This window comes from Gilliamella sp. B3482 (assembly GCF_026536805.1).
Classification (GTDB): domain Bacteria; phylum Pseudomonadota; class Gammaproteobacteria; order Enterobacterales; family Orbaceae; genus Gilliamella; species Gilliamella apicola_E.
On the sequence record NZ_JAFNNL010000003.1, the window covers coordinates 115,344 to 173,014 of the forward strand.

At 33.5% G+C, this 57,671-nt stretch carries 49 protein-coding genes, 2 tRNA genes and 1 other RNA gene (2 of these 52 cut by a window edge); 30 read left to right on the forward strand and 22 right to left on the reverse strand.

The genetic code is table 11. From position 1 onward, the window contains the following. From J3U18_RS05960 to J3U18_RS05985, 6 genes are all read left to right on the forward strand, one after another. On the forward strand, positions 1-3,912 hold the 3' portion of the coding sequence (locus J3U18_RS05960) for a protein kinase domain-containing protein (RefSeq protein ID WP_267353231.1). The gene continues 2,346 nt to the left of window position 1, outside the view; only the last 3,912 of its 6,258 coding nucleotides appear in the window; the start codon falls outside the window, past its left edge; its stop codon occupies positions 3,910-3,912. Next, positions 3,909-5,258 (forward strand): hypothetical protein, encoded by a 1,350-nt coding sequence (locus J3U18_RS05965; protein WP_267353232.1) that lies wholly within the window; start codon positions 3,909-3,911, stop codon positions 5,256-5,258. Before J3U18_RS05960 ends, J3U18_RS05965 begins: the two co-directional genes overlap by 4 nt. A gap of 117 nt (positions 5,259-5,375) precedes the next feature. After that, complete coding sequence (locus J3U18_RS05970) at positions 5,376-6,035, forward strand: hypothetical protein (RefSeq protein ID WP_267353233.1); 660 nt, start codon at positions 5,376-5,378, stop codon at positions 6,033-6,035. 156 nt (positions 6,036-6,191) lie between these two features. Then, entirely contained in the window at positions 6,192-6,707 is a 516-nt protein-coding gene (locus tag J3U18_RS05975) for a DKNYY domain-containing protein (RefSeq protein WP_267353234.1), read from the forward strand. Positions 6,708-7,082: 375 nt separating this feature from the next. Further along, positions 7,083-7,373: a hypothetical protein gene (locus J3U18_RS05980; protein WP_267353235.1), complete on the forward strand. Its 291-nt coding sequence runs from the start codon at positions 7,083-7,085 to the stop codon at positions 7,371-7,373. A gap of 241 nt (positions 7,374-7,614) precedes the next feature. Beyond that, positions 7,615-8,076: a hypothetical protein gene (locus J3U18_RS05985; RefSeq protein ID WP_267331067.1), complete on the forward strand. Its 462-nt coding sequence runs from the start codon at positions 7,615-7,617 to the stop codon at positions 8,074-8,076. Between the two features lie 215 nt (positions 8,077-8,291). On the opposite strand, the gene J3U18_RS05990 is transcribed toward J3U18_RS05985, so the two are convergent. The 15 genes from J3U18_RS05990 to J3U18_RS06060 all read right to left on the reverse strand — a co-directional run bounded on the left by J3U18_RS05990 (position 8,292) and on the right by J3U18_RS06060 (position 21,518). Further along, positions 8,292-8,367 (reverse strand) — tRNA-Gly (locus J3U18_RS05990). A gap of 19 nt (positions 8,368-8,386) precedes the next feature. Further along, positions 8,387-8,474 (reverse strand) — tRNA-Leu (locus J3U18_RS05995). A 221-nt stretch (positions 8,475-8,695) separates the two neighbouring features. Beyond that, positions 8,696-9,250, reverse strand: coding sequence for a CDP-diacylglycerol--glycerol-3-phosphate 3-phosphatidyltransferase (gene pgsA, locus J3U18_RS06000; protein ID WP_065562116.1), 555 nt, complete (start codon positions 9,248-9,250; stop codon positions 8,696-8,698). 107 nt (positions 9,251-9,357) lie between these two features. Next, positions 9,358-11,193 (reverse strand): excinuclease ABC subunit UvrC, encoded by a 1,836-nt coding sequence (gene uvrC, locus J3U18_RS06005; RefSeq protein WP_267353236.1) that lies wholly within the window; start codon positions 11,191-11,193, stop codon positions 9,358-9,360. Between the two features lies 1 nt (position 11,194). Further along, positions 11,195-11,872 (reverse strand): arginine ABC transporter permease ArtM, encoded by a 678-nt coding sequence (artM, locus tag J3U18_RS06010; RefSeq protein ID WP_065562114.1) that lies wholly within the window; start codon positions 11,870-11,872, stop codon positions 11,195-11,197. A gap of 9 nt (positions 11,873-11,881) precedes the next feature. Further along, on the reverse strand, positions 11,882-12,652 hold the full coding sequence (artQ, locus tag J3U18_RS06015) for an arginine ABC transporter permease ArtQ (RefSeq protein ID WP_218059990.1): 771 nt from the start codon (positions 12,650-12,652) through the stop codon (positions 11,882-11,884). A gap of 84 nt (positions 12,653-12,736) precedes the next feature. After that, on the reverse strand, positions 12,737-13,471 hold the full coding sequence (locus tag J3U18_RS06020; protein ID WP_267353237.1) for a transporter substrate-binding domain-containing protein: 735 nt from the start codon (positions 13,469-13,471) through the stop codon (positions 12,737-12,739). A 29-nt stretch (positions 13,472-13,500) separates the two neighbouring features. Beyond that, entirely contained in the window at positions 13,501-14,229 is a 729-nt protein-coding gene (gene artP, locus J3U18_RS06025; RefSeq protein ID WP_220226030.1) for an arginine ABC transporter ATP-binding protein ArtP, read from the reverse strand. Between the two features lie 276 nt (positions 14,230-14,505). Next, on the reverse strand, positions 14,506-15,153 hold the full coding sequence (locus J3U18_RS06030; protein WP_065562111.1) for an ElyC/SanA/YdcF family protein: 648 nt from the start codon (positions 15,151-15,153) through the stop codon (positions 14,506-14,508). A gap of 1 nt (position 15,154) precedes the next feature. Further along, complete coding sequence (locus J3U18_RS06035) at positions 15,155-15,844, reverse strand: CidB/LrgB family autolysis modulator (RefSeq protein WP_065562110.1); 690 nt, start codon at positions 15,842-15,844, stop codon at positions 15,155-15,157. Then, complete coding sequence (locus tag J3U18_RS06040; protein WP_267353238.1) at positions 15,841-16,284, reverse strand: CidA/LrgA family protein; 444 nt, start codon at positions 16,282-16,284, stop codon at positions 15,841-15,843. The genes J3U18_RS06035 and J3U18_RS06040 overlap by 4 nt, the downstream gene beginning before the upstream one ends. A gap of 106 nt (positions 16,285-16,390) precedes the next feature. Further along, positions 16,391-17,827: an exodeoxyribonuclease I gene (gene sbcB / locus J3U18_RS06045; protein WP_267353239.1), complete on the reverse strand. Its 1,437-nt coding sequence runs from the start codon at positions 17,825-17,827 to the stop codon at positions 16,391-16,393. A gap of 233 nt (positions 17,828-18,060) precedes the next feature. After that, a complete protein-coding gene (locus J3U18_RS06050) occupies positions 18,061-19,122 on the reverse strand; it encodes an alpha/beta fold hydrolase (RefSeq protein WP_267353240.1) in 1,062 nt (353 codons plus the stop codon). Between the two features lie 260 nt (positions 19,123-19,382). Further along, the gene (gene ubiT / locus J3U18_RS06055) at positions 19,383-19,889 is read right to left on the reverse strand and encodes a ubiquinone anaerobic biosynthesis accessory factor UbiT (RefSeq protein WP_267353241.1); all 507 of its coding nucleotides are present in this window, start codon (positions 19,887-19,889) and stop codon (positions 19,383-19,385) included. Beyond that, the gene (locus J3U18_RS06060) at positions 19,890-21,518 is read right to left on the reverse strand and encodes a Na+/H+ antiporter (protein WP_065562106.1); all 1,629 of its coding nucleotides are present in this window, start codon (positions 21,516-21,518) and stop codon (positions 19,890-19,892) included. Between the two features lie 150 nt (positions 21,519-21,668). On the opposite strand from J3U18_RS06060, the gene recO reads away from it, so the two are divergent. Next, a complete protein-coding gene (recO, locus tag J3U18_RS06065; RefSeq protein ID WP_267331924.1) occupies positions 21,669-22,361 on the forward strand; it encodes a DNA repair protein RecO in 693 nt (230 codons plus the stop codon). Positions 22,362-22,454: 93 nt separating this feature from the next. Here the strand turns inward: recO and J3U18_RS06070 are convergent, their stop codons facing one another. Beyond that, complete coding sequence (locus J3U18_RS06070) at positions 22,455-23,186, reverse strand: hypothetical protein (protein WP_267353242.1); 732 nt, start codon at positions 23,184-23,186, stop codon at positions 22,455-22,457. Positions 23,187-23,460: 274 nt separating this feature from the next. On the opposite strand from J3U18_RS06070, the gene thrS reads away from it, so the two are divergent. From thrS to J3U18_RS06120, 10 genes are all read left to right on the forward strand, one after another. Next, the gene (gene thrS, locus J3U18_RS06075; RefSeq protein ID WP_065562103.1) at positions 23,461-25,386 is read left to right on the forward strand and encodes a threonine--tRNA ligase; all 1,926 of its coding nucleotides are present in this window, start codon (positions 23,461-23,463) and stop codon (positions 25,384-25,386) included. 27 nt (positions 25,387-25,413) lie between these two features. Further along, positions 25,414-25,953, forward strand: a complete 540-nt coding sequence (gene infC, locus J3U18_RS06080; RefSeq protein WP_065562102.1) for a translation initiation factor IF-3 — start codon at positions 25,414-25,416, stop codon at positions 25,951-25,953. Between the two features lie 83 nt (positions 25,954-26,036). Next, entirely contained in the window at positions 26,037-26,234 is a 198-nt protein-coding gene (gene rpmI, locus J3U18_RS06085) for a 50S ribosomal protein L35 (protein WP_034882133.1), read from the forward strand. A gap of 31 nt (positions 26,235-26,265) precedes the next feature. After that, on the forward strand, positions 26,266-26,619 hold the full coding sequence (rplT, locus tag J3U18_RS06090) for a 50S ribosomal protein L20 (RefSeq protein WP_024496189.1): 354 nt from the start codon (positions 26,266-26,268) through the stop codon (positions 26,617-26,619). A 204-nt stretch (positions 26,620-26,823) separates the two neighbouring features. Continuing rightward, entirely contained in the window at positions 26,824-27,807 is a 984-nt protein-coding gene (pheS, locus tag J3U18_RS06095; protein ID WP_267353243.1) for a phenylalanine--tRNA ligase subunit alpha, read from the forward strand. 16 nt (positions 27,808-27,823) lie between these two features. Then, positions 27,824-30,211 carry a phenylalanine--tRNA ligase subunit beta gene (gene pheT / locus J3U18_RS06100; RefSeq protein WP_267353244.1) on the forward strand — a complete coding sequence of 796 codons (2,388 nt, stop codon included), beginning with the start codon at positions 27,824-27,826 and terminating at the stop codon, positions 30,209-30,211. A gap of 5 nt (positions 30,212-30,216) precedes the next feature. Further along, positions 30,217-30,510: an integration host factor subunit alpha gene (locus J3U18_RS06105; protein WP_034882129.1), complete on the forward strand. Its 294-nt coding sequence runs from the start codon at positions 30,217-30,219 to the stop codon at positions 30,508-30,510. 140 nt (positions 30,511-30,650) lie between these two features. After that, an RNA gene (gene ffs, locus J3U18_RS06110) (signal recognition particle sRNA small type) lies at positions 30,651-30,746 on the forward strand. A gap of 205 nt (positions 30,747-30,951) precedes the next feature. Next, positions 30,952-31,821, forward strand: a complete 870-nt coding sequence (gene htpX, locus J3U18_RS06115; protein WP_267353245.1) for a protease HtpX — start codon at positions 30,952-30,954, stop codon at positions 31,819-31,821. Between the two features lie 101 nt (positions 31,822-31,922). After that, on the forward strand, positions 31,923-33,863 hold the full coding sequence (locus J3U18_RS06120; protein WP_267353246.1) for a peptidase U32 family protein: 1,941 nt from the start codon (positions 31,923-31,925) through the stop codon (positions 33,861-33,863). Between the two features lie 326 nt (positions 33,864-34,189). Here the strand turns inward: J3U18_RS06120 and J3U18_RS06125 are convergent, their stop codons facing one another. Both J3U18_RS06125 and J3U18_RS06130 read right to left on the reverse strand, forming a co-directional pair. After that, a complete protein-coding gene (locus J3U18_RS06125; RefSeq protein ID WP_267353247.1) occupies positions 34,190-35,011 on the reverse strand; it encodes a zeta toxin family protein in 822 nt (273 codons plus the stop codon). A gap of 5 nt (positions 35,012-35,016) precedes the next feature. Next, complete coding sequence (locus J3U18_RS06130; protein ID WP_267353248.1) at positions 35,017-35,244, reverse strand: hypothetical protein; 228 nt, start codon at positions 35,242-35,244, stop codon at positions 35,017-35,019. A 170-nt stretch (positions 35,245-35,414) separates the two neighbouring features. On the opposite strand from J3U18_RS06130, the gene J3U18_RS06135 reads away from it, so the two are divergent. The 8 genes from J3U18_RS06135 (at position 35,415) to J3U18_RS06170 (ending at position 41,754) form a co-directional block, all read left to right on the forward strand. Continuing rightward, a complete protein-coding gene (locus J3U18_RS06135) occupies positions 35,415-35,699 on the forward strand; it encodes a hypothetical protein (RefSeq protein WP_267353249.1) in 285 nt (94 codons plus the stop codon). Between the two features lie 3 nt (positions 35,700-35,702). Continuing rightward, positions 35,703-36,641: a zincin-like metallopeptidase domain-containing protein gene (locus J3U18_RS06140; protein ID WP_267353250.1), complete on the forward strand. Its 939-nt coding sequence runs from the start codon at positions 35,703-35,705 to the stop codon at positions 36,639-36,641. A gap of 263 nt (positions 36,642-36,904) precedes the next feature. Beyond that, complete coding sequence (locus J3U18_RS06145) at positions 36,905-37,189, forward strand: hypothetical protein (protein ID WP_267353251.1); 285 nt, start codon at positions 36,905-36,907, stop codon at positions 37,187-37,189. A 3-nt stretch (positions 37,190-37,192) separates the two neighbouring features. Next, positions 37,193-38,131, forward strand: coding sequence for a zincin-like metallopeptidase domain-containing protein (locus J3U18_RS06150; protein WP_267353252.1), 939 nt, complete (start codon positions 37,193-37,195; stop codon positions 38,129-38,131). Positions 38,132-38,351: 220 nt separating this feature from the next. Beyond that, the gene (locus tag J3U18_RS06155; RefSeq protein WP_267353253.1) at positions 38,352-38,636 is read left to right on the forward strand and encodes a hypothetical protein; all 285 of its coding nucleotides are present in this window, start codon (positions 38,352-38,354) and stop codon (positions 38,634-38,636) included. A gap of 3 nt (positions 38,637-38,639) precedes the next feature. Then, positions 38,640-39,578 carry a zincin-like metallopeptidase domain-containing protein gene (locus J3U18_RS06160; RefSeq protein ID WP_267353254.1) on the forward strand — a complete coding sequence of 313 codons (939 nt, stop codon included), beginning with the start codon at positions 38,640-38,642 and terminating at the stop codon, positions 39,576-39,578. Between the two features lie 371 nt (positions 39,579-39,949). Then, the gene (locus J3U18_RS06165; RefSeq protein WP_065562825.1) at positions 39,950-40,663 is read left to right on the forward strand and encodes a helix-turn-helix domain-containing protein; all 714 of its coding nucleotides are present in this window, start codon (positions 39,950-39,952) and stop codon (positions 40,661-40,663) included. 47 nt (positions 40,664-40,710) lie between these two features. Then, positions 40,711-41,754: a YdgH/BhsA/McbA-like domain containing protein gene (locus J3U18_RS06170; protein ID WP_267330365.1), complete on the forward strand. Its 1,044-nt coding sequence runs from the start codon at positions 40,711-40,713 to the stop codon at positions 41,752-41,754. A 49-nt stretch (positions 41,755-41,803) separates the two neighbouring features. On the opposite strand, the gene hrpA is transcribed toward J3U18_RS06170, so the two are convergent. Then, positions 41,804-45,673 (reverse strand): ATP-dependent RNA helicase HrpA, encoded by a 3,870-nt coding sequence (gene hrpA, locus J3U18_RS06175; RefSeq protein WP_267353255.1) that lies wholly within the window; start codon positions 45,671-45,673, stop codon positions 41,804-41,806. 73 nt (positions 45,674-45,746) lie between these two features. Here hrpA and J3U18_RS06180 point away from each other — a divergent pair, with 73 nt between their 5' ends. From J3U18_RS06180 to J3U18_RS06195, 4 genes are all read left to right on the forward strand, one after another. Further along, a complete protein-coding gene (locus J3U18_RS06180) occupies positions 45,747-46,166 on the forward strand; it encodes an META domain-containing protein (protein ID WP_065562827.1) in 420 nt (139 codons plus the stop codon). Positions 46,167-46,497: 331 nt separating this feature from the next. Next, the gene (gene pykF, locus J3U18_RS06185; protein ID WP_267353257.1) at positions 46,498-47,910 is read left to right on the forward strand and encodes a pyruvate kinase PykF; all 1,413 of its coding nucleotides are present in this window, start codon (positions 46,498-46,500) and stop codon (positions 47,908-47,910) included. A gap of 112 nt (positions 47,911-48,022) precedes the next feature. Further along, a complete protein-coding gene (gene ppk1, locus J3U18_RS06190; protein WP_267353258.1) occupies positions 48,023-50,080 on the forward strand; it encodes a polyphosphate kinase 1 in 2,058 nt (685 codons plus the stop codon). A gap of 10 nt (positions 50,081-50,090) precedes the next feature. Continuing rightward, a complete protein-coding gene (locus J3U18_RS06195) occupies positions 50,091-51,614 on the forward strand; it encodes an exopolyphosphatase (RefSeq protein WP_267353259.1) in 1,524 nt (507 codons plus the stop codon). A 48-nt stretch (positions 51,615-51,662) separates the two neighbouring features. Here the strand turns inward: J3U18_RS06195 and J3U18_RS06200 are convergent, their stop codons facing one another. From J3U18_RS06200 to J3U18_RS06210, 3 genes are all read right to left on the reverse strand, one after another. Then, complete coding sequence (locus J3U18_RS06200) at positions 51,663-53,129, reverse strand: DASS family sodium-coupled anion symporter (RefSeq protein WP_267331940.1); 1,467 nt, start codon at positions 53,127-53,129, stop codon at positions 51,663-51,665. Between the two features lie 90 nt (positions 53,130-53,219). Beyond that, complete coding sequence (locus J3U18_RS06205) at positions 53,220-54,179, reverse strand: FAD:protein FMN transferase (protein ID WP_267353260.1); 960 nt, start codon at positions 54,177-54,179, stop codon at positions 53,220-53,222. A gap of 29 nt (positions 54,180-54,208) precedes the next feature. Continuing rightward, positions 54,209-56,980 carry a flavocytochrome c gene (locus J3U18_RS06210; RefSeq protein ID WP_267353261.1) on the reverse strand — a complete coding sequence of 924 codons (2,772 nt, stop codon included), beginning with the start codon at positions 56,978-56,980 and terminating at the stop codon, positions 54,209-54,211. Positions 56,981-57,494: 514 nt separating this feature from the next. On the opposite strand from J3U18_RS06210, the gene J3U18_RS06215 reads away from it, so the two are divergent. Then, positions 57,495-57,671, forward strand: partial view of a hypothetical protein gene (locus tag J3U18_RS06215; RefSeq protein WP_267353262.1) — the start only. The gene runs 876 nt beyond the window's last position; only the first 177 of its 1,053 coding nucleotides appear in the window; its start codon is at positions 57,495-57,497; its stop codon lies off the right edge, out of view.

Genomic DNA, 57,671 nt, shown 5'->3' on the forward strand with positions numbered 1-57,671 from the left:
CCTAATAGCAATCGATTACCTCGTATTGCTCCGCTATTACTTTGGCCCATTACACTTAATTATGATATGGGCGTTCCCAATCGTATTACTTTAGCATTTGATAATGAACGTGAAGAAATCAGGGTTAATCCTGCATTAGAAGGTATATTGGGAAAGGCGTTGTATGAAGATTGGAAAAGCGTTATAGATGAGTTATTAGCGAGATCTGCGCTGACGACACTCGAAGTTATGGATACATTAACTAATTTGGGGAGTGTATCGTCTCGGCAAGTGCAAAATCTACCTATTAATTTTGACACTGAACTTAGTGAAGTCTGCATTGCATGTTCGGCTGTGTTATTTGATGTAAACTTTTTAGGTCAATCCATCGGTGAAGAACTTAACCGTTTAAAGAAATTATCACCTGTTAATACTGCGTTAGAAACAGCACTACGTTTAAAGCCTTATCAAGCAGTTGCTGAAATTCCTGAAAAGCCGGCAGAGTTAGATCGCTATTTTTCAGTGTCCAGTGACCCTTCGCAAGAAAATGCCGTTTTGCAAGCACGACAAGACTCAGGACTCTTAATTGAGGGGCCTCCAGGGACAGGGAAAAGCCAAACCATTGTAAATATGGTGGGCGATGCGATTGGTCGAAATAAAACTGTGTTGATTGTTTGCCAAAAAAAAGCTGCCTTAGAGGTGGTATATAAACGCTTAGCTGCTGAGGGGCTAGATTCTCGAAGTATTATGGTCAATGATGTTAATGCAAATAGAAATTCGGTGATTAGTAGTATACGAGAACAACTGGGATTATTATTTAAATTTCCTGAAAGAACGGATTGGATCGAAAAGCGTAAGCGAGTTGCAGCCAAAATTACAGATTTAGAAAATCGTTTAGATAGTCATCACGAGGCACTACATCAACAAGATCCTCAAACGGGGTTAAGCTATAGAGAATTGATTGCTGATTTAATTGGTGTTAATAAAAACTATCAGTTATTTGCAGCACCTCAAATAAGATCAGTGATAAGTGATTGCGATCCACAACAGTTAATAGCATTAGAAAATGAGTGTGCACCACTAGTGCGTTTTTGGTTGCCAGCCTGTTATGAAAATAGTCCTCTAATTCATTTAAAAGCATTTTCCCATGATTTAGCGACACTAGAAGATTTTAAAAAATTCTTTACCCATTTTTTAAGTGTTGAACAGCTAAGAATGAGTAAGTTGACTAATTGTACGCGCTTTGAAGTAGACAACCCAAAACCCTACCAGCAATGGATTGAAGCAGAGGGGGATCATTTTCTGACGATCTCAGAAAGTATTCGTGCACGTTTAGTAAAATGGTTGACTTTTTTTAAGTTGGGTGCTGATTCTTCCTCTGTATTAGAAGGCGATTTACTGATTAACCAACTGACTCTATTGAAAGAGCGCTTAGCACTGTTAAATGAAAGCTATTGGTGTGATTTATCCCTTAAACTTTGTTTGTTAGAGTTAGATGTATTAAATGATTTATCAAATAAAGCTCGACTGATGTTAATGCCTAGACCATGGTATAGTTTCTTAAGTATTAAACGTTATAGATCAAAACAGGCATTATTAGCATTTTTAGCATCACAAGGCGAACTGCCGAATTTGGAGGGCATTCCTAAGCTTTATAATGCATTGGTGCTTGAGCAAGAATATCGCCCCATTCGTCAAGAAATACAGACTATATGCGCTAGACTACAATTGCCTGTGCCTGATAACCGTACAAACCTTAATATAAAAAATGTCGTCAATGAAACATTAACAAGTTTGCAAGAGGTAAAAGAATGGGCTAAAAGAATTATGTCAGCACCTCACTGTGAAGAAGTTGAAAAGTCAGTCCTACAAGGTAAAGTGGCATTCGAACACTTATTAAATGATTATCATACCGCTTTTGAAAGATATGCTTCACGTAAAGCTTCTTTAGAGGCATTATTGCCGTTAGTGAGTTATTTTGAAGATACTCTCTATGGAAACTGCAAAACGTCCATCGAAAAAAATGAAATTTCTCCGCTGTTGCTGATAGAAATTAACCGTGTACTCGATACCATTGAAGCTTACCAATATTTTAGAAAACGTGTTCCACAATTATCAACCAAGGCTATTAAGTTGTTTGAACGTTTAAGGCTCTATCAGGAAGAATTAACTCATTTACCCACTACAGCGCTTGATAAAAGTTTTAGACAATTATTAAATTATGAGGCTAAACAGACATGGAAAGCGCGTATTGAGCAAGATAACCCTGTATTGCTAACCAATGAGGATGAAATTCAACAACAAATTCAGGCTTTAGCCAAAGCTGACGAAGAGATCCGTGAATTAAATAAAACCTTATTTACGCACAATATTCCTATCGGTAAGTTAGCGAGTGCTAGAGAATGGGAAGATATTACACGATTAACTGGGCAGCGTGCAAGAAGATTGCGTGAGTTTGTAGAACAAGGTGTGCAGTTAGGGCTTATGAGTTTAAGACCCATTTGGTTAATGAATCCTGATATTGTGAGTCGGCTATTGCCTTTAAAAGCAGGCTTGTTCGATGTGGTCATTTTTGATGAGGCTTCACAAATGCCTGTCGAATATGCAATACCATCACTTTATCGCGCTAAAGTGGCTGTCGTGAGTGGGGATGAAAAGCAAATGCCACCTAGCTCTTTCTTTAGTGCTCAAGCAGAGCTTGAGGAAGATTTAGATCTTAATTTAAGCGCTGAATTAACCGATGAAGAACAACAAGAGGTATTACAAGGCAAATGGGACTCAAAAGAAATTACGGATTGTCCTGATTTATTACAACTTGCTCGTTCAGTATTACCAACTACAGGCTTGCAAATTCACTATCGTTCGGAATATCGAGAGTTAATTGATTATTCGAATGCTGCTTTCTATATGAATCAACTAAATATACCCGTTCGGCATCCGTTAGAAACGATTAAACAAGCACAGCCTTTAGAGTATATATGGGCTAATGGAGTATATGAACAACAAACAAATTTAAAAGAGGCCAAAAAAGTTGTTCAAGTGGTGGACAATATTTGGCAGCAGTCATCGGGCAAACGTCCTTCTATAGGCGTCGTTACATTTAATAAAAAGCAAGCAGACTTAATTGAAAAGTTCTTTTATGAAAAAGCAGCTGAAGATGAAACGTTTGCCACCATCTTCAAAGAAGAAAATCAACGTATGGACAACGGCGAAGATATGTCCATTTTTATTAAAAATGTTGAAAATGTACAAGGCGATGAACGTGACATTATTGTGTTCTCGACAACTTTTGGATGCAATGAGAAAGGAATCTTTAGACGTAATTTCGGCGTATTAGGACAACAGGGGGGAGAAAGGCGGCTTAATGTGGCCATTACACGAGCTCGTAAGAAAATAATTTTAGTCTCCTCAATGCCGATAGACGATATTTCTGATATGTTATCTGGCAAACAGAGCCCAACTACACCTAGGGATTATTTACAATGCTATTTAGCTTATGCTAAAGCATTGTCAGAAGGTAAATTTGACTACAGTAAAGATCTACTTAATCGAGTTACGGGTTATAGCCAGTTTGTTATTGATAGAACAGAGACTATGCAACAAGATGCTTTTCTTGATGATGTAGAAGCCTATATCCAGTCTTTGGGGGTAGGATATATGCGTCAATCAGGTAATGGGGTATTCGCGTTAGATTTTGCGATTGAAGACCCAGCAACGAAGCTATATAGTATTGGGGTTGAATGTGATGCACCTATTAACGTATTGTTAAATCATGCTAGATCACGTGAAATTTGGCGACAATCGGTTTTAAAACGTGCAATTCCTAATATCATACGTATTTCATCACATAATTGGTATGAAAATAAAGAACAAGAAAAGAAACGTTTAAAAACGTTGGTTGAAACTGTATTAACACCCGAGGTAAGTCAATGAGTGGCCCAAAAGTTGTCAGAATTGTTACGCTAGAAGAAATGACGGCTACCAGCAAAGGCTATTTGGCCCGTCTGGATCAATCGATAAAACAATGGCAAAAATCAATGGATAAGCTGAGTGAAACAGATGAAAAGTTTTATGAAACAATCGTTGCAAAACGGAAAACCTTTGATCATATGTTAGAAGAGCAACGTTTCTCAGATATACAAAAACTTGTGCCGATTGAAATAACCAGTCTAAATGACGATATTGCACAACGTCGACAATTAAAGGTCGCAGCAAAAAGTCAGCAAGCTATTGAAGAAAAACAAGCAAAAGAAAATATCAAAGCTCTGGTTAATTTATTAAATAATAAACAAGTAGTACTCTCCGATCAATTCAATAACGAATTACAACAAGCGATTAAAGGTAAATATCAGGGTAATATTAATCAGCTTTTAACGAAAGTCTTTAATTTACTCACGCCTAAAAACACCAAAGAACTTTCACAAGAGCAACAAGCTTTGCTCAATCGTATGGTAGTAGATGACACCACGCAAACCTTTGCAAGCTGGTTAGAACAACAAAATATTGCATTGCAAAAAGACCCTTATATACAAAAAATTGAACACTATCTTGCAGAGTTATCACTTGAACAAAAAGAAGTTTATGATGTATTTATTGAGCGCTTAAACAACATTGAGCAGGAGTTGCAACCTAGCCGTAAGAAACTACTGCTTGATAGTATTGTATTAGACTTAGCTCAAGCGGTTAATGAGGCCAAGGAACGTGGTGTTTTACAAGCACAATTGGAATTATTAATCGCTGAATTACAACAAAAAACAACGGAGCCTTTAGATTTTGATTTTAATAAACTTGACACGATGAGTGTTAAAGAATTGAAAATATTAATAGATAATTGCGAACATACGCTGGCAAAAATCAAAGAAAAAACAGAAGCGATGTACAGACAACAAGTTATTTTACAGGGATTGGCTAGCCTAGGATATGAAGTACGACACGGAATGGATACACAGTGGGCGAAAGATGGGCGATTAGTTTTGCGTAATCCTTCTACACCTGGTTACGGCATAGAGTTAGCCGCTAACGCTGAGGTGGCACGCATGCAGGTACGAGCAGTTAAATTGACTTCCGAAAACAATCAACAACGTGATAGTGATATTGAAACCCTTTGGTGCAGTGATTTTACCAAATTACAGCAATGGCTAGCCAAACAAGGTTCAGACTTAATTATTGAAAAAGCATTGCCGGTTGGTGCCGTTCCTTTAAAATCTGTTATATCAGAGGAAATTGATTCTTTACAAAAAACGACGGAGCAAAAAACTTTATCTTCTAAAAAAATCTAAAAACAGTATCTTCTGGAAAGTTATTTTGTTTTTGTGGCAAGTTGAACATTAGGTAAATTGCTAGATAATTCTGAAGATTTTTGGGTTTATGATGATAATACAAATACGGTTCAATAAATGAAAAACTATGGAAAATGCAAAAAAATAATTTTTATATTAATGTTACTAACTATTTCATGTAACACCCGTTCAATTAATATAAAAACACAAGAAATACATTTAGAACAAGTGAATTCTGACTATATTCAGGTAAAAGATATCCTATATAAAGATAAACAAGGTAATTATTACTTACAATATAAATATCCTGGATATCCCAGAGGAACAAGTGCTTATGGTTATCAAAATAGAGTTTACGATTTACACTTTCCTGAATTGAAAATAAAATTACTTAATGATGTTTTGCATGAAAGTAGTTTTCATCGTATAGATTCAACTGAATATTTTTCTGATAATAAAAATATTTATGCTATTGCTGATTTTGCTACAAATATTAACGTTTATATCTTACCTCTGCAATTTTCGAGCTATAAAGTTGTAGGGCAATATATTAAAGATAGCCAGACCGTTTTTTGGAATGCCAGGCAGTTATTAGATGTTGAAGCTAAATATTTTAATGTTATACCAGCAAATGACAATCATCCAGAATTAGGTTACGATGAAAAACATCTTTATATAAGGAATGACCGATTATCCTATCCAGAATTTAATTCTTTAGATATAGAAAGTACTATTAAAAATAAGTTAAAACAACATTATTTTCCGGAAGAAAACTAATCCATTAGGAGCTAATCCAAATGATTTTTCATTATCATATAAAAAGGGAATTTGGTTTGGTAAAAGTTGAAAGAATGACTATTATCAAGGAGAGATATTTAATAACAACCAATTATGAAAAATAAAAAAATAATCATCTATCTACTATCCATTTTTTTGGTAACAGCCTGCGATAATGCTGTTACAAAAACTCGTTCTACATTTCTTGTTAAGAATGGTAACGAATGGAATATTCAAATTCCTAATTCATTGTGTGCAAAAAAAACAACAGATACACTCTATTATTCAACAATTTATAATCCAAAAACGAAAATGTATCAACCCGTAAGCAAAACAATTGATATAGAAACATTTGATTTGCTGTTTAATGACATAGAGGATAGAAAAAAGATTAATAATAATTACTATCTAAGATATAACGAAGGTATGCAAAGTGAGTATTATTTCAAAGATAAACACTATATCTATATTTATACCTGCTATTCTCAAGTCAATTGTGAACTTTTTATAGCTGGCTCATCTTCAGATTATGCAGTATTAGGAGGAGTTTACTTACGTGTTGAAAATGCAATCTACTCCGGTGGAAGAAAAATAGAAGGCGCCGATGTTAATACGTTTAGACGAGAAAAGAGACGATACGTAAGTCCGAATGGCAAGAAAAGATCGGTTTAGATAAAAATTATATTTATATTAATGATAAGCCTCTAAAAAGTCGTGAAGAGTTTGATAAAATATTTGACGATAAATTATTTTTTACAGATCCAGCATTGAGAGAACAATATTTTGGTGATGGATAATAACATTTTTTACATTAATAAAAATATGGATGATAGTGTTTAAAGATAGTTTTTATCCCTCAGAAAAAATTAAGCTTATACTTGTCGGTCTGGAATGGAACCTGAAGGATAATATTCAGATTGGAAAATCTAGTTACCATACGGTGATTCCCTTAAATATCACCCACATCTTTGATGGAATTTAAGAGTAATTAATGATGAAAAAATTGTATTAAACTATTTTTGAAGCAAGAGAAAAAAAGCGACTTTAGTGAATAATAAACTATGTAATGATATATACAAATATTTACTAAATCAAAAATATACTCCTACAGATTTAAGATATAATCGTTACCAAGAAATTTATGTTTATACTTTAAAAATAAAGGGTAAAAATGCTTATTGTATAAATTATAAAGAAGTCTATGACCATTATGAAAATAAAGAAGCCTATCCACCTAATGATGAATTTTATGAAAAATTAAAAAAATATTATCCAATAAACGAAAATGAGGACTGGGCGAGGAATAAATTTGGAAATAAAGATGTTGTATATTTTTGACCAAAAACACATCAAAAAACGATATCATATATAAGTCCTATAAAGGCAAAAATTACCCACTTGAAGTGGTGGGAAATTTTAAAAAAAAACAATAGGTTGTTTATTCACGAAAGCAAATATAAATGGTGATGGGAAAACATCTGTTCAACAACAAGAATGAGATGAAAAAAGAGCTATTGGCAGAATGTTTTGGCTTATACAACTCAAAAATGCTGGCTAAATATTGAGGAAATTATAAAAAATGAAAAAAATATTGTATATCTTATTATTTACTTTATTCGGATGTAAAGATAATTATCCACAGGGAAAAGTTGGTTTATATGCTGTTGATATGCTTTATGCCTGTGAATGCCCACCATATAAAATCTTTAAAATAGATAATTTGTCGATAAAAAGTAATCATTTAAAAGATAGAGAACCTTTAGATTTGGATGGTAAAGATAGCGATCTTTCACAAGAACTATCTTATGCTATTGATAAGCCAGAAGATGATAATTTAATTGGAAGAGACGTAGATCTAATATTTGCAAATAAAACAGATGAGGAAAAATTTAAAAAACAACAGGGTCTAAACTCAATATGTTATATCTATTATTTTGAAGGATATTTCAAATCAAAACAGTTATTTTTAGTTGAAAATTATCATTTATCATTAAAGAGTTCCGACTGCATCAGCCACGAACTTGATGATATGATTCAATAATAAAATAATTATTACTTTAAAATAAATAACATAAACAACCGAGTAATAGATAGAGATTTATTACTGGGTAATAAAGGAACAAAATAGATACTCATACAAGTAACAATTCATTTTATTTTAAATGTATCGATATTAATAAAAATCTCTATAGACAGATAAAACATTCGATTTCTTAATGAATTAATTAGGTATAGAGGAGTGTTTAAACGCGATATTGGAGCGGGAAACGAGGTTCGAACTCGCGACCTCAACCTTGGCAAGGTTGCGCTCTACCAACTGAGCTATTCCCGCATAAGAGAAGTGTTTTAAATGGTGCCCGGGGCGAGACTTGAACTCGCACGGCCAAAAAGGCCGAGGGATTTTAAATCCCTTGTGTCTACCGATTTCACCACCCGGGCTCAAAACTTATTACGTAAGGTAATCCGCTTTGAATGCAGTGCATTTTACCTATCTTGAGATTTCAGTCAACAGAAATTTTGGATTAATTGTTTAATTGCTCAATGTTTAGCTTATTGTTGGTTTAATATTGGTTTTTTGGGGATTGATAAGTGTAATTTTGTGAACTTATAGGAGATGACAAAATTACACTAAAATTAACGGTTATCGACTTTTTGATAAATTATTCTTCATCTAATAAGTCACTTTGCGCTATCCATAAATATTGGAACATGGATAATAACGTTAAAATTGTAGCTAAAAAAAGTGCAGCTAACCCCGCATATATAACAAGATCGCAAGGGCGCCAAAGCAACCAAGTTAATGCTGTCATTTGAGCAATTGTTTTAATTTTGCCAATTGAAGATACTGCAACATTACCTCGTTTGCCAATTTCAGCCATCCATTCTCGTAATGCAGAGATAATAAGTTCACGAGAGACGATAATTATTGCAGGAATAGAAATCCACCACGCCTGATAATATTGCGTTATAAGAACCAATGCGATTGTTACCATTATTTTGTCGGCAACAGGATCTAAAAAAGCACCAAATTTAGTCGTTTGACCTAATCGGCGGGCAAGGTAACCGTCAAAAACATCTGTAACTGCGGCTATTAGGAAAATTAATGCCGAAAAAAAGCCTGACCATTCATGAGGGATTAAATAAAATGCCAACACAAAAAATGGAATCAGTATTACTCGAAATAATGTTAAGAATGTAGGTAAGTTAATTTTCATGTGACATTAGCTCATATTGTTTTATTAATCAAATGGTTAGCGACAATTAAAAAAACAGGGTTTTCTCATTGATTATGTTGCCTGAAAAATGTTAATTTTTCAATGTGTTATTGCTGTAAATTTAGATAAATTTTTTCAGCTAATGATTTTGAAATACCTTGAACTTGTGCAATTTCATCTATACTGGCATTTTTCAACTCTCTAAGCCCACCAAAATGCTTAAGTAAAGCTTGCCGTCTTTTTCCACCAACGCCTTCAATATGCTCTAAAGCGCTGTCAGTTAACTGTTTAACACCTTTTTTACGTTGACCCACAATTGCATGATCGTGCGATGCATTTCGAATTTGTTGAATAAGTAATAAAGCGGGTGAGTTATAATCCAGATAATATCCCTTACCATGAGCTTCAAAGAAGAGCGTTTCTAATCCTTCTCTACGTTCAGCACCTTTGGCAACACCAATTAAAATAGGGTGGTTTTTATCCCAGTTTACGTCTAAATTATCAAAAACCCTTAACGCTTGGTTAAGTTGACCTTTTCCTCCATCTATAAAGATGATGTCTGGGATCTTATCTTCAGGAAGATCTTTCTTACTATAACGACGGGTTAAGACCTGCTCCATTGCCGCATAATCGTCTCCAGGCGTGATACCATTTATATTGTAGCGACGAAACTCAGATTTAACGGGACCTTTATCATCAAAAACGACACAAGATGCAATTGTGTTTTTACCCATAAAATGGCTTATATCAAAACATTCCATTCGATTGATTTTATCAATGCCCAAAAACTCTTTTAGTGCATCATATCGTTGTTTAATGGTTGAGTTTTCGAGTAGTTTATTTTTTACTTCAGTTTGAGCATTAACTGTTGCAATATTTAATAGTTTAAGATTATCACCTTTTGGTTCATCAACTATTTTTACTTGATGTTCAGCGACAATAGATAAAGTATCTTCCATTGCTTGCTTATCAGATAATGAAAAATTGAGAAGAATTTTCTTCGGAATATTTCTATTTTGATTTCCTTGTAAATAAAATTGTCCTAAAAATGTCTCGATCACTTCTTCTAGTTCAGTATTAGATGGTACTTTTGGAAAATAAGAACGATGTCCAAATGTTTGACCATTTCGAATAAAGAGTACATAGATACAAGCTAAGCCGAGTTCGTAATGGAAACCAATCACATCTAAATTATCATTATTGTTATAGATAGCTTGTTTTTCATTTATGTGTTTGATCGCTTGTAGCTGATCTCGTAATGCGGCTGCTTTTTCAAAATTAAGTTCACTACTGGCTTTTTGCATATCCGCAGTAATTTTTTGCAAAATTTGGTCTGATTGTCCGGAGAGAAATAACCTTACATAATTAACTTGTTCATTATAATCTTCGTCGCTAACTAAGCCTGGTACACAAGGCCCTAAACAGCGTTTGATTTGGTACTGTAAACAAGGACGAGTTCGGTTACGATAAGTGCTATTTAAACATTGTCTTATTGGAAATGTTTTCTGTAATAAGGCAAGAATTTGTTTTACCGCATATCCACTCGGATAAGGGCCAAAAAACTCATCTTTTTTTCGATTAATTGCGCCACGATACAAAGACAATTGAGGATGTCTTTCTTTACTTAATTTGATAAACGGGTAGCTTTTATCATCTTTGAGCAAAACATTGTATTTGGGTTGATATTTTTTGATATAAGTTTGTTCGAGTAATAATGCTTCAGTCTCTGTATTGGTGATGGTAAATTCAACTCGATGAATATGACTTACCAATCGATCGGTTTTGATCGTTTTTTTACTGCTATTGAAATAGCTTTTTAAGCGATTATTGAGATCTTTCGCTTTTCCCACATAAATAATGGTATCTTTATCATTAAACATTTGATAGATACCTGGTTTATGTGGGACTGTTTTTAGAAAAGATGCTGTATCAAATTGGCTCATATTAGTTTTCAAAGGTGAGGGCTTTTTTCTCTATTATCCTCATAATGGTGCTTAAAATACCATTTATCAAGAGGTAAATGAGCCCTGCAACCATAAAAATTGAGAAGTCATAGTATTCACCATTTAATGCATTACTATATCCCATTAAATCCATAACAGGAATCATTGAAGCTAAGGCTGTACCTTTTACCACAAAAACGACTTCGTTAGAATAAGTAGAAAGAGCACGTTTTAATGCATATGGCATGACAATTTTAAGCGTTTGTCTTTTGTTCATACCTAAAGCGCTACATGCTTGCCACTGTCCTTGTGGAACAGATTTTAATGCACCATAAAATATTTGTGTAGTATAAGCGGCACTATTAAGCGTTAAAGCTAAATAAGCACAAAACCAAGGTGAAGAAATAAAATCATAAAAAGCAGGAAATTTACTTAAATATTCACCAAATTGTGATGGTCCATAATAGATTAAAAACAGCTGTACTAATAATGGTGAACCAGTAAAAATAATGATATAAGCGCGAATTGTTTTCGTTAATAACTTAGAATTTAACGATAAAAGACATGAAAAAACAATAGCCAAAATACCAGCCGTTAATATACCGAATATACTTAGACTTAATGTATCAGGTAGACCTTGAAGAATGATTTTTAGATAAAAAATAAAATTATCAGACATAAAATAACCTTACTGACTATTGGCTGATGGTTCAAAATGGGTTGCACGTTTTTCAATACGTGAAATAATTTTTTGACTTAAAATTGATATCACTAAATAAATAATCATCGCAACAAAGTACCATAAAAAAGGCTGATTGGTTCGGGCAACTATTGTTTTGGTTTGCATCATTAAATCATCTATCGCGATTGCTGAAACAAGGGCAGTATCTTTTAATAAGATTAACCATTGGTTACTCAAACCGGGTAATGCGTGTCGCCACATTTGTGGCATGATAATACGAAAGAAAGTTCGAGATTTGCTTAATCCTAAAACTTGAGCTGCCTGTTTTTGTCCGCTTGAAATCGCTTTAAATGCACCGCGTAACGTTTGTGAGGCATAAACAGCGTAGAGTAATGATAAAGCAAAAACACCGCATAAAAATGGGTCTGGTTGGGTATTATGAATACTCATTTTTACGGTAAACGATGTAAAGCCGAGAGGAACGGTAAAGCCATCATCTAATGCCATCAATAGCAGTGGTAAACCAGTATAAATCGCAACCACAATTAATAATTCGGGTAAAGCTCGAATGGTTAAATTGAATAGCGACATTAGCCATGCAACGGGTTTGAATGGTACTGATTCTAAAATAGTAAAAATGAACGCAAAAAACATTCCAACGACTAACGATACAAATGCTAATGATAACGTAATCGCGGTAGCTTTCGTAAGCGGCAAAATATACCCATCCATAGAAGAGAGTAACAAGTCTATACCGTGTGCAAAAAATTCTGACATAAAAGAACCGTAGTTAAATTTAAAAAATAAAGTCGCCGCAGAATATGCGGCGAGATAAATAAGAACTGATTTTGTTATTAATAATTATTTACTAAACCATTTTTTATAAATAGCATCTAATTCGCCATTTGCTTTTAGTTTATCGATTGCCTGATTAAATTGTTCAAGTAATTGATCATTGCCTTGACGTAAAGCAATACCTAAACCTTCACCAAAAAATTCATGATCGGTAATTTTATCGCCTAAAGCAACGATATCAGCATCTTTACCTAACCATTCACCAGCAACAAAAGAGCTTGAAACAATAGCATCAATACGTTTAGCTTTTAAATCTAAGAAAGCAAATTGGTAGCTATCATAGCTTACTGCTTTAACATCAGGATATTTTTCATTTAAATATTTTAAATAAGTTGTACCTTTTTGAATACCAACTTTCTTACCTTTTAGCTGATCAAGACTTGTTAAGGAATCTTTTAAAGTAACAAATTGGATTGAGCTATCATCATAATAGATTTTTGTAAAAGCAACTTGCTTTTGACGTTCAGGTGTAACATCAATACCAGCAATAGCAGCATCGATGCGACGAGTTTTTAAACTAGGAATTAATCCATCAAATGATTGATTTACAATGTTACAAGTTACTTTCATTTCATCACAAAGTTTATTCATGACGTCAATATCAAAACCGATGATTTCGTTTTTATCATTAGTAAATTCGAAAGGTGCATAAGTCGCTTCGGTACCAATGGTTAACGTTTCTGTTGCTTGAACTGCAAATGCAGATCCTGCAAGTATAATAGCTAGTAATGTTTTTTTCATATATCCACCCAATCAGATTTTTATTAATATTAATGAGATAGATAAGCTTTGAACTCTTCAGTTTTTGGATGAGCAAAACACTCAATTTGACCTTGTTCAACAATCTTACCATGTTCCATGTAAATCACTTGTGAAGCAACTTTACGAGCAAAATCGACTTCATGCGTAACAATAATCTGTGTAATTCCTGTCTGTGACAGTTCATTAATGATTTCTGCAATTTGAGATGTGATTGCAGGATCTAAAGCTGCTGTTGGCTCATCAAATAGCAAAATTTTAGGTTCCATCATTAAGGCTCTCGCAATAGCCACTCGTTGCTGTTGACCACCTGAAAGGTGAAGAGGGTAACGATGGGCCATTTCATCAATTTGTAAGCGAGCCAAAATTGACATGGCTTTTTCACTTGCTTCTTTTTTCGATAGTTTTAAAACTTGGCAAGGGGCTTCAATTAAGTTCTCTAAAACAGTTAAATGTGGCCATAAGTTGTAATTTTGAAAAACCATGCCAACATTTTTGCGTAAAGTTCGAATAGTTGATTCACTTATTTTTTTTGAAAAATCAAAATGTGAATCCGCAATTGTCATTTCACCAGACGTTGGTATTTCAAGTAAGTTAAACACTTTTAGTAAAGAACTTTTACCTGCACCGCTCTGACCAAGTAAAACAATTGTTTCACCTAAAGGGTAACATAAAGAGACATCATTTAATGCCTGATGTTTACCATAAAAACAGTTAATATGGTTTAATTCGATATTCATTAGTATTAGATAAACTATTTAAATTTTAATTGACTAAATATTACTTTTTTTTGCATAAAAATGCAATCTAAATTATTAGACAACGATATTTTAGCCTGATTTTTAAGCTAAAAACCCGGCTCCTCAACTTTTTTTTATAATCGTTTTTATATCGATTTATCTTTATCTGTAATTAGGGTTTTACAAAAGTATAAAAATGAAATAATAATTTGAGGTATTTGCTCATAAATCTAATTTCAAAAACCCCGTTCCTCAACTTTTTTGGAAGTTTTTTTATTAATTTTGATTATTAATAATTGGGATAGTAGGACCAAGAAATTTAGGTTCTTTGTTCAGGATGTAAAGATCAATAAAAGCACTTACTCGTGCAAACATCTCTCTAATTCGAACTAACTTCATGCTTTTGGGCGCAGGGACAGCAAAACATTGAGCTTGAATACCTTGCGCTAACGCAATAAACATTGCTCGTTCACAATGGAATTCTTGAGTAATAATAGTAAATTCATCTGCGTCAAAGACTTTATTTGCACGAACAATTGAATCGAAGGTTCGAAAACCTGCATAATCTAATACAATGGCTTCTTTCGGTATGCCAGCTTTTATAAGATCTTTCTGCATCATAATTGGCTCGTTATAATTTAATTGCGCATTGTCGCCACTTAGCAATAAATAATCAACTTTACCTTGCCAATACAGATCAATCGCACCATCTATTCGGCTGCGATAAAAACCATTGATTCCGCCATTTTTTACATATTTAGAGGTTCCTAATACAACACCAATTGTTCGGTAGGGAAGTTTGTTTTCATCGTGATAAATGTAAGGTGCTGTCTTATAGCTTATCCAAAAGTCGAGTCCAATTACTAAGGCAAGTAGTAATGAAAAAAAAGCAATAAAATAAGCAATAAGTTTTTTTAACTTCATACTAAAACCAATCAAAAATAAATACCATTATTGGGAATAAAAATGGTGCTGTTAATGAGGTCATAATACCACATAAAACTAGAGATAGGGAGCTATAAGCCCCTTCGTTATAATTGACTTCAATACAACGCGCTGTACCTACAGCATGAGATACTGCACCAATTGATAATCCTCTTGCTGAAGGTGTTTTTATTTTAGCAACGTTCAATAATTGATGACCAAAAATACCGCCTAGTGTTCCAACAAGTATTACGCATAATGCAGCGATTGATTGAACGCCACCCTCATTATCAGCGATGGTGACCGCGATGGCTGTTGTCACTGATTTAGGTAATACTGATGCAGCAATTTCTTTACTTCCACCTAACCATAATGCAATAAACACACCGGTTACCATAGACGCTATGGAGGCAGTGAAGGTGATAATCATGATTGACTTCCAACGGGCTTTTATTTGTGGAATTAGTTCATATAAAGGATAAGCCAAAGCAACGACAGAGTAAGGGAGTAGATCGTTAATAATTTTTACGTTTTTAACATATTCAACATACTCGGTATTTGTTATTAATAAAATAGGGATTAATACAATAACCGAAATGACTAATGGGTTAAATAACGGATTTTTAATTTTAAATGAGATTCTTCTAATAATTAAAAAAACCAAAACGGTTAATGGTAGCATCCATATCATGGTTGGTTCTCCCTATTATCGTAGGTTTTAACGACTTTTTTATGCAGATGTTCAGTTAAAAAAGCGGTTAAATATAAGACAATAACTGAACCACCAATACTAGCAAAAATTATCGGTATCCAATTATCTAAGAGTAATGAATAATTATCCATTATCCCCATCGCCGCAGGAATAAAGAGCACCGTCATGTATCGCATGAAAAGATTACAGCTATTTTTTATCCAACACGTTGGTATTAATTGAAAAGTTAATAAAATGAACAAAATCAATAAACCAATAATACTTCCAGGGATCATGATTGGTAAGATTGCAGATACGACATTTCCTACCCATAAGCAAATGGTCAGGATAATCAAGCCTCGACCGTAGCTAAATAGTGTGTAGTATAAAGAATAAAGTCGATGCTTAATGGTTGCATGTTTGGCTAAAAAGTGTTTCATAAATTAAATGCTAATTGTTTAAAACTTAAATTATGATTACCAATTCTATAGTAAGAGATGGCATTGTACTTTGAACAGGCGTATATGATACGCCCGTAACATTTAATTATCCAACTAAATAATGACAATATTGATATAGTTGTTTTAGTAATGCCAGCTTTTCAGGTTTTTGTATATAAATCTCAGCAAGTTGTTCAAGGGTTTGCATATAATCCTGAACTTTAGTTGCATCTAGTTTATCACGACAATGATCTTGCCAGATTCGTAACTCTTGTTCAGTTAACGTTTCTGGATAGTTTCTAGCTTTATAACGAAACAGTAATTTTGCTAATCTTGGATCATCAAAAGTTAACGATAAACTATCTAATAATTGGGGCGGAGTAGTTCGAATCGTTTCACAATTTAATAAATCATTTCCATTTAAAAAGCCTGCATATATTTGCGCATCGACATCACTATTGTTATTTGAGTATTCATTATCCATGCCAAATAGTTCACGCATTTTACTTTGTAATAAACTTTGATTTTCCAGTAGTTTTTGTTGATTTTCTAAGCATTTTTGTTTATCAAGATCGAAACGCTTTGCATTATCGGGTAATAGTGTGCTCAATGGCGCAATAATTGGGCATTTGTTAATATGAATTAGTTTTAATGGGATACGTTGTTCATCAACATCAAGATCTTCAGTTTTAGTGTAGAGTTTCTCTCGAATAGTTTCGACTGGTAAATTAATCAGTGAATCGATATCTCCAGTAAGATCACAAACAATCACTGCATTTTTTTTGTTTGCGTGCCATGCAATAGGGCTAACTAATGACATGTTTCCGCGATAACTACCTAACATGCCAGAAACGTGAATTATTGGTGTCATGTTGGCAATATCGATAAGCTCGACAACTTTATTTTTATTACGTAGTGTGAAGAAGTAATTGAATAACTTTGGTTGCACTTGCTTAATTAATTTTGCCATCGCAATGGTGGCGTAGACATCAGACATAGCATCATGTGCATGTTCATGTTTAATATTATTAGCTTTAGTGAGATCTTCTAATCGAAAACTAGGGAAACCAGATTCATTTATTGGCCAATTAATCCCTTCCGGTCTTAATGCATAACAAGCTCGGACGACATCTAGTAGGTCCCATCTTGAATTACCGTTTCTCCAACTATAAGCATAAGGGTCATAAAAGTTACGGTATAAGATGTTGCGAGTCACTTCATCATCAAAACGAATATTATTATAGCCTAAGATACACGTGTTAGGTTGGCTAAATGCTTCATGTATTTGTTTTGTGAATTCGGCTTCACATATCCCTTTTTGATTTGCTTTTTGTGGTGTTATTCCAGTTATTAGCACAGCTTCAGGGTTGGGAAGATAATCTTGGGCTATTTGACAATAGATGACTAAAGGTTCTTCAATAATATTAAAATCACTGTCAGTTCGAACACCAGCAAACTGAGCAGGGCGATCTAAAGCTGGATTTATGCCAAAAGTTTCATAATCGTGAAAATAAAAGGTTATCTGCTGTGAGTTATTTTTCATTATTTTATAATTTTTTTGTGTTTTAATTTATTAAATCAAGCCGTTTTGTTTATCGGTTATAGGATGATTTTCAAGTCTGATTTGAAAAATATTAACTAAATATCGATAGTTATATAGTTTTTATTATATCAGATTTAATGAGAGTAATGTGGGATAAAATATAATTATTGGAAGATAAGCTTAAATAAACAAGTGAATATAATAATATATTCACTTGTTTTAAATATCCTAACTTAGTAATAACTATCGAGTTCTTTTAGAAATATTTTTAACTCTTCTATCCATAATTCAGCATTCATGGTTGTACCATGGCCTCGGGTTTTATCACTTGCTGGAATTAGATAATATTTAGCAGCAACAACATCCTTGAGGACTTTTTCCATTAAACCTGTGTTTGGTGGATTTCTTTCATCATCTTCTGAATTGATAACTAACATAAATGCTTTAATTTTTGTTAGCTCTTTTGTTGGATCAAAGTTTCTGGCTGCATCCCATTGATATAAAAAATCATTCGCGTCCATTGTTGTTCGTTCTTTTAACTTATTTGCTAATATTTCTTCTGTTTTCTGGGTGTTGTAAGCTTTATTTTGCCAGGCAATATCACCTCCATTTGTTGCGATATCGTAATAATTATAAACAGTTTGGAATTTTTCAGGTTGTTTGCTATAAAAGCCATTATTCCAATCAGGATCGTCTTTAATTGAATTAATGATCATCTTTCTCATTATCCAATTTCGACTAGACATTGGCGCAGGGGTTGCTGCCATTGCAATTGCTGCTTTCATGTAATTAGGATACATCGTTACCCATTGCCATGTATTCATTCCACCCATCGAGTTACCAATAATAAGTTCAAGATTATCTATATTTAAACCTTTTTTCAAAAGTAGGTATTGAGCATTAACCATGTCGGTATAATCATAATGAGGAAAGTTTCCTTTCAAACCGTCAGAGGGTTTCGAAGATTGACCTGTACCAATAGCATCAGGCAATATTATGAAATATTTTTCAGCATCCAACGGCATTCCTTTATCGAATAAGGCATGACCAAAACTGTCATTAAGCATTGAATCTCCATTGCCAGTTGTGCCATGTAAAACTAATACTGGCTTTCCTTTAGGGTCGCCGATAGTCACATAATGAATTTTCAGGTTTTTAATTGTGTTACCATCATTAAATTTAAGTTTATCAATAATATAATCACCTTCTTTTCGGTTATAGAACTCGGAACAATATCCTTGCGATGCGAAAACAAGAAAAATAAAAAATAGTAGCGCTTTTTTTATATTATTCATATGTGGCTCTCTCCTTCATAATTACGTTATGAATCATATGTGTAAGAGATAGGGTAGGAAGGCAATATTTACGTTGAATGAATTTTTTCCAACGTTAGTTTCTATAATAATTTATTAGATGATAGTCATCCAATAAAAATACGTTTATTTACATTAAATAATTAAATTTGAAAATGAATTTTAAGTATAAACGGAAAGTTCTTTAAGTTAGTAAAAAGGGAATTATCAATTCCCTTTCTTGAAGTTATTTAATAGAATTTTTAGTCTTTGGATGCGCTTTCGATGATATCAGCTAGCTTTTCGAGAGTTAATCTTAAGAACCTTGGCATAGCTTCGATTTCAATCGAGTCCATCAAGTTTTTCACATAGAGCCCTAATTCAGTATCGCCTTCAACAATGAGTCGACGTTGAAAAAATAATGTATCAGGATCTTGTCGTCTAGTTGCTATCATTATTAAGTCATTGGCATTGCCGATGAAGCTTACATCAGGTATTTCTTCGCGGCTAACCACAAGTTTGTTATCAATTAAGCTGACAAACCAGACTAATTGAAGATCGATAACTTGGATTTTGAGCCAACGATTTTCTAAAAAATCTAGCTCGCCATCTTCAAGTGAATGTTTGAATTGCAATTGTAATAATTGTTCAATAGCTCTTTTTTTTACGCTAAAGGGTATACATTGTAATGTCATACCCAACATTTGTGGCGCTTTATCGACAAATTGTGAATGAATTCTTCCTAGAAATTGGTGTTTATTGCCAATCATTTACGCATCTCCAGAGATCATCTTCTCATAAATATCTAAATCGGTATTTAGATGCTCGAAAACTTCTTCACTAACTTCATCACGAACTTTCATTTGAAGTAATGCGGTGCGCTCCGCCCCAATTGCGACTAAACGCATACGTCTTTCTAGATTTTCAGCTTCAAGAGCTTTTTGTTCTAAATCTTTTAAGCCAGTTCGACGTCTTAATGAACCTATAACACGTGAACCAACTTCGTGGATAATTTCTTGATCTAGGCCTTCTTCAGACGTTTCTTGTAAAAGGCTAGTTTGCATTTTTTCAAGACTAACGATAGCTTCTTCAGCCATTTGTCCTTTTACGGTTAATATTTCGTTGTCTTGTTCGGAGTTATCCAAGATCACACTACCTCGTAATAAAATTGGTAACATGATAATAGCGGATATTAATGATACTAATATAATACCAGCAGCAATAAATACTAGTTGATATCTGCCCGCAATAGTTATTGGAATAGATAATACACCGGCTAGTGTTATCGCTCCGCGGACACCAGCAAAAGTAGATATCCATAAATCACGTGTGGTATATGAATTAAATGCTAATGGACGCTTTGTGCCAAATGGCATTGTTGGCATTTTTTTCATAGCCCAAAGCCAAGCAAATCGAGTGCCCATTAATACTATAAAAACGAACAATACAATTAAGCATAGTTGCCATAATTCAATTGATGCATCGGTTTGGTTTTCAGCAAATGTATTTTTTAAAATACTTGGAAGCTGAATACCTAATAGAACAAAAACAAATCCATTGAATACGAACGTTAACATTGACCATGCACTATCAGATTGTAAGCGAGTTGTTAAAGGTGCATTACGCATCATTCCTGAGTGGTTAACTGTCATACCAGCACTTACTGCAGCTAAAATACCGGAACAGTGACATTCTTCAGCAATGATATAAGCGGCAAATGGTAGTAAGAATAATAGTACGATTTGGATTGCGGGATCATTGTTTGTTAGTTGGTTTATTTTACGCAAAATACGAGCATATAACCAAGTGAATATCACCCCAACAGCTAATCCACCTAAAGCAACCACGAAGAAGGATATACTGATTTGTAATAAGTTGAATTCAAATGCACCAGCTGCAATTGCAAGTGCAAATTTTAAGGAAACAAGGCCAGAAGCGTCATTCATTAAGGCTTCACCTTCAATGATTTCCATCTTCTCTTTTTCAATTCGTCCTTTACCGACAATACCACTAAGTGCGACGGCATCGGTAGGTGATAATACTGCTGCTAATGCAAATACGGCTGGCATTGAAATATCTGGTAGCATCCAATGTAGTAAGTAACCCAGAGCAACAATTGATATAACCACTAGAACCAAGGCTAGCCCTACAATTTCTCGTACATTATGGACAAAATCTTTTACAGAAGTTTTACGTCCATCAGCAAATAGTAAAGGAGGAATGAACAGTACAAGAAATAGGTCTGAGTTAAACTCTAAATAAATACCTAATGCGGCAAGAATACTACCTAGTAGTATTTGCATTAGAGGCAATGGGATCTGTATTGGTAACATTTTTATAATGACACCAGAAAGTGATACAATTAATACTATTAGTAATATTGTTGAAAATAGTTCCATAGCTACTCTTTTAGTTATCCCATATATAGTTATCTATTATATAGGATTTTTAAGAATATTTCAGGTTAAAATTGTATAAAATCACTCAAATTTTAAGCAATCTCTATTATTGATCAAAAAAAGTAATAATTTAATTAATGGGCAGGTTAGATGGAAAATTGGCGAAGAGCATTTGTATTACATACCAGAACATACAGTGAAAGCAGTTTGCTAGTCGATTTATTCGTTGAAAATGTTGGGAAAGTAACCATTTTAGCAAAAGGTGCTAGGCGTAAACGCTCTGCATTAAAAGGTGTTTTACAACCTTTTACTCCACTAATTGTTCAATATTCAGGTCATGGAGAAATAAAAACTTTACGTCAAGTTGAGGCTGTTTCCCTTACTTTACCTCTTGTTTCTGTTTATTTATATAGCGCCTTTTATTTAAATGAACTATTACACCGTGTTTTAGTCGCCGAAACCGAAATAACTACGTTGTTTGATGATTATCTAGCAAGTATACAACAATTAGCCCAACAAGTTCCTGCTGAAAACGTGTTACGAGCATTTGAATTGTCCTTACTTGAAAATTTGGGTTATCACGTTGATTTTTTTCATTGCAGTGCAACAGGTGACGATATTGTTGAATCTATGCATTATCAATATATTTCAGAAAAAGGTTTTATTTGTAGTTTGTTACAAAATAGTACCGCTTTCACTGGTGAAGAAGTCTTAGCTTTAGGGAAAAGGCAATTTCACAATATCGATACACTTAAAGCGGCAAAACGTTTTACAAGGATGGCGTTAAAACCTTATGTTGGTGCAAAACCATTTAAAAGTAGAGAATTATTTTTAAAAATATAATTTGTCTTTTAACTTAATTTAAACGGTACTTTATGTAAAATGTATCAGATCTATTCCGTCAACAATGTTGACGGAAAGATGATTAATCATAAATTAATAAACCGGAGGTTTGGCATAATTACCATTATCAGCAGGAAAAGCATTTGGACTTAATTTTTGATAGTTTCTACTATTATCCTCTAACTGGAATATTGCCGTGCCTATTACACCTATATTTGTTGCTGAACCTTCACTATTATGATTAGCATAAGCACTAGAGCTGTCAGAAAAAGTAAAAGCAGCTACTTCATTATTACTTTTACGGAAGCCTTCAATCACAAGTGTGCCATGTGGTCTTAAAATATAGCCATTGTTTGATAATGAACCAGCTTTACCATTAATAACGTCTAATCCATCAATAGTTGCTACAATTTCATAGGTATTAGAAGAGTAATTACGATAGAATAATCGGTAACTTTGTCCTACTTTACCTTGTAACTTAACGTTGTTATTTTGTTTAGTTAATGGCCATTTTTTGCCACGATCATCAAGGAAAGCCATACCAACTCTGCCATTATTCAACATAACTTCTGAAATTGCTTTTCCATTATATTGATGTGCTGAATAATTGATAGTAATAATATCAATAGGGTAAAAACTGGTACGTTTCATACTTACTTGCTGAACATGCGATTCAATGCCATCTCCCCATTGAGTCCCTAAGCTTTTATTAGCACTTTCTGTAACAGTATTAGATGATGCAACACCACTATTACGATAAGATTGGCATCCAGTTACAATTAAAGTTAATAAAGATAAAATAGCGATAAAATATTTTTTATGCATTACTTTCATATTCCTTTATATATTATGTAGTTAAACATATTTATCTTAATACATTATATTATTATATATAATATTTTTTTGCTGGCTATGTTTCATTTCAGCTATTTATAATTAATTATGACTAATTAAGTGTTATTAAATTATTATAATAAAATCTGTGATAAACCCTCGGTATTCTATTTAAAATCCTTAAGATAAGTGGTAGTATACACAACTATTTTTTATGTACGCATGTGCGCTTTCGTGTGGCGCACCACTGTTATAAGGATTTATTATGCCAATTATTACTCTTCCTGACGGAAGTCAACGTCAATTTGATAAGCCTGTTACTGTTTTAGAAGTTGCTCAAAGTATTGGAGCTGGTCTTGCCAAAGCATGTATTGCTGGGCGAGTAAATGGTGAACGTAAAGATGCTTGTGATTTAATTGAGCAAGATTCAACTTTATCTATTATTACATCAAAAGATGAAGATGGGCTTGAAATAATTCGTCACTCTTGCGCTCATTTGTTGGGGCATGCAATTAAACAACTTTGGCCAAATACGCAAATGGCAATTGGTCCAACGATTGATAACGGCTTTTATTACGATGTCGATTTAGATCACTCTCTAACTCAGGAAGATCTTGATGCTCTAGAAAAGCGTATGCATGAATTGGCTAAGAAAGATTATGAAGTTATAAAAGAAGTAGTAAGTTGGGAACGTGCTAGAGAAGTATTCTGGGAGCGTCATGAACCATATAAAATTGCTATTTTAGATGAGAATATTCCAAAAGATTCTACTCCTGCACTTTATCACCATGAAGAATATATTGACATGTGCCGCGGGCCACATGTGCCGAATATGCGTTTTTGCCATCATTTTAAATTACAAAAAATTGCTGGAGCATATTGGCGGGGTAATAGTGATAATAAAATGTTACAACGTATTTATGGCACAGCATGGGCTGATAAAAAACAACTTGATAGTTACTTACAATTTTTAGAAGAAGCAGCTAAGCGAGACCATCGTAAAATTGGTAAACAGCTAGATTTGTATCATATGCAGGAAGAAGCACCTGGTATGGTGTTTTGGCATAACGATGGTTGGATTATTTTCCGTGAACTTGAGGTTTTTGTTCGCACTAAACTAAAAGAATACGATTATCAAGAAGTGAAAGGTCCATTTATGATGGATCGGGTTTTATGGGAAAAAACAGGTCACTGGGGTAACTATAAAGAGTTGATGTTTGTTACTTCATCTGAAAATCGTGAATACTGTATTAAACCGATGAACTGCCCAGGGCACGTTCAAATTTTCAATCAAGGTTTAAAATCTTATCGCGATTTACCACTAAGAATGGCTGAGTTTGGTAGTTGTCACCGAAACGAACCGTCAGGCTCATTACATGGTTTAATGCGTGTTCGCGGTTTTACTCAAGATGATGCACATATCTTTTGTACTGAAAACCAAATTCGCAGTGAAGTTAATAACTGTATTAAAATGGTTTATGACATGTATAGCACATTTGGTTTCAAAGACATTACTGTTAAATTATCAACTCGTCCTGAAAAACGTATTGGTAAAGATGAAACTTGGGACTTAGCCGAGAAAGATTTAGCAGAATGTTTAACTGAAAATGGTATTGAATTTGAGTATTTACCTGGCGAAGGTGCATTTTATGGGCCAAAAATTGAATTTACGCTTCATGATTGCTTAGGCCGTGCATGGCAATGTGGTACTGTTCAACTCGACTTTATGTTACCAGAAAGATTAGATGCAACTTATGTAGGTGAAGATAATGAACGTCATGTTCCAGTTATGATTCACCGAGCGATTTTAGGTTCGATGGAACGTTTTATGGGAATTTTGACTGAAGATTGTGCAGGATTCTTCCCAACTTGGTTAGCACCATTACAAGTTGCCGTTATCAATATTACTGATAATCAAGCTGATTATGCGAAACAATTAACCAGCCAATTACAAAAAGTTGGTATTAGAGCAAAAGCAGACTTGAGAAATGAGAAAATAGGGTTTAAAATTCGTGAGCATACTCTAAAACGTGTTCCTTATATGTTTGTTTGTGGAGACAAAGAAATGGAATCAGGAACAATTTCAGTTAGAACACGCCAAGGTAAAGATCTTGGTAGCTTTGAAGTGAAACATGTTATAGAATTATTGCTTAATGAAATTCATAGTCGTTCATTAGAACAGATGAATTAATGATAAATTACTTTGGAGGAATGAGATATTAAAGTCAGTAAGCGAATTCAGTCAACACGCGCGCACAAAATTAACGATGAGATTACAGCTCGCGAGGTGAGGTTAACCGGCGTCGATGGTGAACAGCTCGGTATTGTTAGCTTAGATGAAGCTTTAAAACAAGCTGAAGAAGCAACGTTGGATTTAGTTGAAATAAGTCCTAATGCAGAGCCACCTGTTTGTCGAATTATGGATTATGGCAAATTCCTCTATGAAAAGAGTAAAGCAACAAAAGAACAGAAGAAGAAGCAAAAGGTTGTTCAGGTTAAGGAAATTAAATTCCGACCTGGTACAGACGAAGGCGACTATCAGGTAAAACTCCGCAGCCTGATACGCTTTCTTGAGGATGGCGATAAAGCCAAAGTTACGTTGCGTTTTCGTGGACGTGAAATGGCTCACCAACAGTTAGGTATTGAAATGCTTGACCGCATTAAAGAAGACTTAGCTGATTTGGCGGTTATTGAATCTTATCCAACTAAGATTGAAGGTCGTCAAATGATTATGGTGTTAGCGCCGAAGAAAAAGTAATGGTTTTCCAAGTTAATTTTTAGTTTCTAAAAATTACACCATTATTTTATTTTTATTAACAATGCGAAGTGGAAATTTATAAAATGCCTAAAATTAAAACTGTAAGAGGCGCAGCAAAGCGCTTTAAAAAAACAGCTTCTGGTGGCTTTAAGCATAAACAAGCTAACAAGAGCCATATCCTAACTAAAAAATCAACTAAGCGTAAACGTCATTTACGTGGTTTGACTACTGTGTCAAAAGGCGATTTAGGTTTAGTAGTGGCGTGTGTTCCATACGCTTAATTATTGATTAATTTTTTAGAGGATATAGTTTATGGCTCGTGTTAAACGTGGTGTTATTGCTCGTGCACGTCACAAGAAAATTTTAAAACAAGCAAAAGGGTATTATGGTGCTCGTTCACGTGTATATCGTGTTGCTTTCCAAGCAGTAATTAAAGCAGGACAATATGCTTATCGTGACCGTCGTCAACGTAAACGTCAATTCCGTCAATTATGGATTGTACGTATCAATGCTGCTGCTCGTCAATGTGGTCTTTCTTATAGTCGTTTCATCAACGGTTTAAAGAAAGCTTCAATTGAAATCGATCGTAAGATCCTTGCAGATATTGCAGTATTTGATAAAAATGCATTCGCTGCATTAGTTGAAAAAGCAAAAGCTGCACTTTAATAGCTTTATAAGAGCCGAGTTATCTCGGCTTTTATGTTTTATAAAAAGATTATTTAAGAGTTAATTATGAATTTAGTTATTTTTCGTTTCTTTTTTAGCTTCAATAATGCTATTCGTTCGTGAGGCAAATAAAAAACGAAAAATAATTATAAAAGCCTCAGAAGAGGCTTTTTTTATGTAATAAACAATAAGCAGGAGAACTGTATGTCTCAATTAGTTGAACTGGTAAGCAATGCCAAATCCGCTATTGAAAATGCTAATGATATTAATGCCATAGAACAAATTCGAGTGGAATATTTTGGTAAAAAAGGCTATTTTACAATGCAGATGGCTTCTTTACGTGATGTTCCCGCTGATGAACGCCCCGCTGTAGGTCAGAAAATTAATGATGCTAAGCAACAAGTTGTTGAGTTATTAAATCAGAAGCGCAACTTTTTAGAGCGTCAAGCTCTTAATGCAAAATTAGCAAATGAAACAATTGACATTACATTACCAGGTAAGTCGCTAGAATTAGGTGGTTTACATCCAGTTACTAAGACAATTAATCGTTTAGTTGAATTTTTTGGAGAACTGGGCTTTGTTGTTGAGACTGGCCCAGAAATCGAGGACGATTATCATAACTTTGATGCATTAAATATTCCTGCTCATCATCCTGCACGTGCTGATCACGATACATTTTGGTTTGATGCAAAACGTTTATTACGCACACAAACTTCTACAGTTCAAATAAGAACAATGGAAAATCAAAAACCGCCAATCCGAATCATTGCTCCAGGTAGAACTTATCGTAATGATTATGATCAAACGCATACGCCAATGTTTCACCAAATGGAAGGGTTATTGATAGATAAAAATGTAAGTTTTACCCATTTGAAGGGGTTATTGCATGATTTTCTTCATTGTTTTTTTGAGGATAATATGGTAATTAGATTTAGACCTGCATATTTTCCATTTACAGAACCTTCAGCAGAAGTGGATATCAAGGCTAAGAATGGCAAATGGTTAGAAGTTTTAGGATGCGGTATGGTTCATCCTAATGTATTACGTAATGTTGGAATAGATCCTGAAATATATAATGGTTTTGCCTTTGGTATGGGAATTGAAAGGTTAACTATGTTGCGTTACGGTGTCACTGATTTGCGTTCTTTCTTTGAAAATGATTTACGTTTTTTAAAACAATTTAATTAATTCTGGAGATCAAAACATGAAATTTAGTGAAAGTTGGCTACGTGAATGGATCAATCCAGAAATTAGTAGCGAAATGTTAGCTGACCAATTAACCATGGCTGGACTAGAAGTCGATGATGTTGAAAAAGTTGCTGGTGATTTTTCAGGTGTCGTTGTTGGAAGGGTAGTTGAGTGTAAACAACATCCTAATGCTGATAAGCTCCGTGTAACTAAAGTCGATATTGGCAAGCCTGAATTACTGGATATTGTTTGTGGTGCACCAAATTGTCGTCAGGGTTTAACTGTTGCTTGTGCAACAATTGGGGCTGTTCTACCAGGTGATTTTAAAATTAAAGCCGCCAAATTACGTGGTGAACCTTCAGAAGGTATGCTTTGTTCTTACTCTGAATTAGGAATATCTGAAGATCATAGTGGCATTATTGAATTGCCTGATGATGCACCTTTAGGGCAAGATATCCGAAAATATCTAAATCTTAATGATGTTATGATTGAGATTAGTGTTACGCCTAATCGGGCTGATTGTTTTGGTATCATTGGTGTTGCCCGAGATATCTCTGCAGTTAACAATATTCCAATGAAACAACTTAATATTGAAAGTGTTCCAGCAACTATTGCTGATACTGTGTCAATTGAAATAAATGAACCTAAAGCTGCGCCACGTTATCTTGGTCGAGTAATAAAAAATATTGATGTTAATGCAACAACACCACTTTGGATGAAAGAGAAATTACGCCGTGGTGGTATTCGCTCAATTGATGCCATTGTCGATATTACTAATTATGTATTATTAGAATTAGGTCATCCGATGCACGCATTTGATTTGGCGCAAATCGATTCAGGAATCATTGTTCGTTATGCTCATCAAGATGAAAAACTTGTTTTATTAAACGGGAATGAAGTCAAACTAAACGATAAAACACTCGTTATTGCCGATCATCAAAAAGTATTAGCAATGGCTGGTATTATGGGGGGAGAAAAATCTGGCGTAACAACTTCCACAAAAGATATCTTCCTTGAATCAGCTTTTTTTGCACCATTAGCAATAACTGGTAAAGCTCGTGAATATGGTTTACACACTGATGCTTCTCACCGTTATGAACGTGGTGTTGATCCTTATTTACAATTATCTGCTATGCAAAGAGCAACTCAATTAATTGTTGATATTTGTGGTGGTGATGTAGGTCCTATCTCTGAAATTACAAACGAAAAAGAGCTTCCTTCTCAAGCTACAATTCAACTACGTAGACATAAAGTGGATCAAATTATAGGTTATGTAATTGAAACTCAAAAAATTACAGACATTTTAGTTAGATTGGGCTGTGAAGTTTCTTATAATGAAAATGTTTGGACTGTTAAATCACCAAGTTGGCGATTTGATTTGCAAATCGAAGAGGATTTAATTGAGGAAGTTGCTCGAATTTATGGCTATAACAATATTCCTAATGTGAATCTGAAAATAGAATCTGTAATGAAGCCAAAACCTGAAAATATAGTCCCTTTGTCTAGAGTGAAAAATTTATTAGTAGATAAAGGTTATCAAGAGGCTGTGACTTATAGTTTTGTTGATCCTAAAATTCAACAACTTCTTCACCCAGAGCAGCATCATATTACATTACCTAATCCTATTTCGAGTGAAATGTCAGTTATGCGTTTATCATTATGGTCAGGGTTATTAGATGCTGTAATATATAATCAAAATCGCCAACAATCTCGGATGAGATTATTTGAAACTGGCTTACGTTTTATTCCAGATGATTCATGTGAATTTGGTGTTCGCCAGGAATTGATGCTTGCTGGTGTTCTTACTGGCACTCTTTATGAAGAGCATTGGTCATTACCTAAACAAAATAATGATTTTTATGATTTGAAAGGGGACTTAGAGTTACTATTTTCTCTTTTAGGTTGTAATGAAAAAATTGTATACCAGAAATCAGAGCTTGATGCATTACATCCTGGACAAAGTGCTGCTATTTACTTGAATGGCGAGCTTATTGGTAATTTTGGTGTTTTACATCCAGAAATTGAAAAAAAATTATCTTTAAATAGTAAAACGCTTGTTTTTGAAATAAATTTAGATAAAATTAATGATAAAAGAGTACCAGTTGCTCATGAGTTATCTAAATATCCGTCTAATAAGCGAGATATTGCTGTAGTTGTATCTAACACAATACCAGCAGCAGATATTATTTCTGAGTGTAAACATGCTGGTGGTGAACAACTTGTAAGAGTTAATTTATTTGATGTATATCAAGGTGAAAACATAGATAAAGATCAGAAAAGCCTTGCTATCAGTTTGATTTTACAAGACAAATCACGTACACTAGAAGAAGAAGATATAACAAACATTGTAAGCAAGTGTGTTATTGCTTTACAAAACCGTTTCAATGCCCTATTAAGAGAATAATAATTATGACATTAACTAAAGCTGATATTGCAGATCGTCTTGCCGATAAATTTGATATTGATCGTCAAGAAGCTAAAGTCCTAGTTGAACTTTTTTTCGAAGAAATTCGTGTTGCTTTAGAAAAAGGTGAACCAGTTAAACTCTCTGGATTTGGTAATTTCGCTGTTCGTGATAAAAATTCACGACCAGGTCGTAATCCAAAAACAGGCGAAAGTGTTGATATCTCAGCTCGTCGAGTTGTCACATTTAGACCAGGTATTAAATTTAGAGAACGAATTGAGAAAAATTTAACGCTATAGTTAAACATTTTTAAATTTCGTTTGATATGTAATAGCCTTCCTGTTGTTATTACAAGATAGGAAGGTTAGTTCTTTTTTCGTTATAAATATTGTAATAATTTGCTAATTAAAGCATAATAACGCCTCTCCAATGGAGGCTCTATGGGTCCTCTTGCAACATTTTTTTGCTCATCAGGTCAGGTCCGGAAGGAAGCAGCCAAAGTAAAAAATATGTGTGTGGGATGTGGCTGATAGGGTCTCCTCCAAAATTCTCTAAATTAATATTGCTTTTAACTTACCATTGTTTTTAATGGCTATTAAATAGTCACTTAATTTATCCTTTCAAAATTTCATATTAAAGAGGTTGTAGAGATGCAACATTTTTGCGATCATATATCAAATTTTATTTATCTTCTTAAGTAAAATTATTCATATTAGAAAAACAGTAATGAGGAATTATTTATGATGCGAGTTGGATTATTTATCCTAACTAACTTAGCTGTTATGTTTGTATTTGGTATTATTTTAAGTATTTGTGGCGTTGATGCTCATAGTACATTAGGATTACTTATATTTGCAGCTATATTTGGTTTTGGTGGGTCTTTTATTTCACTTCTTTTATCTAAAAGAATGGCTTTAAGTTCTGTTGGTGGGAAAATAATTACTAATCCTCGCAACGCTCAAGAGCAATGGCTTTTAGATGTAGTTAATCGTCAAGCAAATGAATTGAAATTAAAAACACCACAAGTTGCGATTTATCAAGCAGAAGATATAAATGCTTTTGCAACCGGAGCAACTAAAAATAATTCTCTCGTAGCTGTTAGCTCGGGTCTTTTAGCCGCTATGACTCAAGATGAAGCTGAAGCTGTAATTGGACATGAAATGAGTCACGTTGCAAATGGTGATATGGTGACAATGGCGCTTTTACAAGGTGTACTTAATACTTTTGTTATTTTCATTTCACGAATTTTTGCTTCAATCGTAACAAAAGCTTTGGAAGATAGAAGTGAAGGATTATCTACTTTTGCTTATTATTTCATCGTAATGATTTTTGAAACTGTATTTGGTATTTTAGCAAGCATCATTGCTATGTGGTTTTCACGTTATCGAGAGTTCCATGCTGATGCAGGCTCAGCAAAATTAGTAGGGTCTACTAAAATGATTGCTGCTTTAGAAAAATTAAAATTGAGTCATGAGCCAAGTGAAGAAGCATCAATTTTGGCATTCTGTATTAATGGTGAGAAGAAAGCTAGATTTTCTCAACTATTCTTATCTCATCCACCTTTAGATAAACGTATTGAAGCATTGCGTAATCAATCTAATATTATTTAATAAATAATATTTAAAAACTTCCATGGCAAATATTAATTGTATTTGCCATTTTTTAATTAAAATTTAATATACCATCCTAATATTTTCTCAGAGAATCTCTCATGTATAGGCAACACACAACTAAATTAGAATTACTTAGCCCCGCAAAAAATATAGAAATTGCAAAAGAAGCTATCTTACATGGAGCTGATGCTATTTATATTGGCGGTCCTCAATTTGGTGCTCGTCATAATGCTGGTAATTCAGTAAGTGATATTGCTAAACTAGTAGAATTTGCTCATCATTTTTATTCTAAGGTTTTTGTAACTTTAAACACAATTCTTCATGACAATGAGCTTGAAGCTGCAAGGCAATTAATTTGGCAATTATATAATGCTGGGGTGGATGCTTTGATAGTTCAAGATATGGGAATATTAGCTATGGATATTCCACCAATCGATTTACATGCTAGTACCCAAATGGATATTAGAACGCCAGAAAAAGCTAAATTTCTTTCCGATGTAGGTTTTTCTCAAATAGTTTTAGCGAGAGAATTAAATTTAACCGAAATAGCAAACATACATCAACAAATTGATGCAAATATTGAATTTTTTATTCATGGCGCATTATGTGTTGCATTTTCTGGTCAATGCTATATTTCTCATGCACAAACGGGGCGAAGCGCTAATCGAGGCGACTGTTCTCAAGCTTGTCGATTGCCATTTACATTAAAAGACGAACAAGGTCGCATCGTCGCTTATGAAAAACATCTTTTATCAATGAAGGATAATAATCAGTCTGATAATTTAATAGAGTTGATACAAGCCGGAGTGAGATCTTTCAAGATTGAAGGCAGATACAAAGATTTGAGTTATGTTAAAAATATAACCGCATTTTATCGTAAAAAATTAGATAATATTTTAGAAAAAAACACAGATTTTGTTGCTGCATCGAGTGGCAAAACTGAACACTTTTTTACCCCAGATCCAAATAGAACATTCCACAGAGGATCTACCGATTATTTTGTTCGAGGTAGACAAGCCAATATTGGTGCATTTGATTCACCCAAATTTATTGGCTTAACAATTGGTGAAATTATAAAAATTACTAAACAATCTATCGTAATAAAATCAGAACAAGCGTTAACTAATGGTGATGGATTAAATGTTTTAATCAAAAGGGAAATTATAGGTTTTAGAGCTGATAAAGTAGAAAAAATTGGTAATAATCATTATCAAGTATTTCCTAATGAAATACCTAAAGCATTATATTCTATAAAATTACCTTATCAAATTAATCGCAATTTAGATCATTATTGGCAACAAATTTTATTAAAAGAATCTAGTTGTCGTCGTATCGGTGTAACATTTAGGCTTAAAAATATAGCAAACGGTTTGGAGTTAATTGCATCAAGTGAAGAGGGTAGTAGCGTTAAAATTGAATTGAAAGGCCCATTTGAGCTAGCTATGCAACAGGATAAAGCTCTCAATAATATAAGAGATAGTTTATCTAAGTTAGGTCAGACAACCTATTATTTAGCGGAGTTAATTATTGATTTAAACCAAGCTTATTTTGTTCCCAACAGTCAATTAAATCAGTTAAGACGAGATATTATTGATAAATTAACTCTAGAACGATTAAATAATTATCGAAGAAATATTCGTAAACCTCAAGTACATCCAATACCGATATATCCTGAACAACAATTAAGTTTTTTAGCTAATGTTTATAATCACAAAGCTCGTGAATTTTATGCTCAACATGGTGTAAAACTAATCGAAAGTGCATTTGAAGCTCACGAAGTTAAAGATGACGTTCCTTTAATGACTACAAAGCATTGTCTAAGATTTGCATTTAATTTATGTCCAAAACAAGCTAAAGGGATTCAAGGAGTTAAGACTAAAGTAACACCAATGAAATTAATTCAAAATAATAATGAAGAATTAATTTTAAAATTCAACTGTAAAGCTTGTGAAATGCAGGTTTGGGGCAAAATCAAAAAACATATTTTAAAAACCCCAGTGCTTGGTAGTGATGTTATTTTACTGATAAATAACGGCTAACGTGTTGATAATTATTAATTTATATCTCATTAATAAAAAATATTAGCGATAAATAGTAATGTAAAAGGTGTTATTTTAGTTCGCAATAATGTTATTATTTAACATAATATAGATTATTAGAACCTTAATATTATGATTATATTAAATATAATTAATTAGGTGCGTAATAATTGAAAATAAGTGATAAATCCTATAACAAATTAATATACTGAGCTACTCAACACAACGCATTTCACATTATGTATACTGAATTAATTTAACTAATAAAATCAATAGATTGATGGTTTATTTTAAATAAACTTAATTTACTTAAAAATGTATCTATATCATCTTTCCATATCGTTATCTTTTATTTGTCTGATCGATTTTTTATTTGCCACATTCTGCTTAGCAGTTTGAAGTAGTTTAGCAAAGCTATCATCTTGTGATAGTTTATTTTCATCTTTATTAATTTCATTTTGAATAGATACAGATGGTAAACCTTTATCAATCTTGGAATCATAAATTTTTTCTTGTCGATTATAAACGGTTAATGATTCAATTTGCGTTGATTGACTTAGTTTATTCGCATTAACGGGTAAAGCTTCAACAACTTGATCATGCACATTTTTAGGAACGTAGCGTGGGATACGTCCTTGTTTTAAAGCCTTTTCATAACGAATATTAACACTTTGCCAACTAACCTCTTTTGGACAAATATGAATCAACACATCAACGCTGTAACCATTATTTTTTAAGTCATTAATTTGTTTTTCTGCTTTATCTATATTTTTGAGTGTGCCATCAATAATAATATTATACTTGGCATCAATAGCTCGTTTTTGTATTTCTTCTTTGATTTCGCTTGCAAATTGATGTGTATATTCTGAAGATTCTTTGCCATATTTTTCATACAATGTTTTGTAGTTTGGGTGACGTTCTCGATAAGAATCTAAGTCAATAATTAGGATGTTATTGCTGTATTCAGTTTGGAGTTTATTTGTAGAGGTAGATTTACCAGCTCCTGGTTGTCCGCCTACAACATAAGCTTTGGGGGTTTGTTGTGATGTCAATTCAGGCTGTTCTATATGAATATCAATCCATATGTCATTAACGATATGATTCTTTTCTTGATTAGATACATGGGATAATTGTTCATTGTTTTTCATATTAATTACTTATATTTATTTTCGATTAACTGGAAAAATTTTAATGCAGCTTCATAATCAATTTCTTCATAAGAAGTATCAGCAATTTTTTTTCTAAATTCTCTTAATTTTTTAATATCTTCTAACATATCTGATGTATATTCATTGCCATAGCCTTTTGCTTTTGAAATGCAAATTCGTACACTGTTATACATTTCTTCCCATAAAAACTCTTTTTCGTCAAAAGTCGCCATAAACTTTTCCTTTTCTGTATTAAATTTATAAACAGTTTAGATTATAGAATATATTTTTAATGGCGTCCAAATGAAAAGGCTCCCTATGCTTTCCTTTCCACTTGGAAGCCCCTCAAAATTTGTTTATAATTCAGCCGTTAATATCACCAAAACTAATTAAGGAGGATAGTATGCGGGACCAAAAAGAACGAGTTTACAGTATTGAAAGATTAACAAGAAATGAGTTTGAGTACGCATTAGAATTAAATTTAATTACACAAGAACAATATGACAACTATCTCCAGGAGCTCAATGAATTAACATCATATATTTATGAAAAGTATAAAGATGACCCAAGTTTTTATCCTGATGATTGGGATAAGATAAATAATTACTATGAAAAAATTGTAGCCTTAGATTTTGTTAGAGACTATATAAAAGAAGGGTTGGAAGACAGTTGGCTTATTGAGATGTGAACAATGAAAGTAGATAATATTAATCAACTTTTCGAGCAGATACAGCAGGTTGATAATCAAGGGACTTCGAATTTTGCACAAACCAATGCAAACTTCCCAAAAAATCCTTATACTCAAGACGTATATCAAGCTGATTTTTTATATGATAAAGGTCATCAAAAAGGATTTTCAGAGACTCGCTGGTTAACTGAAGCTGAAATACAGCTAAATAATTTACAAATAAAACCGGGTGAGAAAGATAATTTTTTTGAAAGTGATTTATATAAAGATAATGAAAAATTACGAAATATTAAATTTTATAACGTTGAACAATTAGATAAAACTTCATTTGATAAACTGCCGCCTGAAATTAAGCCAGAAAAACAGTGGCAGGAAAATTTAAAAGTCGAGCAATTTATAGCAAGTCAGGGAGTTAAGGTGTTACATAACAGCCCATCAAATCCTCGTTATGATCCCAAATCGCATACCATCCATATGCCCGATAAATCCCAGTATGAGACAGCAGAAGGATACTATCATGATATCTTCCATGAAATCGGACACTCAACCAGTCGAGAATTAGACAGAATACCGAAAACGAATGAACAGAAAAGATTATTTACACCCCGAGATGAATTAGTAGCCGAAACATCAGCGATGAAGCTTTGTAATTTAACGCAAATTGCATCAAATAAAAATAATAATTTAGCTTATATTAAGTTTAACTTAGCTAAATTTGGTGACGATAAAGAGGTTCAAAAGGCAGAATTAGGCAAAGCATTAACTGAGTCGGATAAAGTATTGGCATTAACCAAAAGTAAATATTTAACGGCTAAAAAACAGCTCACGACAATATCAAGTAAAATGTTAAATCAGACATTAGATACTCCAGGGAGAAATTTAGCAGAAAAATCTATTATTAACCAGAAAACAACATCGCAAGATATGGAGCTGGGAGATTAAACGATAAATTACCGTCACAATTATTTTATCGAAATTCACTCTTTAATTTTTATACACATTGTTATTTACTTTTTATGTTAATAATTGAATAGTGTTGATAATGTCAATAGCAAAGAGAAGGTCGCAGTCACGCAGTGAACTATTGACAACCCACCAAGTTTTATACTTAAGGAACGCATGACGAGCCTTTCCACTTGGACGCCCTCCAAAATTTGGTTATAATTCAGCCGTTAATATCACCAAAACTACCTAAGGAGAACAGTATGTGGGACCAAAAAGAGCGAGTTTACAGTATCGAAAGATTGACTAAAAATGAATTCAGACATGCTATGGCGGTCAATTTAATTACACAAGAGCAACATGACAACTATCTGCAGGAGCTCAATGAATTAACATCTTATATTTATGAAAAATATAAAGATAGTTTAGCTTTTTATGATGAGGATTGGATTAAAATCAATAACTATTATGAAAAAATTGTAGCCTTAGATTTTGTCAGGGATTATGTAAAAGAGGCGCTAGAAGACAGTTGGCTTATCGAGATGTAAATAATGACAGCAGACAATATTAATCGACTTTTCGAGCAAATACAGCAAGTTAATAATCAAGGGACTTCGAACTTTACACAAACCAATGCAAATTATCCCAAAAACCCTTATACCCAAGAGGTATATCAAGCTGATTTATTATATGATAAAGGTCATCAAAAAGGATTTTCAGACACTCGTTGGTTAACTGAGGATGAAATACAGGTAAATAATTTTCAAATAAAATCGGCTGAGAAAGATAACTTTTTTGAAAGTGATTTATATAAAGATAATCAGTATTATGAAAATATTAAGTTTTATAATGTAGAACAGCTGGATAAAGCATCCTTTGATAAACTGCCGCCTGAAATTAAGCCAGAAAAACAGTGGCAGGAAAATTTAAAAGTCGAGCAATTTATAGCAAGTCAGGGGGTTAAGGTGTTACATAACAGCCCGTCAAACCCTCGTTATAATGCTAAATCGCATACCATCCATATGCCCGATAAATCCCAGTATAAGACTGCCGAAGGATACTATAGCGATATCTTTCATGAAATCGGACATTCAACTAGTCGGGAATTGGGACGAACACCAACGACACCTGTGCAAGCAATAAATTTTTTCAAACGAGATGAATTAGTCGCCGAAACTTCAGCAATAAAGCTTTGTGAATTAACGAATGTTAATAGTAATAAAACCAATAATTTATCTTATTTAAAAGAGTTTTTAAGCAAATTTGGTGACGATAAAGATATTCAGAAGGAAGAGTTAAGCAAGGCATTAACTGAATCAGATAAGGTATTGGCGTTAACAAAGAGTAAATACTTAACAGCTAAAAAACAGCTCACGACAATATCAAGTAAAATGTTAAACCAGACATTAGATACTCCAGGAAAAAATTTAGCAGAAAAATCTATTATTGATCAGAAAATAATATCGCAAGGTATGGAGTTGGGAGATTAAACGATAAATTATCGTCACAATTATTTTATCGAAATTCACTCATTAATTTTTATACACATTGTTATTTACTTTTTATGTTAATAATTGAACAGTGTTGATAATGTCAATAGCAAAGCGAAAGTCGCAGTCACACAGTTAGCGAGCCTTTCTGCTTGGATGCCCTAAAAAATTTGGTTATAATTCAGCCGTTAATATCACCAAACTACCTAAGGAATGCAGTATGCGAGACCAAAAAGAAAGAATTGATAGAATGGAACGACGCTTAAGAAATGAATTTAGACATGCTTTGGCAGTAAATTTAATTACACAAGAACTACATGACAACTATCTGCAGGAGCTCAATGAATTAACGTCTTATATTTATGAAAAATATAAAGATAGTTTAGCTTTTTATGATGAGGATTGGATTAAAATTAATGACTATTATGAAAAAATCATTGAATTGGATTTTGTTCGTAGTCGAACAAAAGAGGGGTTAGAAGATGACTGGCTTATAGAGATGTAAATAATGACAGCAGACAATATTAATCGACTTTTCGATCAAATACAGCAAGTTAATAATCAAGGGACTTCGAACTTTACACAAACCAATGTAAACTATCCCAAAAACCCTTATACTCAAGAGGTCTATCAAGCAAACGATTTATATTCAGATAGCCACAAAAAGGGGTTTTCAGAGACCCGATGGTTAACTGAGGGTGAAATACAAACTCATAATTTGCAGATAAAACCGGATGAGAAAGATAATTTTTTTGAAAGTGATTTATATAAAGATAATCAGTATTATGAAAATATTAAGTTTTATAATGTAGAGCAGCTGGATAAAGCATCCTTTGATAAACTTCCGCCTGAAATTAAGCCAGAAAAACAGTGGCAGGAAAATTTAAAAGTCGAGCAATTTATAGCAAGTCAGGGGGTTAAGGTGTTACATAACAGCACATCAAATCCTCGTTATAATGCCAAATCACATACTATCCATATGCCCGATAAATCACAGTATGTGACTGCCGAAGCATACTATAACGATATCTTTCATGAAATCGGACATTCAACTAGTCGGGAATTGGGACGAACACCAACGACACCTGTGCAAGCAATAAATTTTTTCAAACGAGATGAATTAGTCGCCGAAACTTCAGCAATAAAGCTTTGTGAATTAACGAATGTTAATAGTAATAAAACCAATAATTTATCTTATTTAAAAGAGTTTTTAAGCAAATTTGGTGACGATAAAGATATTCAGAAGGAAGAGTTAAGCAAGGCATTAACTGAATCAGATAAGGTATTGGCGTTAACAAAAAGCAAATACTTAACAGCTAAAAAACAGCACACGACAATATCAAGTAAAATGTTAAACCAGACATTAGAGACTTCAGGAAAAAATTTAGCAGAAAAATCTATTATTAACCAGAAAACAACATCGCAAGATATGGAGTTGGGAGATTAAACGATAAATTATCGTCATAATCACTTTATTGAAATTAGAAATTTTATAGAAATTAATAATTTCTACAAAAAACCAGTTCGCATAATCTATATTATGTTAAATAACGTATATTAAATCAATTAAGTTCATTTATTCGCCACTCACCCTCTATTAACAATTCTAAATCTTTATAAGACTATTCTTTTATCAAGAATTCATTTATATTGTTTAGATTAATTACTTAGTGTAGTTATTTAAAAATTTAATAGTGATTTTCTATTTCTTTTCTTTTTATTGAATAGAAATACAAAAAAAATTGGTCAATTTTTGTTTTATGACAAAATATGGTAACCTTATCACTTCAAATCAACAGCCCTTGTATTTAGGATATTATGCATAGTATTTATAAGACATTACGTTCCAATAGTTATTCTGTTCCGTGCGAATTATGCAGTCTCGGTGGGCTCTGTATTCCGATGTTACTCAATAATACATTAAGTAGTGTTTTAGAACGCAAAAGATCTTATTCAAAAGGCGAAATAATAGTTAAAGCAAAAACGCCATTTAAAAAATTCTTCATCGTTCATTCCGGTGCACTTAAAACATTTGTCACAACTTCTGAAAATAATGAACAAATTAATGGATTTTATCTACCTGGAGATATTGTTGGTTTAGACGCCATTTCAACCAAAGTTTATAACAACAACATTCAGGCATTAAGTAACACACTAATCTGTGAACTGCATTATGATGAATTAATGACATTAATTGATACTAATAAGAATGTTAGAGATTTAATCTTTAGATTATTAAGTGCTGACATTTATAATTATCAAAAATTGGTTCTTTGCTATTCTCAGAAAAAATCAGATGAGCGTCTGGCCACCTTTATTTATTCTCTTTACCTTCGATATCAGCAAAGAGGACATTCTTCTTTAAATATAAAACTAGCAATGAGCCGTGCTGAAATAGCTAATTATTTAGGATTAACGATTGAAACTGTAAGTCGTAATTTATCAAAATTACAAGAGCAAAATATTTTAATAGCTAAAGGTAAATATATTTATATCAATAATTTGGAAGCTTTAATAGATTTAGGAAATTAAATTTATTTATGCTAAAATAACTAAAAATTCATTGTAAGGTTTTTTATATGTTAAGTTTCAAGAAAACAATTATCGCTACAACTGTTGCGCTTATTCCATTTTGTTCTTTTGCTGCTCAGCAATTAACTGAAGAACAAGCAAACAGCATGCAATCTTTTAAAAGCATTACGATTCGAGGTGCTTTTTATACTGATAGCGATTATGTTATGGCTATGTCAAAGGCTGCAGACAATGAAGGAGCTGCTTCTTTTTACATAACAACAACAAATATCAGCCCTTCTAATGATACTTTGCGTATCGTTTATGCAAAATTATACAAAGCAGACGCACCTAAAGCTTTAGAACAACCAGAAACTTTACGTAAATTTGAAGGTGTTTACGAATATCCAAAATCTAAAGCAATTCGCTTAGAACCATTTAATATTGTGCGTATTCGTGGATACTTTCCGACAGATTATGATGTAAATCAAGCTATTGCTAAAGAAGCATCAGCGCAAGGTGCATATGGCTTTTACATAGATTCACGTTCAGAATTAGGCAGTAATATTCAAGTAGCTGCTTATTTATTTAAAAAAGATGCTCCTGAGCGTAAGTTACAACCTGAAAATGCTATTCCTTACGATTCTGAAGCGGGTCAATTAGCATTAGCTAAAGGTGGAGAAGCTGCAATGCAGGTTGAAAAACCTGGTTATTACTCCCCTTCTGCATTTAACGAGAAATATTATGCAGATAAATTTAATAATAAAGTAATTGATAAAACTACAACAAATTCTGCTGCAACTAATAAAGTTACAACAACATCAAATACAGAAACAATAAGTACCGTTGCCACTGAACCTCAAAGAGTAACTCGTTACACTGTCACTCTTCCTGATGGGCGAAAAATTCAGGAACTTAACGATGCAACTGCGGCTAAAATGGTTGCCTTTGATACACTGAAATTTAGAGGTTACTACGTTACTGATCAGGAAATTTCATATCAAGCAGGAAAAAGAGCAATAGAAGCTGGGGCTAAATATTATCATATTGCTCGAGTTGCTCATGATTCTAAAGGGCCAAACATCACTGTATTTGTAGATCTTTACAAATAATCAAAATGGGCGCATAAGCGCCCTTCTTTTTTATCCTTATAATTATATTCTATAATTCAGAAGATACAGTTTCTATTTGTTGTTTTATCCTTTTTGCAGAAATTGGATACGGTGTGCCGAGTTGTTGAGCGAATAAGTTAACTCTAAGTTCTTCTATCATCCATTTAATATTCGTAACATCATTCAATGATTTTTGATTTTCTGACAAACTATTAAACCAACTTTGATATTCGTTTTTCACTTCTTCTATTATATTCATTGATTGTCTATCTTTAGCCACATTAGTTCCTAGCTTCTCTGTCCGTTTTTCTATAGCAGTTAAATAGCGATAAATATCATGGAGTTTGTTATAACCAGTTTTTGCCACAAAACCCTTATAAACTAGCTCATTTAGCTGCGCTTTGATATCAGATAACGCAAATGCTAAAGACAAATCGATACGGCCTTTAAGTTTTTTATTAATATTAAAATGGAGAGTTAAAATTGATTCCACTTGTTTAGCTATATCAACTACAGTTTCATTGATATGTTCTTTGGTATGACCTAACAGTTTTTGATATTGTTCTTGATTGTCAACTTTCTGATTGTACTTCATAATCAAGTAGTCTATTCCACAGGCAATGCAGTCATCAATAAGGTTTAGAACTGTACCGAATGTATTAAAATATAAGCCTAATTTAGATTTATTTGGTAACTTTTCGTGCAAATATTTAATTGGAGATGGAATATTTAAAATCAACAATCGTCTAATCCCGAGCTTGGTTAATCTTTTTTGTTCTTCAAGTGAATTAACCAGTTTAATACTGACCGAATTTTGATTATCAATGATGGCTGGATAGGCTTTAACTGTATAATTATTTTGTTTTTCTTCATAAATACTTGGTAAGTGACCAAAATTCCAATCAATAATATTATCTTTCTCTATTTTGACAGATTTTTTTTGAGTCAGCGATGATAATGCTTCTTGAACTTCTGTTTTAAGATGTTCTTTAATCATCATTAGATCTTTGCCAAAAGCTATTTCTCGTCCCTTATCAACGATACTAAAATTCATTTTTAAGTAATCTGGTACTTGTTCTAATTGCCAATCAGTTGGCTGAATTTTTATACCTGTCATTTTCCTAAATTCATTTTCTAATGTTTCAAGTAATGGATGTTCAATTGAATTAACTCTACTTAAAAAAGCCTCAGCATAGTTAGGTGCAGGAACTAAGCTTTTGCGTAAAGATTTTGGTAATGATTTTATTAAAGCAATAACTAAATCATAACGAAATCCAGGTACTTGCCAATCAAATCCTGTATCTTTTATTTGATTTAATATATTAAGCGGAATAGAAATTGTTACACCGTCACGTGCATTACCTAGATCAAATTGATAAGTTAAAGGTAATTTCAAGTTATTCTGATACCAAAAATCTGGATAATCATTTATTTTTACAGGCTGAGCTGATTGTTTAATCAGCATATTTTTTTCAATATTTAAAAAATCAGGGTCTATTTTTTGTTTGTTTTTCCACCACGTATCAAAGTGTTTTGCGGAAATAACTGATTTGTCTATTCGTTCATCATAAAAATTATAAAGATCATCATCATCAATCAGAATATCCTGACGACGAGATTTATGTTCAAGATCCTCAACTTCATTGATTAATTTCTGATTTTGTTTATAAAACTGGTGATTAGTTTGCCAATCACCTTCAACCAAAGCATTCCGAATAAATAAGGAACGACTTAGTACTGGGTCAATTTTACTATAATTAACTATGCGGTTTGCAACAATTGGTAGACCGAATAAAGTTACTTTTTCATTGGCTAGAGTTGTCCCATTCTTTTTAGACCATCTAGGCTCACTATAACTATATTTAACTAGATGTTTTGCTAATGGTTCAATCCAATCTGCTTCAATTTTAGCAGCCGTTCTACCCCATAGACGGCTTGTCTCAACAAGTTCACTAGCTATACACCATTTTGGTTGATTTTTGAAGATGGCTGAATTAGGGAATATAGCAAATTTAATATTACGAGCACCGATATATTCATGTTTTTCAATTTCTTTCATGCCAACATGTGACAATAAGCCGCTTAATAACGCAGTATGCAGTGAACGATAATCCGCTAATTGACTATTAATCGGAAAAGCAAGTTGTTTAATGGTTTGTCTAATTTGTGTATAAACATCTTGCCATTCTCGAATTCTAAGATAGTTAAGATATTCTTTTTTACACAACCGTCTAAATTGATTACCCGACAAATCTGCTTGTTGATTTGTTACATAATTCCATAAATTGATAAGTGATATAAAATCAGATTCTTTATCAGCAAATCTACGGTGTTTCTCATCAGAAGCTTGCTGTTTATCAAATGGCCTTTCTCGAGGATCTTGTATTGATAGTGCTGCCACAATAATCATAACTTCTTTTATACAACCTAACCGTCTAGCTTCAACTAGCATTCTAGCTAATCTAGGATCAATAGGTAATTGAGATAAAATTCTTCCTATCTCGGTTAAATGATAATGATGATGTTTAGTATAAATCGCACCTAATTCTTCCAATAATCTTATACCATCACGAATGTATCTAGAATCAGGTGCTTCAACAAATGAAAAAGCAGCTATATCACCTAAACGCAATGAAGTCATTTGTAATATAACTGAAGCTAAATTAGTTCGAAGAATTTCAGGCTCAGTAAATTCAGGTCTGGATAAAAAATCTTGTTCATCATATAAACGTATACAAATACCATCTGAGGTTCTACCACAACGCCCTTTTCGTTGATTCGCTGATGCTTGAGAAATGGGTTCAATAGGTAATCGTTGAACTTTAGTTCGATAACTATAACGACTAATTCTTGCTAAACCAGGATCAATAACATATTTAATACCAGGAACGGTCAAGGATGTTTCAGCCACATTTGTTGCTAAGATAATTCTTCGAGCACTGTGTGATAGAAAGATACGATTTTGTTCAGATGCAGATAATCTAGCATATAAAGGCAAAATCTCAGTATGTTTCAGTTCAATTTTCCTCAGTGTATCAGCCAGATCACGTATTTCACGCTCCCCTGTAAGGAAAATCAAAATATCCCCATTACTTTCAAAAGATAATTCATCGATTGCATCTATAATAGGCTGAAAATCATTATTTTTCTCATTTCCATAATCATCATTAAGAATTGTTGGACGATATCTAACTTCGACAGGATAGGTTCGACCTGAAACTTCAATGATTGGAGCATGATTAAAATGATTTGAAAAACGTTCAACATCTATTGTAGCTGAAGTTATGATGACTTTTAAGTCAGGACGTTTAGTTAATAATTGTTTCAAATATCCCAAAATAAAATCGATATTTAAACTACGTTCATGAGCTTCATCTATAATAATAGTATCATATTGAAGTAATAATTTATCTTGCTGAATCTCTGCCAGTAAAATTCCATCAGTCATCAATTTCACCAAAGTAGTTTCGCTGACATGATCAGAAAATCTGACTTTATAGCCCACTAAGTTGCCTATTTCTGTTTTTAATTCCTCAGCAATACGATTGGCAACTGAACGAGCTGCTAACCTTCTCGGTTGGGTATGGCCAATAAAACCTTTAACACCTAAGCCTAGTTCCAAACATATTTTAGGTATTTGTGTCGTTTTTCCTGAACCTGTTTCACCGGCAATAATTACAACTTGATTATTTTTAATTACTTCAGCTATCGCCTCTTTTTTATCAACTACTGGTAAATTATCTGGAAAATCGATATGTTTAGGTAGCGATTGTAATCGAACATTATAATGTTCAACAGCTTGTGTAATCGCTTCTTCGATGGTATCTGAATTTTGATTTTTGTTTGAAAGCTTTCTTATTTTATGTTGATCTAAGAAAGTCATTGATTGAAAAAATTTAATTTGCTGTTGAATTAACATAAAGAGTAAAATGTAATTATTAAATTTTAATTAAAGTGATTATATCAAATTTAGCCAACTATTAGGAGTTAAGATGAAAAAGACTTTACTATTAATAATGCTTTTTACTGGAACTTTCGTGATGAGTGGTTGTGGAGAATCTAAGAATGTTAAAGCTGAAGATTTAATGCACCATCGCTTTGTATTGATTAAAGCCAATGGTCAAGATATTTCAGCAGATAAAAACGCTGAGCTTGAATTTGGTGAAAACATGAATATTTATGGAAAAATGTGTAATCGCTTTGTTGCAAAAGTAGAATTGGAAAACGAAACGATCAAAGGCCCTGGTGTTAGTATGGCAAAAATAGCTTGTGATGATGAGCAATTGAGTAAGTTAGATGATACCATCGCTCAATTAATTCAAGACGGAGCATCAGTCAGTTTGGACAAAGAACAATTGACTTTAAAAAATAAAGATATTGAACTAATTTATCAACTTAAAGATTTAATGTAATTTTAAAAGGCATTTTTTATCACAAACTTGCTAAAAATTTAACCAAAAAAGATGTTTTAGTTTTTTCTATCTCAATTGATGTCTAGTTTTTTGATAAAAAACTTTATTTAAAATGTCGTTAAGACTATAATAAAAAAAGTTTTTAAGAATGGTTTATATTGATGAGATTACCAAATTCTTTAGATATTGCTTTTAATAAGAGTAACTTTTTAAAGTTACTCTTCCCTTTTTATACCAATGCGCTGGCATTGGTTTTTTTTGTTTAAATATTTATATTTAAAACCATTTATTTAAATTTGAACATTAACTTTAACAACTAGTAGATAATATTATGAAAAAGACAAAAATCGTTTGTACCATAGGTCCAAAATCAGAATCAAAAGAGATGCTAACTAAATTATTAAATGCAGGCATGAATGTAATGCGTTTAAACTTCTCTCATGGTGATTATGAAGAGCATGGTAATCGAATCAAAAATTTACGTGAAGTAATGCAAGAAACAGGCTTAAAAGCTGCCATCATGTTAGATACTAAAGGCCCAGAAATTCGTACTATTAAGCTTGAAGGTGGTAACGATGTATCACTTGTAGCAGGCCAAACTTTCACTTTTACTACTGATGAAAATGTAGTTGGTAATTCAGAACGTGTAGCCGTTACATATAAAGGATTTGCTCAAGATCTTAAACCAGGTAACCGTGTATTAGTTGATGATGGTTTAATCGCTATGGACGTTCAAGAAATCAAAGGTAACGAAGTTATTTGTAAAGTTTTAAATAACGGTGACCTTGGTGAAAATAAAGGTATTAACTTACCTGGTGTTTCAATCAAATTACCTGCACTAGCTGAAAAAGATAAAAATGACTTAATTTTCGGTTGTGAACAAGGTGTAGATTTTATTGCAGCATCATTTATCCGTAAACGTTCTGATGTTGAAGATATTCGTGCTCATCTTAAAGCTCACGGTGGTGGTGAAATCAAAATCATTTCTAAAATTGAAAATCAAGAAGGTCTAGATAACTTTGATGAAATTTTAGAAGCATCTGACGGTATCATGGTTGCTCGTGGTGACCTAGGGGTAGAAATTGCAGTTGAAGAAGTTATTTTTGCTCAAAAAATGATGATTAAAAAATGTAATAAAGCTTCAAAACCAGTTATTACTGCAACTCAAATGTTAGATTCAATGATCAAAAATCCACGCCCTACTCGTGCTGAAGCAGGCGACGTTGCTAATGCAATCATTGATGGTACAGACGCTGTTATGCTATCAGGCGAAAGTGCTAAAGGTAAATATCCATTTGAAGCAGTTAATGTGATGGCTACTATTTGTAAGCGTACTGATGGTACTATTCCAGCTAAACTAGAGCTAACAACAAAAGAAGAAACATTACGTATTACTGCTGCTGTATGTTGTGGTGCTGTTGAAATCGCAGAACGATTAAATGTACCATTAATTGTTGTTGCTACTCGTAGCGGTAAATCAGCTCGTGAACTTCGTCATTACTTCCCGACAGCTCGTATTTTGGCTCTATCTTCAAGCCAAAAAACTGTCAATCAACTTGCCTTATCTAAAGGTGTTGAGCCTATTTTAATTGATGCAATTAATTCAACTGATGATTTCTACCGTTTAGGTAAAGAAATGGCTGTTAAAATTTGTAATGTAAAACAAGGTGATACAATTGTTATGGTATCAGGTGCATTAGTTCCTAGCGGAACAACTAACACAACTTCTGTTCACCGCATCTAATCACATTTAATTTTGTTTAAATGAATGATAAAAAGCTAGCTATATGCTAGCTTTTTTTTTATCTTACGTTATTCTGTAATAAATCAAATTAGCGGAATGGGCATTACAAAAAATGATAATAGAAAATGTATATTTACCAAAAGAACTAAGTTGGTTATCATTTAACCAACGGGTGTTACAAGAGGCTGCTGATGAAAGTAATCCTCTCATAGAACGAATCCGTTTTTTAGGTATCTACTCAAGTAATCTTGATGAATTTTATAAAGTCCAATTTGCAAATTTAAAAAAATATGTCCTTATTGAGCAAGAACAAGCTCAAGCAACATCAAATGCTAAACATTTATTACGCCAGGTTAACCAAAAAGTCATTCAACTTGAATTACAATTTGATCAGCTCTATAACGAGCTATTGTTAGAAATGGCAAGGAATCAGATTTTCTTAATAAATGAAAGACAACTTACCACTTACCAAGAAAATTGGATAAAAAATTATTATAAACAAAATTTAAGGCAGTATATTACCCCTATTTTGTTAGATAGCCATACTGAGTTGATTCAATTTTTAAAAGATGATCATGCTTATTTAGCTGTTGAAATTATCTGTAAAGATAGTATTAGCTATGCATTACTTGAGCTTCCTACCGATAATGCGCCTCGGTTTGTTTTATTACCTTCAGAAGTTTCAACTAAAAATAAATCAATTATTTTTTTAGATAACATTTTACGTTACTGTTTAGCGGATATTTTTAAAGTCTTTTTTGATGCGGTAGAATTAAATGCTTATTCAATAAATATTAATCGTGATGCTGAATACGAATTAAATACCGAACTTGATAGTTTACTTGAGTTAATGTCTCAAGGTTTAAAACAGAGGTTAACTGCTCAGCCAGTTCGTTTTACATACCAAAAAGATATGCCAAAGGCATTATTTGAATTATTGATAAATAAACTAAGATTAACTGAACAAGATGCAATGCCTGGTGGACGTTATCCCAATTTCAAAGATTTAGCAAATTTTCCAGATCTTGGTGTCAAAAACTTACTTAATAAACGCTTACCAAGCCTTGCTTATAATCGATTCAAGAAATTCAGAAATGCTTTTGCAACAATAAAAGACCGAGATGTATTGCTCTATTATCCTTACTATTCATTTGGACATGTGCTTGAAATTATGCGACAAGCGTCATTTGATCCTGCTGTTACCCATATTCGAATGAATATTTATCGAGTAGCTAAAGATTCCAGATTTATTCATGCTGCTATAAATGCAGCAAACAACGGTAAAAAAGTCACGGTAGTGGTAGAACTGCAAGCTCGATTTGATGAAGAAGCAAACATAAAATGGGCTAAAAGGTTAATTCGTAGTGGTATAAAAGTTATCTATTCACAACCAAAACTTAAAATTCATGCCAAACTATTCTTAATCGATCGTAAAGAAGACGATCGAATTGTCCGTTATGCTCATATTGGTTCAGGTAATTTTAATGAAAAAACTGCACGTATTTATACAGATTTTTCATTATTAACGGCTGACCCTGCGATTACCGATGAAGTTATCAAAGTATTTAACTTTATTGAAAACCCATTTAAACCGGTAACTTTTCATCATTTATTAGTTTCGCCACAAAATACACGATTACGCTTTCATGAATTTATTGAAAGAGAAATCAATAATGCCAAAGCTGGGAAACCTTCAGGGATCTATCTTAAACTCAATGCAATAACTGATAAAGAGATGATAAATCAACTCTACAAAGCTTCTTGTGCTGGCGTAAAAATACGCATGATTGTGCGAGGTACCTGTATACTTGTTCCTCAAATTCCTAATTTAAGTGAAAATATCTATGTAACCAGTATTGTTGACCAGTATCTCGAACATGCTCGAGTTTATATTTTCGAAAATGACGGTAATAAAGATACCTACATATCATCTGCCGATTGGATGCCTAGAAATCTTGATAACCGTATTGAGGTTGGCGTAAAAATATTTGATCTGACATTAAAATCCACTATTCATAATATTTTCAATATTCAGTGTAATGATAATGTCAAAGCTCGAATTATCGATAAAGATAATATGAACAATTACGTCCAAAGAGGTAATAAAAAGAAAGTAAGAGCACAACGTGCAATTTATGATTATCTAAAACAATTAGAATCAGCAAGTTAAGGATTTGAACGTGAATAAATTTGATGAATATGCAGTTATTGATCTAGGTTCGAATAGTTTTCATATGGTCATTGCACGTTGTATTAATGGTGCAACACAAATTATCTACAAAAATAAAAAAAATATTCATTTAGCTACCGGTTTAAATGAATTCTATGAGCTAAGCGAGACAAGTATTAAACGAGGTATTGAATGCCTTGCACTCTTTGCTGAACGGCTGAATGGATTTCCCCCGGAAAATGTTCGAATTGTTGCAACCTATACGTTACGTATCGCCACTAATCGGCATAAATTTCTAGCCCAAGCGGCTAAGGTTCTACCCTACCCAATTGAAATTATTTCCGGACAAGAAGAAGCCCGTTTAATCTATTTAGGTACCATGACAGCCGAATCAACCGCCGAAGATGATACCAAATTTGTTATTGATATTGGTGGTGGATCGACTGAAATTGCCATTGGTCGAGGAAACGATCTCAAACCATTTATTGTGGCAAGTCGACCAATGGGCTGTGTCACTTATACTAAGCAATTTTTTCCACAAAAGACCATTGACCGATATTCCTTTTTAAGAGCCAAACTGGCAGCAGAACAACAAATTGAAAATCTTATTACCACAATAAAAAGACAAAATATCAGTGTCGCATTTGGTACTTCCGGCACAATCAAAAGTATTTACAAAATATTATTAGATTTAGGTGTCAGCGACGGTATCATTACGCCTAAACGCTTGGATGATTTAATCAGTTATATCTTAGAATTCAAGTCTTTTCATGAAATTGACTATCCATCACTTTCTGAAGAAAGAAAAAACGTTTTCGTCAGCGGGTTAGCAATATTTAGTGGCGTTTTTAACGCATTAGGCTTACAAGAGCTTCAATTTAGCCCATGTGCATTACGTGAAGGAGTTTTGTATGAACTGATCGACGGTCCAAATTATCGAGATATAAGACAAACAACAGCCGAATCACTCTCTCAGCATTACAACATAGATGAACGTCATGCTAAACAAGTGGTGAAAACGGCAAAGTATCTTTTTTCACAATGGAAAACACAAACTTCGACTAATATTCCGCAACATTTAGAATCTATCCTCTATTGGGCAGCGCAGCTCCATGAAGTGGGACTGAAAATAAATTTTTCATCAATTCACAAACATTCGAGTTATATTCTGTTAAATAGTAACCTACCCGGATTCAATGAAGAACAACAACTTTTATTGTCTACCCTTGTTCGTTATCACCGAAAGTCAATTAACATTGATGAACTGCCCTACTTTAGTTTATTCGAATACAAACATATCATCTCGTTATTGCAGATTTTGCGGCTTGCCGTTTTATTTAATAACCAGCGTAATAACGATCTGGATCTCACTGCATTTAGATTAAAATTAAACAGTGATAAATTGAGCAAACTGACGATAGAACTCAACGAAAAGTTTGTTGAAAATAATAAGTTAATCTTGCTTGATTTAGAGCAGGAGCAGAAATATTGGAAATCGGTTAATGATTGGAAATTATCGATTGAAATGTTTTAATCACTCAAAAAAAACCGCCAGTTTAACTGGCGGTGATAAGCTAGGCTTTTAGCCTAATCCAATGATTTTCCACCATAAAATACCAATAGTGAAAACAATAATTAAATTTACTACGCTACAAATGAAACCGACTTTCCACCATGTTTTAACCGGTACAAAGCCTTCAGCAAACAGTAACGGGTTACGAGCATTAGCAAATTGGGTAAGCGAACCAAAATAGTTAGTACAAATAACTAATGCAAAAATAGCAATCATTGTCGGTACACCAAGTGCTACAGCAACCGTTAAAAATACGGGAAATAAAGCAGCGATATGCGCATTACCACTCGCAAAGAAGTAATGCAGATAAACATAGGCTACACACAATATAACAATGACTAAAATCCAGCTACTATCCCCTAAGTGACCTTTAACGGCATTACCAATTGTATCGCCCAACCATTTAGTTACGCCAAGTTTACTGACTTGCCCAGCCATCATTAATAATGCAGCAAACCAAATCAAGGTATCCCAAGCGGCTTTTTCACCTTTAATATCCTCCCAACTAAGAACGCCAGTTAAAATTAAAATTGTCAAGCCGATAAATGCAGTAGTGGTTGCATCAATACCAAAATTATTACCAAAAATCCAAAAACCTAACAGTAAAATAACAGTTGTACCCATAATAATTTCTTTACCGGTTAGTGATCCCATTTTTTTAAGTTCAACTTTGGCTAAATTAGGCGCTTCCGGAGTCTTCTTAAGTTCAGGATTAGTAAAAAAATAGATAACTAAAGGAATAACAATAAATGAGACTAAGCAAGGAACGATCGCAGCCAAAAACCATTCTCCCCAACCCAAAGTAATGTTAATTTTTTCAGCATTGGCAACTAATTTGGCTGCCAGCAAGTTGCCGGTAAAAGCGGTTAAAAACATTGCTGATGTAATATCATTTACATGACTAATGTTTAACATTAAGAAAGTGCCAATACGATTTCTTGATTCATCTTTTGGATTTGACTTAAAATTGATCGCTAATGCTTCAGCGATTGGATAAATCACACCGCCAGCACGAGCTGTCGTACTAGGAATAGCTGGAGCTAATGCCATATCCGTTACCGACAGGCCATAGGCTAAACCTAATGTATTTCTACCTAAAAGTTTAACTAGATAATAAGCTATACGCTTACTTAACCCTGTTTTGATAAAACCACGTGCTATCATAAAAGCAATAACGATAAGCCAAATAAGGCTACTGTTTAATTCGCTTAATGAAATTTTAATCGCCTCTGTCGCTGTTGCTGCCCCTGATGGTCTTAGAACCGCAAAAACCGTTATCGCTAATAATCCAATTGCACCAATTGGCATAATTTCAGCGACAATACAGGCAATAGTAGCAACAAAGATGATACTTGTGTGCCAACCTTCAATACTAATTCCTTCTGGCGGAGAAACAAATTGCCATAATATTGCTGAAATAACAGCAATAATTATGAGCGGTAACCATTTGACAGGTGGTTTTTTCACTGTGTTCATAGTATTTTCCTTTTTAATTAAAAATGACTTAATTTAATTCATAATAAAAACGATTCAGTTTGATATAATCTTTTCGTTTCCAATAAAATGTTAATGTAAAACATAATGTTGGCTAATTAGCTGAAAAGCAAAATTATCAGTATTAACTAGTTCGATTGTTTTATTTTTTAAAACAAATATGGCTGATAAACTCGGATGTTCAATCAAATATTTACTAGCTTTTTTAACCCCTAATCCATAGAGAATAGTTGAAAAAATATCTCCTTCAAGCGACGTATCTGAAATTACCGTTACACTTTCTAATTCATTATCTAACGGGTAACCGGTTGAAGGGTTGAATATGTGATGATAACGGTGATTATTTAAGGTAAAGTAACGCTCATAAATCCCTGATGTAACAACAGATTTATTATTAACTTGAATAGTCCCGGCCAATTGATTGTTGAGTGAAAATGGCTCTTTCAAACCTATTTGCCAATTGCCATTCCTATCTAAGGGTGATTTGCCTAAAGTTAAGACGTTACCACCTAAATTGATAATAGCTTGATGTATGTTATTTTGCTGTAGGACTACTTTAACTACATCTGCTATGTAGCCTTTGGCTATAGCACCTAAATCAATTTCCATTCCCTTTTTTTTCAAAAAAACTGCACAAGTTTTAGGATCAAGCTCAATTTCGCTAGGATCGGTTAATAATAGTTGATCATAAATTTGCTGTGGGGAGGGAACTTGCTGGCCTTGAAAACCGATTTTCCATAATTTGACTAAAGGACCAATAGCAAAATTGAAACAACTATTGGGCATTAAACTGACTTTATAAGCTTGCTCAATAAGCGAAAACACAGCACGGCTAACGATAACCGGATGTTTACCCGCAGCAGCGTTAATCGACATAACTTCTGAATGACTGCGGTTAACGGTCAATTTATCTTCAAGTAATTTTATGGTGTGAAACACCCTATGAGCTACGGCTTCATTAGGCTCATAAAGCGTTAATGAAACCGTGGTACCCATTAATACTTGAGTATATTCATGGCTTGAATTAAGCATTTTAAACAAGCTTAAGTCATATTAGTCAATTAATGATTAATGTAATCAGTGGCTTTTCTACCTGCCTGCATACCAAATATAATGATATCAGCAACAGCGTTTCCACCGATACGATTGGCACCATGAACACCACCGACCACTTCGCCAGCAGCAAATACGCCTTGTATTACATGTTTATCCGTATCTAAAACTTGAGTATCGGTATTAATCGTTACCCCACCCATAGTATGATGCACACCCGGAGCAATCTTAATCACATAAAATGGTCCTTTGTTAATAGGATGTCGCATACCAGTCGTTCGACCAAAGTCTTCGTCACGTTTTGTTTCAGCGAACTGATTATAACGCTCAACAGTTTGAGATAAAGTATTGCTATCAATTGAGAGTTTATCAGCAAGATCTTTAATCGTATCAGCTTGAACGACTAAATCATGTGATACATATTCTTCAACAGCTTTGTTTTCATTACGTACTTGTTGATCAAATAGAATATACGCATAATGCTCAGGTAATTTAATAATTTCTGCTGAAACTTTATCACGAGTATCTAACTCATTGACAAAGCGTTGCCCTTTTTGGGAGACCAGTATCGCCCCGCCACCACGAATTGATTCGGAAATCAAATACGAAGTTGTTTGCTCAACAGTTGGATGAATCTGAATTTCTTTCATATCCACTGTGCCTGCTCCGAGTTTTTCTAGAATCATAATTCCGGAACCAGTAGCACCTTTATGGTTAGTGGTAACAAATCCTTTCAGATCTGGTCGATATTTTTCAACCATTTCACGATTTGCACTAAATCCACCAGTAGCAATAATAACCACTTTGGCTTTAATTGTTTGAACGGAGCCGTCTTCTTCACTGACTTTAACTCCGACAACTTTATGATTCTCAGTTAATATTTCAGTTACATTGGTATCAAGCATGACTTCAATACCACGTCGGTTGATATTTTTTTGCAATCCACTAATTAAAAATCCGCCAACAGCAGCGCCACTTGCCGGGCGATGCGTACGGTCAATGCTCATGCCCCCCGTTGTTGTGATACCACTAAGTTCGATTCCATTATTATCTAACCAGTCAATGGCATCAGGAGCATTTTCAACAAAATAACGAAGTAACTCAGGATTATTTTTGTTTTTACCACCTGTTAAGGTTTCTTTATAGAACAGATCTTTACTGTCCACAATGCCTTTAAGTTTTTGGAATTTAGTTTCGGCTGCATTCATACCGGCAGAAGCTTTATTTGTATTGCCACCAATAACCGACATTTTTTCAACCACAACTACACTTGCTCCTAAATCATGTGCTTGAATAGCGGCTGCTAGTCCAGCGCCACCACTACCAACAACCACCACATCATAAGCTTTATCATTAGGATCACCACCCTCAGCAAGGATAGCTTCTTTATTTGATTTCGCCATAGCTTTCGTTACGGCTTTTTTGAACGCTTCACATTGTGATGTCGCGCCGGAAATTGCATCGACGTGAGGACTATTAGAGTCAATAATACGATGTTTGATTTCAGAAAAGTTGTTGACCACTTCACTATCAAAATCATTAGCATTGAGCAATTGCATGTCTTTAACAAAGTCATTACCTAATTCAACATTAATTAAGTATTCATAAGACTCATCATTAACCTTTTCTTGATAATTGCCCGGCTTGAATTTTTTTACATTAAGATTCACATCACGAATCAAGCTTTCAACCAATGAAAAGTGCCATAGTGGCTCAGGTATATTGAGTTCTTCACGTTTATCACTATTGATGAAGAGTTCAAGTTTCTCCCCTTTTTCGACTCGACTAAGCCAATCAGGATAAGCAATACATGCCCGACCAACTGCAACCAGATCAAAGCCGTTATCCATAGCTGCTTCGACATCACTTATATTAACCACATTACCGACACCAACAACCGGAATTTTAGCTAATGTCTGTGATCGAATTGCTACATATTTATTAATTAAAGGCGTTGGATCATTAGTTTCAACAATAGATGGTCTTAAGATCGCCCCCATAGAGAAGTGAACGTAATCAAGTCCCTTTTCAGCCAATTTTTCAAGTAAGTACATCGAATCATCAAAACGAATTCCAGGTACTTCTAATTCTTCCGGCGAAAAACGATAACCAACAATAAAATCAGGATTGGCATACTCTTTAACCATATTATGAGTAATATCTAGAACAGCCAATGGGAATCGAGCTCGATTATCACGGCTACCACCCCATTTATCAGTTCGTTGATTTGAGTTAGGTGAGTAAAATTGTTGAATTAAGTAGGTATTAGCGCCATGAATTTCGACCCCGTCAAATCCAGCTTGGATCGCTCGACGAACAGCTTGACCAAACTTATCAATCATTTCATCAACTTCATCTGCCGTCAATTCAATTGGGGTCGCCGCGCCCGGGCGTGGTGCAGCTATCGCACTTGGCCCAACTGGGGATTGTCCACCAATAAGTTTAGGCTCAACCATACGGCCACCATGATAAACTTGGATAACCGCTTTGGAGCCTTTCTCTTTAATGGCTTTAGCGATCTTCGCTAACCCTTCTATTTTATCATCATTATCTAAACCAATCGCACCGGGAAACGCTAACCCTTTATTGTCAACAAATCCACATTCAACAATAATAGTGCCAATTTCACCCGCTCTTGCTCGGTAATATTCAATTAAATCATGCGTAACAGAACCTTCGTAAAACCCTGAACAAGTAGTCATTGGTGCCATCATAATACGATTTTTTAGGGAAACACCATTGGGTAAGATTACTGGTTTAAAAATATCTTCGTTTTTCATATTTCATTACCTAATCATTAATATTTAAATGTTAACGTGGATCATAACATCCGAAATTTTTCTTCTCCACTTACATAAGTTTCATTAGTCGGAAAATATCATTTTTTCGACAAAAATTTATTCAAATTTATTAATAATTTATAAAACAATCTATGGATATAACAAAAAGAATTGTCTGTTTTTTATGTTATTTTGAAAGTGTTTGCGTACAATACTGCATAAACCTGTCTAAAAAAAAACACTATAACTATTTCATTTACTTATATTTTTTTTAACTTCTATCACTTGTACTTTATTTTTATTCGACTAAAATGCTTACCAATTTTAGAAAAGAGAATTTGATTATGCTTGTGGTCCATACAAATAAACCAATAATAAAATTGAATTGTCTTTTTATTTTGAATATTCATCCTCCTTTATGGAGGATTTTTTATATCTATAAATTCAACCTTCCAATTTTATATCAAATTACTAAACAATACCACTTCCAGAACAGCCATAAACAGGAGATACCATGAAACCTTTGATCCCTTTTTATAACCCAAGTATTAGCTATGAAGATAATTATGCTAAAGGACCTTTTGGACTTTTTGCAGAATTAGACAAAGCAGAACAAGTTTCAACTAAATCAACCAAGTTCTTAAAAGTTGATGTTAATTTACCATTTGGCCAACCCGCTGGACCTTTATTA

Coding starts and splice junctions, on each gene's coding strand:
- J3U18_RS05965 (WP_267353232.1), top strand. CDS start 3,909: ATGAGTGGCCCAAAAGTTGTCAGAATTGTTACGCTAGAAGAAATGACG.
- J3U18_RS05970 (WP_267353233.1), top strand. CDS start 5,376: ATGAAAAACTATGGAAAATGCAAAAAAATAATTTTTATATTAATGTTA.
- J3U18_RS05985 (WP_267331067.1), top strand. CDS start 7,615: ATGAAAAAAATATTGTATATCTTATTATTTACTTTATTCGGATGTAAA.
- pgsA (WP_065562116.1), bottom strand. CDS start 9,250: ATGAAAATTAACTTACCTACATTCTTAACATTATTTCGAGTAATACTG.
- uvrC (WP_267353236.1), bottom strand. CDS start 11,193: ATGAGCCAATTTGATACAGCATCTTTTCTAAAAACAGTCCCACATAAA.
- artM (WP_065562114.1), bottom strand. CDS start 11,872: ATGTCTGATAATTTTATTTTTTATCTAAAAATCATTCTTCAAGGTCTA.
- artQ (WP_218059990.1), bottom strand. CDS start 12,652: ATGTCAGAATTTTTTGCACACGGTATAGACTTGTTACTCTCTTCTATG.
- J3U18_RS06020 (WP_267353237.1), bottom strand. CDS start 13,471: ATGAAAAAAACATTACTAGCTATTATACTTGCAGGATCTGCATTTGCA.
- artP (WP_220226030.1), bottom strand. CDS start 14,229: ATGAATATCGAATTAAACCATATTAACTGTTTTTATGGTAAACATCAG.
- J3U18_RS06030 (WP_065562111.1), bottom strand. CDS start 15,153: ATGAAGTTAAAAAAACTTATTGCTTATTTTATTGCTTTTTTTTCATTA.
- J3U18_RS06035 (WP_065562110.1), bottom strand. CDS start 15,844: ATGATATGGATGCTACCATTAACCGTTTTGGTTTTTTTAATTATTAGA.
- J3U18_RS06040 (WP_267353238.1), bottom strand. CDS start 16,284: ATGAAACACTTTTTAGCCAAACATGCAACCATTAAGCATCGACTTTAT.
- sbcB (WP_267353239.1), bottom strand. CDS start 17,827: ATGAAAAATAACTCACAGCAGATAACCTTTTATTTTCACGATTATGAA.
- J3U18_RS06050 (WP_267353240.1), bottom strand. CDS start 19,122: ATGAATAATATAAAAAAAGCGCTACTATTTTTTATTTTTCTTGTTTTC.
- ubiT (WP_267353241.1), bottom strand. CDS start 19,889: ATGATTGGCAATAAACACCAATTTCTAGGAAGAATTCATTCACAATTT.
- J3U18_RS06060 (WP_065562106.1), bottom strand. CDS start 21,518: ATGGAACTATTTTCAACAATATTACTAATAGTATTAATTGTATCACTT.
- recO (WP_267331924.1), top strand. CDS start 21,669: ATGGAAAATTGGCGAAGAGCATTTGTATTACATACCAGAACATACAGT.
- J3U18_RS06070 (WP_267353242.1), bottom strand. CDS start 23,186: ATGCATAAAAAATATTTTATCGCTATTTTATCTTTATTAACTTTAATT.
- thrS (WP_065562103.1), top strand. CDS start 23,461: ATGCCAATTATTACTCTTCCTGACGGAAGTCAACGTCAATTTGATAAG.
- rpmI (WP_034882133.1), top strand. CDS start 26,037: ATGCCTAAAATTAAAACTGTAAGAGGCGCAGCAAAGCGCTTTAAAAAA.
- rplT (WP_024496189.1), top strand. CDS start 26,266: ATGGCTCGTGTTAAACGTGGTGTTATTGCTCGTGCACGTCACAAGAAA.
- pheS (WP_267353243.1), top strand. CDS start 26,824: ATGTCTCAATTAGTTGAACTGGTAAGCAATGCCAAATCCGCTATTGAA.
- pheT (WP_267353244.1), top strand. CDS start 27,824: ATGAAATTTAGTGAAAGTTGGCTACGTGAATGGATCAATCCAGAAATT.
- J3U18_RS06105 (WP_034882129.1), top strand. CDS start 30,217: ATGACATTAACTAAAGCTGATATTGCAGATCGTCTTGCCGATAAATTT.
- htpX (WP_267353245.1), top strand. CDS start 30,952: ATGATGCGAGTTGGATTATTTATCCTAACTAACTTAGCTGTTATGTTT.
- J3U18_RS06120 (WP_267353246.1), top strand. CDS start 31,923: ATGTATAGGCAACACACAACTAAATTAGAATTACTTAGCCCCGCAAAA.
- J3U18_RS06125 (WP_267353247.1), bottom strand. CDS start 35,011: ATGAAAAACAATGAACAATTATCCCATGTATCTAATCAAGAAAAGAAT.
- J3U18_RS06130 (WP_267353248.1), bottom strand. CDS start 35,244: ATGGCGACTTTTGACGAAAAAGAGTTTTTATGGGAAGAAATGTATAAC.
- J3U18_RS06135 (WP_267353249.1), top strand. CDS start 35,415: ATGCGGGACCAAAAAGAACGAGTTTACAGTATTGAAAGATTAACAAGA.
- J3U18_RS06140 (WP_267353250.1), top strand. CDS start 35,703: ATGAAAGTAGATAATATTAATCAACTTTTCGAGCAGATACAGCAGGTT.
- J3U18_RS06145 (WP_267353251.1), top strand. CDS start 36,905: ATGTGGGACCAAAAAGAGCGAGTTTACAGTATCGAAAGATTGACTAAA.
- J3U18_RS06150 (WP_267353252.1), top strand. CDS start 37,193: ATGACAGCAGACAATATTAATCGACTTTTCGAGCAAATACAGCAAGTT.
- J3U18_RS06155 (WP_267353253.1), top strand. CDS start 38,352: ATGCGAGACCAAAAAGAAAGAATTGATAGAATGGAACGACGCTTAAGA.
- J3U18_RS06160 (WP_267353254.1), top strand. CDS start 38,640: ATGACAGCAGACAATATTAATCGACTTTTCGATCAAATACAGCAAGTT.
- J3U18_RS06165 (WP_065562825.1), top strand. CDS start 39,950: ATGCATAGTATTTATAAGACATTACGTTCCAATAGTTATTCTGTTCCG.
- J3U18_RS06170 (WP_267330365.1), top strand. CDS start 40,711: ATGTTAAGTTTCAAGAAAACAATTATCGCTACAACTGTTGCGCTTATT.
- hrpA (WP_267353255.1), bottom strand. CDS start 45,673: ATGTTAATTCAACAGCAAATTAAATTTTTTCAATCAATGACTTTCTTA.
- J3U18_RS06180 (WP_065562827.1), top strand. CDS start 45,747: ATGAAAAAGACTTTACTATTAATAATGCTTTTTACTGGAACTTTCGTG.
- pykF (WP_267353257.1), top strand. CDS start 46,498: ATGAAAAAGACAAAAATCGTTTGTACCATAGGTCCAAAATCAGAATCA.
- ppk1 (WP_267353258.1), top strand. CDS start 48,023: ATGATAATAGAAAATGTATATTTACCAAAAGAACTAAGTTGGTTATCA.
- J3U18_RS06200 (WP_267331940.1), bottom strand. CDS start 53,129: ATGAACACAGTGAAAAAACCACCTGTCAAATGGTTACCGCTCATAATT.
- J3U18_RS06205 (WP_267353260.1), bottom strand. CDS start 54,179: ATGCTTAATTCAAGCCATGAATATACTCAAGTATTAATGGGTACCACG.
- J3U18_RS06210 (WP_267353261.1), bottom strand. CDS start 56,980: ATGAAAAACGAAGATATTTTTAAACCAGTAATCTTACCCAATGGTGTT.